General features: G+C 60.8%; 39 protein-coding genes. 25 read left to right on the top strand and 14 right to left on the bottom strand.

What is annotated here, in order from left to right; translation table 11 throughout:
• The 5 genes from VLA65_RS20875 to VLA65_RS20855 form a co-directional block, all read left to right on the top strand.
• Positions 1-2,940: Tn3 family transposase (locus VLA65_RS20875; protein ID WP_442880359.1), on the top strand; the 2,940-nt coding region annotated here is incomplete at its 5' end.
• A 297-nt stretch (positions 2,941-3,237) separates the two neighbouring features.
• The gene (locus tag VLA65_RS20870) at positions 3,238-3,528 is read left to right on the top strand and encodes a lactococcin 972 family bacteriocin (RefSeq protein WP_332603634.1); all 291 of its coding nucleotides are present in this window, start codon (positions 3,238-3,240) and stop codon (positions 3,526-3,528) included.
• A gap of 93 nt (positions 3,529-3,621) precedes the next feature.
• The gene (locus tag VLA65_RS20865) at positions 3,622-5,625 is read left to right on the top strand and encodes a hypothetical protein (RefSeq protein WP_332603633.1); all 2,004 of its coding nucleotides are present in this window, start codon (positions 3,622-3,624) and stop codon (positions 5,623-5,625) included.
• A gap of 30 nt (positions 5,626-5,655) precedes the next feature.
• Positions 5,656-6,330 carry an ABC transporter ATP-binding protein gene (locus VLA65_RS20860; protein WP_332603632.1) on the top strand — a complete coding sequence of 225 codons (675 nt, stop codon included), beginning with the start codon at positions 5,656-5,658 and terminating at the stop codon, positions 6,328-6,330.
• A gap of 469 nt (positions 6,331-6,799) precedes the next feature.
• Positions 6,800-7,375 carry a recombinase family protein gene (locus VLA65_RS20855; protein WP_332603631.1) on the top strand — a complete coding sequence of 192 codons (576 nt, stop codon included), beginning with the start codon at positions 6,800-6,802 and terminating at the stop codon, positions 7,373-7,375.
• A gap of 685 nt (positions 7,376-8,060) precedes the next feature.
• Here VLA65_RS20855 and VLA65_RS20850 read toward each other — a convergent pair.
• Both VLA65_RS20850 and VLA65_RS20845 read right to left on the bottom strand, forming a co-directional pair.
• Entirely contained in the window at positions 8,061-8,786 is a 726-nt protein-coding gene (locus VLA65_RS20850; RefSeq protein ID WP_332603630.1) for a nucleotidyl transferase AbiEii/AbiGii toxin family protein, read from the bottom strand.
• Positions 8,765-9,262: a hypothetical protein gene (locus VLA65_RS20845; protein ID WP_332603629.1), complete on the bottom strand. Its 498-nt coding sequence runs from the start codon at positions 9,260-9,262 to the stop codon at positions 8,765-8,767. Before VLA65_RS20845 ends, VLA65_RS20850 begins: the two co-directional genes overlap by 22 nt.
• A 1,236-nt stretch (positions 9,263-10,498) precedes the next feature.
• Here VLA65_RS20845 and VLA65_RS20840 point away from each other — a divergent pair.
• Entirely contained in the window at positions 10,499-10,825 is a 327-nt protein-coding gene (locus VLA65_RS20840; protein WP_332603628.1) for a hypothetical protein, read from the top strand.
• An 802-nt stretch (positions 10,826-11,627) separates the two neighbouring features.
• Here VLA65_RS20840 and VLA65_RS20835 read toward each other — a convergent pair.
• The 3 genes from VLA65_RS20835 to VLA65_RS20825 form a co-directional block, all read right to left on the bottom strand.
• Positions 11,628-11,786, bottom strand: a complete 159-nt coding sequence (locus tag VLA65_RS20835) for a hypothetical protein (protein ID WP_332603627.1) — start codon at positions 11,784-11,786, stop codon at positions 11,628-11,630.
• A gap of 529 nt (positions 11,787-12,315) precedes the next feature.
• Entirely contained in the window at positions 12,316-12,714 is a 399-nt protein-coding gene (locus VLA65_RS20830) for a LapA family protein (RefSeq protein WP_332603626.1), read from the bottom strand.
• A gap of 41 nt (positions 12,715-12,755) precedes the next feature.
• Entirely contained in the window at positions 12,756-13,844 is a 1,089-nt protein-coding gene (locus VLA65_RS20825) for a fatty acid desaturase family protein (RefSeq protein WP_332603625.1), read from the bottom strand.
• 934 nt (positions 13,845-14,778) lie between these two features.
• Here VLA65_RS20825 and VLA65_RS20820 point away from each other — a divergent pair.
• The gene (locus VLA65_RS20820) at positions 14,779-14,964 is read left to right on the top strand and encodes a hypothetical protein (RefSeq protein ID WP_332603624.1); all 186 of its coding nucleotides are present in this window, start codon (positions 14,779-14,781) and stop codon (positions 14,962-14,964) included.
• A 770-nt stretch (positions 14,965-15,734) separates the two neighbouring features.
• On the opposite strand, the gene VLA65_RS20815 is transcribed toward VLA65_RS20820, so the two are convergent.
• Positions 15,735-16,154, bottom strand: coding sequence for a hypothetical protein (locus VLA65_RS20815; protein WP_332603623.1), 420 nt, complete (start codon positions 16,152-16,154; stop codon positions 15,735-15,737).
• Between the two features lie 842 nt (positions 16,155-16,996).
• Between VLA65_RS20815 and VLA65_RS20810 the strand changes: the two genes are divergently transcribed.
• Entirely contained in the window at positions 16,997-18,118 is a 1,122-nt protein-coding gene (locus VLA65_RS20810) for a glutamate--cysteine ligase (RefSeq protein WP_332603622.1), read from the top strand.
• A 180-nt stretch (positions 18,119-18,298) separates the two neighbouring features.
• Here VLA65_RS20810 and VLA65_RS20805 read toward each other — a convergent pair whose 3' ends face one another.
• The 4 genes from VLA65_RS20805 to VLA65_RS20790 all read right to left on the bottom strand — a co-directional run bounded on the left by VLA65_RS20805 (position 18,299) and on the right by VLA65_RS20790 (position 19,628).
• The gene (locus tag VLA65_RS20805; RefSeq protein WP_332603621.1) at positions 18,299-18,466 is read right to left on the bottom strand and encodes a hypothetical protein; all 168 of its coding nucleotides are present in this window, start codon (positions 18,464-18,466) and stop codon (positions 18,299-18,301) included.
• On the bottom strand, positions 18,463-18,786 hold the full coding sequence (locus VLA65_RS20800; protein WP_332603620.1) for an SRPBCC family protein: 324 nt from the start codon (positions 18,784-18,786) through the stop codon (positions 18,463-18,465). The genes VLA65_RS20805 and VLA65_RS20800 overlap by 4 nt, the downstream gene beginning before the upstream one ends.
• 74 nt (positions 18,787-18,860) lie before the next feature.
• Positions 18,861-19,055, bottom strand: a complete 195-nt coding sequence (locus VLA65_RS20795; protein ID WP_332603619.1) for a hypothetical protein — start codon at positions 19,053-19,055, stop codon at positions 18,861-18,863.
• Positions 19,056-19,451: 396 nt separating this feature from the next.
• Positions 19,452-19,628 (bottom strand): CsbD family protein, encoded by a 177-nt coding sequence (locus VLA65_RS20790; protein ID WP_332603618.1) that lies wholly within the window; start codon positions 19,626-19,628, stop codon positions 19,452-19,454.
• Between the two features lie 198 nt (positions 19,629-19,826).
• Between VLA65_RS20790 and VLA65_RS20785 the strand changes: the two genes are divergently transcribed.
• The 4 genes from VLA65_RS20785 (at position 19,827) to VLA65_RS20770 (ending at position 22,369) form a co-directional block, all read left to right on the top strand.
• Positions 19,827-20,099: a hypothetical protein gene (locus tag VLA65_RS20785; RefSeq protein ID WP_332603617.1), complete on the top strand. Its 273-nt coding sequence runs from the start codon at positions 19,827-19,829 to the stop codon at positions 20,097-20,099.
• A gap of 522 nt (positions 20,100-20,621) precedes the next feature.
• Positions 20,622-21,050 (top strand): hypothetical protein, encoded by a 429-nt coding sequence (locus VLA65_RS20780; protein WP_332603616.1) that lies wholly within the window; start codon positions 20,622-20,624, stop codon positions 21,048-21,050.
• Positions 21,051-21,551: 501 nt separating this feature from the next.
• Entirely contained in the window at positions 21,552-22,019 is a 468-nt protein-coding gene (locus tag VLA65_RS20775) for a DUF1206 domain-containing protein (RefSeq protein WP_332603615.1), read from the top strand.
• Positions 22,020-22,060: 41 nt separating this feature from the next.
• Positions 22,061-22,369, top strand: a complete 309-nt coding sequence (locus VLA65_RS20770) for a DUF1206 domain-containing protein (RefSeq protein ID WP_332603614.1) — start codon at positions 22,061-22,063, stop codon at positions 22,367-22,369.
• A gap of 451 nt (positions 22,370-22,820) precedes the next feature.
• Here the strand turns inward: VLA65_RS20770 and VLA65_RS20765 are convergent, their stop codons facing one another.
• The 3 genes from VLA65_RS20765 to VLA65_RS20755 all read right to left on the bottom strand — a co-directional run bounded on the left by VLA65_RS20765 (position 22,821) and on the right by VLA65_RS20755 (position 23,907).
• Positions 22,821-22,976 carry a hypothetical protein gene (locus tag VLA65_RS20765; protein WP_332603613.1) on the bottom strand — a complete coding sequence of 52 codons (156 nt, stop codon included), beginning with the start codon at positions 22,974-22,976 and terminating at the stop codon, positions 22,821-22,823.
• A 143-nt stretch (positions 22,977-23,119) separates the two neighbouring features.
• Positions 23,120-23,326 carry a hypothetical protein gene (locus VLA65_RS20760; RefSeq protein WP_332603612.1) on the bottom strand — a complete coding sequence of 69 codons (207 nt, stop codon included), beginning with the start codon at positions 23,324-23,326 and terminating at the stop codon, positions 23,120-23,122.
• Positions 23,327-23,475: 149 nt separating this feature from the next.
• The gene (locus VLA65_RS20755; protein ID WP_332603611.1) at positions 23,476-23,907 is read right to left on the bottom strand and encodes a hypothetical protein; all 432 of its coding nucleotides are present in this window, start codon (positions 23,905-23,907) and stop codon (positions 23,476-23,478) included.
• A gap of 350 nt (positions 23,908-24,257) precedes the next feature.
• Here VLA65_RS20755 and VLA65_RS20750 point away from each other — a divergent pair, with 350 nt between their 5' ends.
• From VLA65_RS20750 to VLA65_RS20720, 7 genes are all read left to right on the top strand, one after another.
• Positions 24,258-24,617: a hypothetical protein gene (locus tag VLA65_RS20750; RefSeq protein ID WP_332603610.1), complete on the top strand. Its 360-nt coding sequence runs from the start codon at positions 24,258-24,260 to the stop codon at positions 24,615-24,617.
• A gap of 240 nt (positions 24,618-24,857) precedes the next feature.
• On the top strand, positions 24,858-25,292 hold the full coding sequence (locus tag VLA65_RS20745; RefSeq protein WP_332603609.1) for a putative quinol monooxygenase: 435 nt from the start codon (positions 24,858-24,860) through the stop codon (positions 25,290-25,292).
• 200 nt (positions 25,293-25,492) lie between these two features.
• A complete protein-coding gene (locus VLA65_RS20740; protein ID WP_332603608.1) occupies positions 25,493-25,891 on the top strand; it encodes a hypothetical protein in 399 nt (132 codons plus the stop codon).
• Positions 25,892-26,006: 115 nt separating this feature from the next.
• Positions 26,007-26,696, top strand: a complete 690-nt coding sequence (locus VLA65_RS20735) for a hypothetical protein (protein WP_332603607.1) — start codon at positions 26,007-26,009, stop codon at positions 26,694-26,696.
• A 673-nt stretch (positions 26,697-27,369) separates the two neighbouring features.
• The gene (locus VLA65_RS20730) at positions 27,370-28,353 is read left to right on the top strand and encodes a DUF6414 family protein (RefSeq protein WP_442880358.1); all 984 of its coding nucleotides are present in this window, start codon (positions 27,370-27,372) and stop codon (positions 28,351-28,353) included.
• The gene (locus VLA65_RS20725; RefSeq protein ID WP_332603605.1) at positions 28,353-29,567 is read left to right on the top strand and encodes a PIN-like domain-containing protein; all 1,215 of its coding nucleotides are present in this window, start codon (positions 28,353-28,355) and stop codon (positions 29,565-29,567) included. The genes VLA65_RS20730 and VLA65_RS20725 overlap by 1 nt, the downstream gene beginning before the upstream one ends.
• 502 nt (positions 29,568-30,069) lie before the next feature.
• Complete coding sequence (locus VLA65_RS20720; RefSeq protein WP_332603604.1) at positions 30,070-30,399, top strand: hypothetical protein; 330 nt, start codon at positions 30,070-30,072, stop codon at positions 30,397-30,399.
• A 4-nt stretch (positions 30,400-30,403) separates the two neighbouring features.
• Here the strand turns inward: VLA65_RS20720 and VLA65_RS20715 are convergent, their stop codons facing one another.
• Complete coding sequence (locus tag VLA65_RS20715) at positions 30,404-30,946, bottom strand: hypothetical protein (protein WP_332603603.1); 543 nt, start codon at positions 30,944-30,946, stop codon at positions 30,404-30,406.
• 111 nt (positions 30,947-31,057) lie between these two features.
• On the opposite strand from VLA65_RS20715, the gene VLA65_RS20710 reads away from it, so the two are divergent.
• The 6 genes from VLA65_RS20710 to VLA65_RS20685 all read left to right on the top strand — a co-directional run bounded on the left by VLA65_RS20710 (position 31,058) and on the right by VLA65_RS20685 (position 42,078).
• Positions 31,058-32,008, top strand: a complete 951-nt coding sequence (locus tag VLA65_RS20710) for a hypothetical protein (protein WP_332603602.1) — start codon at positions 31,058-31,060, stop codon at positions 32,006-32,008.
• 432 nt (positions 32,009-32,440) lie between these two features.
• Positions 32,441-33,823 (top strand): SIR2 family protein, encoded by a 1,383-nt coding sequence (locus VLA65_RS20705; RefSeq protein WP_332603601.1) that lies wholly within the window; start codon positions 32,441-32,443, stop codon positions 33,821-33,823.
• Positions 33,817-36,003, top strand: coding sequence for a hypothetical protein (locus VLA65_RS20700; RefSeq protein WP_332603600.1), 2,187 nt, complete (start codon positions 33,817-33,819; stop codon positions 36,001-36,003). The genes VLA65_RS20705 and VLA65_RS20700 overlap by 7 nt, the downstream gene beginning before the upstream one ends.
• A 489-nt stretch (positions 36,004-36,492) precedes the next feature.
• Positions 36,493-36,870, top strand: coding sequence for a hypothetical protein (locus VLA65_RS20695; protein ID WP_332603599.1), 378 nt, complete (start codon positions 36,493-36,495; stop codon positions 36,868-36,870).
• Positions 36,871-37,029: 159 nt separating this feature from the next.
• Positions 37,030-39,312, top strand: a complete 2,283-nt coding sequence (locus VLA65_RS20690) for a patatin-like protein (RefSeq protein ID WP_332603598.1) — start codon at positions 37,030-37,032, stop codon at positions 39,310-39,312.
• A gap of 1,734 nt (positions 39,313-41,046) precedes the next feature.
• Complete coding sequence (locus VLA65_RS20685; RefSeq protein WP_332603597.1) at positions 41,047-42,078, top strand: NADPH:quinone reductase; 1,032 nt, start codon at positions 41,047-41,049, stop codon at positions 42,076-42,078.
• The last annotated feature ends 239 nt before the right edge of the window (positions 42,079-42,317 follow it).

The raw sequence follows: 42,317 nt of genomic DNA, 5'->3' as shown, positions 1-42,317 counted from the left end.
GGCCACATCAATAACATCCTGGCGGAACTCCGCCCCATAAGCCGTCGGCATGGTCAACATCCTTCCACGAGCACCAGCTCGCTAGGTCAAGGAGTCAACAAAACCGGGGGCAGTCCCAACTACACGAGACGTCGAACCACGCGATTTGAACATGCGTGGGAAATCCAGAAGGCTTACGGGTTTCGTTCGATCGAAGATCCCGTAGCAGGGCGGGAATTCGAAGAATTCCTGAGGGATCGTGCATGGGTCCATACAGAAGGGCCAGCAGCGTTGTTCGACCAGGCCGTCGGGTGGTTGCGACGCAATAGGATCCTGCTTCCGGGCATCACCGTCTTGGATCGTCTCGTTTCGAAGGCCAGGTCCGATGCTGCAGAGCGCGTGTACGCGCTTCTTGCCGCCGCTGCCCGGGATGTTGACCCAATGCTTCCGGAGCGTTTGCGGCAGTCGTTGCGAGTTCCTGCCGGGTCTCGTTTCTCGGAACTGGAGTCTTGGAAGCAGTCTCCGACACGGGTCTCTGGCCCGGCGATGGTTTCAGCTTTGGACAGGGCTCTGGAGTTGGAAGCGCTGAGGGTGCGAGACGCGGATTGTTCAGTGGTACCGCCGAGCCGGCTTGCTGCCCTGGGCCGGTATGGGATGGCGAGCAAGGCCGCGACACTTGTGTCGTTGGTTGAGCCACGGCGCACCGGGACCCTCCTGGCTCTGGCGAAGCATCTTGACGCCGTGGCGATCGATGACGTCCTTGATCTCTTCGCGCTGCTGATGTCCACCCGTTTGATCAACCAGGCGAGAGCGGCCTCAAATACTGACCGGCTGGCGACTTTACCGCGGTTGGAGAAGGCCTCGCGAATTTTGGCCTTGGTAAATAGGCAGTTGATCGCAACCCTTGATGCCGCAGCATCCGGGGGTAATGTTTTGACCGCGGCATCGCTGTGGGGATCGTTAGCGGAACTGGTCCCGAAAGATCAGATCGTGGCTGCTGTCGAGACCGTGACCGAATTGGTTCCTGACGACGATGGCAGCGCGGAGGCGGCGACACGCGTCGCGTTAGCCGAGCGATACCGAACGGTACGGCCCTTCTTGGCTTTGTTGGCCGAAACGCGTTCACTCGCGGCCTCCCCGGCAGGGGAAGCGGTGTTGATCGCCGTCAACGCGCTACCGGAACTTGCTAACCGTCGAGTCCGGATCAAACCGTTACTCTCGTCCGAAATAGAAGGATCACTGATCCCACAGGTCTGGCGCAGAGCCATTTTTTCCAATCCGGACCTGCCTCCCGGGACGGTTGATCGGGACGCTTACGTTGTTTGCGTGCTCGAGCAACTATACAAAGCGCTCCGAGTGCGCGACGTTTTCGCAACCTGCTCGCACCGATGGGGCGACCCACGTGCACGGCTGCTTGAAGGAGCGGCATGGGAAAATATCAGACCGAAAATCCTCAGCAGTCTGAGCTTGGACACCCCGGTGAACGATCACCTCCGCAGCCTCGTCGACGTCCTGGACGCCTCGTGGCATCAAACAGCAGACCGGCTGGCCGAGGCCGGCGAGGAATCCGCGATCAGCATTGTCCCCGGCGCCGAAGGACGAATGCGTCTTTCCGTCGAGCGGCTCGACGCCTTGGAAATACCGGCAAGCCTGGTAGAACTGTGTGCCACCACTGGGGCGATGCTGCCGATGATCGACCTTCCGGACTTGTTGTTGGAAGTTCATTCCTGGACTGGTTGTCTGGATGCTTACGTCCATGTCTCCGGCGCCGGGACAAGAATAAGCGACCTCCCCACCACGATCGCCGCTCTGCTGATCGCTGAAGCCTGCAATGTGGGACTTGTACCGGTAACAGACCCAGGCCGGGAAGCCTTCACCCGAGCCCGGCTATCGCACGTCGATCAGAACTATGTCCGCGCCGAGACTCACGCCGCGGCGAATGCGGCCCTGATCGACGCTCAGAGCAACGTGCCGATCGCGCAATCGTGGGGTGGCGGGCTACTCGCTTCGGTCGACGGGCTCCGCTTTGTAGTCCCGGTCCGGACGTTGAACGCCGGACCCTCGCCCAAGTACTTCGGCTACAAACGCGGTATCACCTGGCTCAACGCCGTGAACGATCAAGTCGCGGGGATTGGCGCGCAAACCATCACTGGAACCCCACGGGACAGTCTCCACATCCTCGATGTCTTGTTGAACCTCGATGGCGGACCTAAACCAGAAATCGTCGCTACAGATGAAGCCTCGTACTCCGATATGGTCTTCGGCCTGTTCAAAATGCTCGGCTACCGCTTCTCGCCCCGCATCGCGGACATTGGTGACACCCGATATTGGCGTGCACAGTGGCCAACTGACCCCGCCTCCGATTACGGCCCCTTGAATGCCATCGCCCGGAACAAAGTCAACCTGGCCAAGATCGAGACCCACTGGCCAGATATGCTCCGTGTTGCCGGATCACTCGTGACCCATCAAGTCCGGGCCTACGACGTGCTGAAAATGCTTGGCCGGGATGGGCGCCCCACACCTTTAGGGCAGGCGTTCGCGGAGTACGGCCGGATCGCGAAGACTCTTCACCTTCTAGCCATGATCGACCCCATCGATGACACGCACCGGCGCGGCATCAATGCTCAAACCACGGTGCAAGAATCCAGGCACCGCCTGGCCCGAAAGGTTTTCCACGGCAAACGCGGCCAGATCTACCAAAGATACCGTGAAGGCCAAGAAGACCAACTCGGCGCACTAGGCATCGTCGTCAACGCAATCACGCTCTGGAACACCCGATACCTCGACGCAGCCGTCACGGAGCTGCGCGCCCAAGGACAACTGGTGCGCGAGGAAGATGTTGCCCGGCTCTCGCCCCTCGGACACGCCCACATCAACGAGCTCGGCAGATACACCTTCTCCACCAACGCCACACCCGAGTCCCTCCGGCCCCTCAGAAACCTCGCGATGGAGCCCAACTGACGCGCAGACGGCTATGTCCCGGGGGTGGAATGACAAGCCCCTTCGCCGCCAACGACCGTGCCCCGAACCGGGCCGGTTGATTCAGCAACCTCCCACGGCCCTACCCGGCCTCGGGCAATCCCTGTGCCCCGGAGATTCCACCTCATGGCCTGGTCCTAAAATTCATAAATCGTCGTTACAAACTCGTTACGCGCCTAGCTTTGGATGCTGGAATTCCCCTGATAGCGTCCCTAGCGGGGGATATATTCAACACTGCCCCCGTGTCATATTCGCACCAATCAATTCGGGGGAATTTGTATGAATCTGAAGAAAACACTGGCTGGCATCGCGCTCACCGGGGCGCTGTGTTCCGTTGCCGGAGCCGCTATCGCTGACACTCAGTACCCCGCCGAAGGCGGCACGTGGAACTACGGCTACAACGGCGGCATCTATTCCGACTACTTGCATGGAAGCCAGTGTCATGGCTCATCAGTCCTGAACGACTGGGGCTACAACAGCAGTATCAACACTGCTGGAGGCTACTGGTCGAATGCTTGGCACACCGGAAACATCTGGACACACAACTCGTGGTACTACAGGGTCTGCTAGCCAGAAGACAACCCTGTCTAGATAAGGGCCGCCCGGCGGATGTTCAGCCTTCCGCCGGGCGGATTCCATACCATTTCTGAGGACCCGTCCTAAATGTTGAAATTTCTTGTAAGAATCACGTCGCTCGGTATTGCCGTGTTTTTGTCGGTATTGGCCGGAATTTACATCTCGACCGCCGAAGAAGCATTCCCGCACGGTGCGGAATTTACGGCCAGCCTTGATTTCTCCCAAGTCCAAATGCCCAAAACCCAAGTAGTTTCCGAACTGGATTCACTCGCGGATGCTTCAGGTCTTCACTTGGCCAAAGTCGTTGCCGATCCCGAGGATTTCTTCAATGCACGTTCACTGTACGTCTTCGGCAAGGAAGCACCACCCGCGGCCGAAGAGCTTGAGTGGTTCAAGCCCGGGATGCACGGTCAGCTACGGTCCGCGCATGAACTAGGCACCGCACCCCTCACCGGCCCCTACGTGTACTCGGGGCCCGCGGACGCTGCGAAGCAACTGACCAAATGGCTTGATGATCACGGTGTGAAGCGCAACATTTCCGCCAAGGATGCTGCCGGCGTGCTCCAGCAAGCACTCCTGGGCACAGGTGCGTGGCTGACGTTCCTGACCTGCCTCGTCCTGCTCATTACCTTGGTCATTTCGTGGTACGTCTTGCGTGCCCGGGCGCGCACCCTGAAGGTTCTCTGTGGCACTCCGGCCGGCAAGATAGTCCTCGAAGACCTCATTTCACTGTTTCGGGTGGTGGCCATCCCCGCTATCGTGGGAGTGCTTGCTGCCCTTATCGTCGTGGCTGCTCAAGGCAAGGCCTCCTATCTGCTGCCGTTCGCCCTAACAAGTGCCGCGTTCCTTGCCTGCGCCTTGGTCACGATGGTGCTTTGCGCCCTGCTGGTGAGCGCCATGACATGGCCATCCGTGGACGGTATAGCCTCACGCCAGCCTCCGGAGAAGCATTTCCAGCGCATCAGTGAGGTCCTCAAGGCAGCAACTCTCGTGCTCGTCACGGTGACCCTTCCCGTCGTTGGGGCTTCCATCGCCGAGGCGACGAATCTTTCAAACCAGGGTGCCCAGTGGGAGGTCTTGAAAGACCAGGTCTCGCTTCGCGTCTCTGTCCGATCGGATGCCGAGTTCAAGAGCCGGCAGGCGGAAATGTACGATCTGGCAGACGCGGCCTCCAAGGCCGGCAAGCTGACCCTTTCCTATGCGATCAACCCGGAATTTCTTGTTCGGCAGGACGAAGCCGCGTCGGCTGACCTTGGCGGCTACGACGGAGTAGTCATCGCAAACCGCAACTACCTCAAGGCGATCTCCCCGCTCATCGGTTCGGCTCCGTCGTCCGGCGATCCGCTCGGCGGACAAGCTGAGAAGGTCTCCTTCGACAAGCTGCCGACCACGCTCAAGGACTATCTGTCCAGGCAATTCCCTCTATGGAATCGAGCCGGCAACAACCTCAACGGGCTCGAAGAGAACCTCACAAACTACCGCTACAAGGGGCAGAAAGAGCTTCCCGCGTTGTCTCCCGTTCTGGGCGAGATGGCGCACTTCCGTAACCCGCTCATCATTCTCGTGGACGATCCCGCCAAGACCTTCAACAACAGCACTATCGGCGGTTTCCTGACGAGCGCGAATCTCACTTTCAATGACGCGGGCTGGGTCCGCGACTACCTTGCCAGCCACTCCCTGGGGAGCGCAGTCCTTTCGGTGGACCGTATCTCCGACGCCGCCCTGTACAACAGCCAGCTGCAAAACCAGTCCGCGGGCATGAAGACCCTGTCCTTCACGCTTGTCCTCCTCGCGCTCACCATGAGCACGGCCGTTTCAGCACTGGTGTATGCCCTCTCCAAGGCCCGGCGTCTCTTCGTGCAGCGCACCGCAGGGTGGACGTGGCTCAAATCCCTCACTCGCCGTCTAGCGTGGGAGGGAGCTCTGGCTTTGGTCTTGGCCATCGCAATGTTCTTCGCCCTTGGAGCCGGCGCGCGGCCGGACGTGTGGTGGGCCCTGATTGCAGTTCCGCTCTATGTGTCCATGAGTCTCATCCTGCATATCACCTCGGCAAAAGGAGTCTTCGCAAGACTGCTTGCCCGGGCGGCGTGACGGGCACGAAAGTTTTTCGAAAGGATCCCCATGGAAATCAAAGCTGAGAACGTCACTGTCACCATCGAAGGAAAAAGGGTCCTCGTGGGACAAAGCGTCCACGCTGTGCCCGGAAAAACGCTGGCGCTTGTCGGACCCAGCGGGTGCGGGAAAACCACCCTGCTAAACGTCCTTGGCCTCCTCCTCCGCGTCGATGGAGGCAGCGTATCTGTCGGAGGACAGGACGCCACACGATGGGACGACCGACGCCGCCGCCGGTTCTGGCAGCAGCACGCCGCATTCGTCTTCCAGGACTACGGCCTTATTGACGAAGAAACAGTCGAGTACAACGTCGCCCTCTCGCGTCTCTCTCTCCTCGGACTCCAGCGGCGGCAGAAAGCCGGCATTGAGGATGCGCTCGACCGGGTGGGACTTATCGGCCGGGCCGGGGAGAAAGTCTCAACCCTCAGCGGCGGCGAGAAGCAACGCGTCGGGCTGGCCCGTGCGATGTTCCGCTCCGCGGACGTGATCTTCGCCGACGAGCCCACGGCATCCCTCGACCTCGACAACAGAAACCTCGTAACGGGTTTCCTCCAGGAAGAGGCGGCCCGCGGCGCGGCCGTCGTCATCGCCACCCACGATGAGGCCCTCATGGCCGCCTGCGACTTGACACTCCGGCTCGGTCGAGTGACCGAACCGCTCCCTGCAGGCCACGTCGCACCCTGAGGACAACCACCACATCAGCATCCCCTGAACCGGGACCGGTTGCAGCGGCGCCCACATGGCGGAACTACTTGGCTATTGTCAGGTCTACCCGGTGCCAGCATATTTACGGCNGCACCCTGAGGACAACCACCACATCAGCATCCCCTGAACCGGGACCGGTTGCAGCGGCGCCCACATGGCGGAACTACTTGGCTATTGTCAGGTCTACCCGGTGCCAGCATATTTACGGCAGTTGCCAGCCTGAACGGGAGACTCCCTAGGAGTCAGCGCCGGTCTCGATGATCGCGCTGTTGAATTGAGTCGGTCCACGATCGCTGAGTGCCGGGTCTATCGCAAACGAACGTCTGCGATAGACCCGGCACCGTCCTCCTGCGTGAACCTCAAACCCGCCGCCACCAACCACAAAAGCCACAACACAATCAAACTAACTAAACGCTGTTCAGGCCATGGGTTTTGTTAGGCTCGGCCCATGGGACACAAAATCGGGTACGCCAGAGTCAGCACCGCCGACCAGGATCCGCAGCTACAGCTCGACGCATTGAACGCCGAGGGTTGCCTGAGAATCTACAAAGACACCGCAACCGGGACCAAGGCCGACCGCCCCCAATGGATTCTGTGTCTGGACAATCTGCGTCCGGGAGACACCCTGGTGGTCTGGAAGATCGACAGGCTGGGGCGGAACCTGCGGGACCTTATCGACATCGTGACCACCCTGGATGAACGCGGTGTCGGGGTCCAGTCTTTGACCAACGGGATCGTGGATACCACCACCGCGCACGGCAAGCTTGTCTTTGGCATGTTCGCGCTGATGGCTGAATACGAAGCCGCGTTGATCCGCGAACGCACCCAGGCCGGCCTTGCCGCCGCTCGCTCCCGGGGCCGCAAGGGCGGACGTAAACCAAAAATGACTCCCGAGCTCATCAACAAAGCCCAGCGCATGTACGACGCCCGGCAATTCACCATGGCCGAAATCGCCGCGTCCTGCGGCGTCACCCCCATGACCGTCTACCGCAAGATCAAAACCAACAAGGTCAAGCACCCTTAGCGTTACTGGCTTCACGGATACTACTCAACCGCCACATTGTTGCAGCAGCCTGGGTTGATCCTTCGCCGGAACACGAACGTTTCATCACTTCGTGGTGCAGATGCATTCGCTGAATTCAAGTCAACAAGCAGTTGCTGGCATCAGGGCTTCTGGACAGGAAGCTGGACATAGCCGGCTTTTGACCGCTTAGCGGGTCGGAGCTCGGGCGTTGTGGATCCGACCTGCGAGCCGAGCCCGCCCCATTTATCGGTGGCCGTCGAAGTACCGCACGATTCTGGGTCTTCCGTGGCGTGCTTCCCCACCGTTTGTTTTTCGCTGCCAGACAGGCGAACGTTTCCCCTCTTAAGCCGCAGTCGTCTCACCGACCCTACTTTCCGATCGTTAGCAGGATCCATCGGGGTGAAAGGTCGGGTTGTAGCCCTGATCCTCTTAACGGCATTCGTTGGTGCGCACGGCAGAGTCTTTTCAACTAGGTGTGGGCCTTACCGGAATGTTGCCGTTGCTGATGGCGGCGGTGAGCCTTGGCGCGATAACCGTTCGGAGAGGCAGTCCTGCCGCCCCTGCGGGCAGGGGCGAGTCGGTGGACCGACCGCTTTCGGCTCGTCTGCCAACTGGTTGCGAAGAATTAGGCAAACTTCGGAGGTCTCGGTGTTAGTTGGCTGCGGTGCCCTGCGCGGATTGGCGCTTAGAGCAGTCCGGGGCCGGGTTCGGGGTTTGCCGGCCCGGTGGGGTTGGCTGCGTCTGCGTGGGTTGTGTCGGGGTTTTGGCTGGTTTTGTGGATTGTTTCGGCGAAGTCCAGGAGGGTGGTGCTGAGGGCGGGGAGTTCGCTGGCTTGAAGGCCGTATTTGGTGAATTCGGTGGTGGGGAGCGTCCGGTGCCTGGCGATGGCGGCCGCGAACGTTGGCAGGTCCAAGGTCGGGTCCCGGCGCTGGCAGAGGGTAATCAGTTGTTGGTGGGTGAAGCGGTGGCTGGTGATGATGGAGTGGGCGTCGAGGTAGTCGCGGGCGTATCCGCGTGAGTAGACGGCGAGCAGTTTGGATGCGACGGAGTCTTTCAGGGACAGGATGGGGCCGATGTCGATGATGGCGGGGGAGTTCTCCCACCAGTCCAGTCCGAGGTCGATGACGACGGCTTCTTCGTTGTGCCCTACGGTGATGCTGGCGAATTCCTCGTATTGTCGGGTGATCTCGACGGTGTATCCGGCGGCTTCGAGGGCGGCTGTCATTTTCTGTACCGATGCGGTGAAGGTTGCCGGGGTGTGGCGGCGGTGGAGGGCGAAGAGGTCGATGTCGTCCGAGGGGCGTTCGGTGATGCCGTGTTCGATGAGGGCCTGGCCGCCGGCGAGGAGGAAGCCGTCGGCGGCCAGGGCTTCGAGGGCGATTCTGGCTGCTACGCGCTGAGAGTGGTCCATGATGGGTGTTCCTTCGCTTCGCGGGTGGCGGGGAGCTGGGGGAAGCTGGTTTCCCAGAGCTGCCTGCAGCGTGCGGGCAGGATCATGGTTGGCCACAGGGCCGTCAGGCGTCCTGGGGGGACGATGCGGTAGATTTCTTGGATGGCTCCGGAGTTCTGCAGGGTGAGTTGGTACAGCACCGCGCAGCTGCCGTCGTCGTCCACGTTGTAGCTTCTTTCCGGTCCCCAGTCCAGGTGCCGCGGAAGTTCCACAGTTCCGGTGGCGGGGCCGTGCAGATCGTTGAATGCATCCGGGACCAGGTACCCGAGGGAGTCTGCGATGGTGTGCCGGTGCTCGACCGGGGCCGCGACGTAGTCACGGAGCCGGGTACGGATGAGTTCGGACACGGAGGTGCCTTCCCGCACGGCTTTGCGGTGCGCTTCGTTCCACAGTTCGTCGCTGACCCGGATCGTGTGCCGTGGGGTCCCTGCCGACATGGCGCGCTCCTCTCCGCGGGTTTGACCTTCACGACCAAGTCTACGCGGTGTCATGACACCCCGAGAAGGGGTGTCATGACATGGTTAGACGGCTGCTCGGTGTTGTAAATCATACTATTGAGCGGCCGATGTGTAAGCTTGCCGATTCGGATCTGCGGGTGTTGACAGTGTCAACACTTTTTCCGTCGGACTGGGTCGTACATCGGCCGGACTGGCTCGGATTGCTTATGTTTTCTGGAGTTCCCTGTGTTTCCGGGGCCTGGAATGCGGTTCGAGTCCCACCTTGGGCACGTGTTTCCGCAGGTCAGGGGGCCTTTGGCCCTCTGGCTGTGCACAAGTCTTCTTTTATGGGCCCCTTCGGGGGCCCTTTTGGTCGTGGCCGGTTGTGGGCCCTGGCACTTCCTTTCCTTGGGATGGGCGAGGGTTCTGTGTTCTTGCTTGTTCATGGTGGGCTCGACAAGGGGCTACATGACTTTTGAGGGTTTGGTGGCATGGATTTTTGGTCAAGACGCGGGTTGGGCAGCTAAAGCCCGGGCTGTGAGCGGGTGACGAATGCAATTCCATGCGGCCCAGGCCCGTGTCCAAATGTCTTCAGACCCCGCGTCGGGCCGCCGCCAGCTCGGTGGTCCGGTGACCCCGAGAGTCGGACATGGCCTCCACCCTGCTGGCCGATGCTGGCAAAGGCAATGTCCGTTGGGACGTCACCGCTCATCCGCCTTGTTGTTCAAGGGGCCGTCTGCATGGACTGCCCCCTTATACACCGCGCGTGTCTGTCGTATTCGGGCGGCGTTCTGATAGCGGGAGCACGGCTGGGCCGAGGGGCCGGAGTGCAACTTGGGGAACCGGGACCGATCCAAAAGTTCGCGAGGAAAGAAGCGACGAAGAAGCGCCGAACGAAGTTTTGGATCGGTCCCGGCGCGTGGCGCCCTGGTTGCGCGGAGGACCCGCCCAGCGACCATGGAGCATCAGAACGACAAACAGCGAAGAACCTTCCGGTCATTCGTGCATTCTCGACAGGGATGAGGCATGACGTGATCTGTGCGGTCTGGTCCTCCAGAAAGCCGCGGCCCGCCAGGGTGGTCCGCGCGCCGCGGTGATCTTCCAAGGCCCGTTCTGTTCGTTCGACGACGTGGGACCGGGGCGTCGGTGCGCGGAGTTGTTGCGTTCGTCACATTTCATGCCTAGGCTGGCGTGGGCGGTCGCAGCGTCGCGGCCGCTCACGAAGGTAGGAGCATCATGACATACAAGCTCAACGTCCTTGTCCGGGTGGATCTTGATTGCGCCCACGCTCAGATAAGGGCACAGGGCCGCGTGACGGCTCAGAGCATCGATGCTCTTTATGTCATCGTCAAACGCGCCAACGCGCTGATGTCGGGGTTGGCTGTGGAAATCGATATGGTCCACGCCAGCGTCGAACCTGACGCTCTGGATCAGTTGCGCGCCTGTTCCCTGTCGCATCACCTGCCAGCGCACATTGATCCGTTCCAGTCGAACTGCAGACTCAGCATCCTCACGGCCGGGGATGCTTTCGCCGCGACGGGGACTGCGGCGCGGGCGGCTTGACCTCCCATGCCCGGCATAGCCGCGCACCGGAGTCTTGGCCTGTGCCGGTGAAGGCGGACCTTCCACCAGCATAGGAGGCTCCGACGACCTATGCCCGGGCAGGGGAGATGCCCACCCCACCCCGCCACTTCGCGCCCGCGGGGCAGGTGGTCTATTCGGTGTCCGCAGTGAGCAGGGGGCGACGCAGGTATCGAACGGTTCGTCCGGTTGAAAACAGGTAGCCAACCCTCAAGCGGCGGTATGCGTCGTGGCATAAGGTCTATTTGAGGGTCGTTTCTTTGAAAACTGCTCTCGGCGGTAGCTGCGCCAATGCCCGGAACAAGGGTGACACCGGGCATTGGCGCGTTTCTTGCCGGGCCTCGCGGGGGCTGTGCGAACATGCCGAAGGCGCGCTAACGCCGGCCACGCCAGTGACCTAGGGGCCGGGTCGGTCCTGTGGCAGGTTGTATGTGGGGCGTCCCAGGGGTTGCTGCTGGGGCTGTAGTCCGTTGCCGCTGGTCCGGTAATGTGCAGGCCCGGGAACGTCCTGCTCTTTCCGTTCTTTCCCGGGCGCAGCCGCGCGATGCGGAGTGCGGTGCCGAAGGCGTGAACTGGTGGGCATGGGCAGGAGAATCTCCGTCTCTAAGCGTAAGGGGCTGCTGGAGCCGGACAGGACCCTGTGGGCGACAGACCGCTTGTTGGCCGTGTGCCGGCCGGGTCGGCGGAGGGAGGACGCCAGCCATCCGGTCTCGATTCGTTCACGTTGGGAGCGTTGCAGCTGGTGTTCGATACCGTCTTCTTTTTCGCTCGCCTCGGCGTGGACTCAACCTCGCCAGAGGACCGTGATGGCCTCGCCGGTGGGCACTTCGTTGACGTGCAACGATACGTCCAGGCCATTGAGATCACGGCGCGGGTTCGTGCCGGTGTCGGTGTCGGCAATGATTTGCTGGATGAGCTGGTCCCGGGGCGACGGCCATCGCACGTCCCCGATCGGCCGGACGGGTACTGGTTGCCTCCACGGCCACCGACCGGGCGGGCCTCGTTGTTACGTCAGACTCTGTATGCATGCGTATCTCCCTCGGGAATCTGCACAGGAAGTGTGGGGCCACGGTGCGCAGACAGACCCCCGACAAGGGTGCCGTGGTCCGATGGATTCAACCGTCATGACGAACGGGCCACCGCGCTCCTCGTTGGCCCTTCGCAGAGGGGTTGGCCTCTCTTAGGGACAAAGAGCTGGGCTGTCGACGAAGATGCAGTTGCTCTCCGCGCCCTCGTGACCGAAGCGGACGGCTATCCCTTCTTTCAGGCGTACGGCAAAGTCGCTTGGATGTTTCCTCCAGCAAAACAGTCAGCCGCGACGATGCCCGGCTGGCCTGCTCCGGCCCACTGTGCCCGGAAATGACTTCAAACGATCTACGGTTCCTCCAGAACTGTGCGGGCAGTGTCCTCGAACCCATGGCGACCTTCTTCTCGGCCGTGCGGCACCGTGCAGCACCGTCGGCGGATCCTGGTTAGGTCTTGTTGTGGGTTCTTCGTATTTTGCGGGCGTTGGATCGCAGTTGGATGATCCTTGCCGCACCGGCCGCGGCCACGAGGATGCCTCCGGCCACGGCGGCGATGAACAGCGCCATGCCCAGGGAGACCGAGCCTGCCAGCCCGAGGAATAGAACCTGGACTGGTTGCTGGTTCTGCAGGATGAAGATGATCAGCAGTATCAGTGCGAGCAGGGCAACGATGACGGCGGCCCAAATGACGCCGGCGCGGGTTGTTCGGGGCTTTGGCGCGGCGGCAGCCCGGGGCGCCGCCTCGACTGGCTGCGAGGTGCCTGCCGTCCCAGGCGCGGTGTTGGTCGGCGCGGGACCTTGAGGCTGTTCTCCGGGCACTTCAGGTATCGCTGGGTTCGACGTCATGATGGTTTGTCCTCGATGTCGGTTTGTTTCGTTGATCCTGCTCAGCGGGGCCGGTTGTTCTGCACGACGGGGCATTCGAACGGGCCGCCGGCAAACAGGCCGACAGTGTTGAGATACCGGATGACCACCGCGTAGGAGGTGACGAGGCTGGTCTCGGTATAGGGGATTTCCTGTTCCTGGCAGCATGAGCGGACCAGCGCGGCCGCACGGTGCAGGTGTGGCCGCGGCATGTCCGGGAACAGGTGGTGCTCGATCTGGCGGTTCAGTCCGCCCATCAATGCATCCATGAACCTGCCGCCGGTGATGTTGCGTCCGGTGAGCACCTGCCGGTGAAGGAAATCGGCCCGGCTGGAGGCGGCCAGGATCGGCATGCCCTTGTGGTTTGGTGCGAATGAGGCGCCCATGTAGAACCCGAACACGCCCACTTGGACGCCCAGGAACGCGAACGCCATGCCCAACGGCAGCAGCGAGAACACCAAGGCAGGGACCGCGAGGAGACGCACCATCAGGATCGGGATTTCCACCCAGCGATGGTCCACGTTTCCGCGGTGGAACAGGTACTTCAGCGAATCAACGTGAAGGCTCAGGCCCAGGAAGAACAAAAAGGGCAACAGCAGCCATCCCTGTTTGCGGGTGACGGCGACCATGAGCCCGCGCCGGGACGCTGCTGCTTGCGGATGGAAGGCGATCGCCCCGGTGTGGATGTCGGGATCCTTGTCGATCACATTCGGGTGGTTGTGGTGGCGGGTATGCTTTTGTGCCCACATGGCGTAACTGACTCCCACCAGTCCGGTGCCGATCAGCCGGGCCGACCACTCATTGATCCGCTGGGAGGCGAAGATCTGGCGGTGCGCAGCCTCGTGGGCCAGGAAGCTGAACTGGGTCAGTACCACACCCATGCTGGCGGCGATGAGCAACTGGAACCAGGTGTCCTGAAGGAGGATGAACCCCGTCCACGTGCCTGCCCACGCCGCCATCAGGATGGTGAAGAGCACGATGTAAAAACGTCGCCGGCGGCGCAGGAGGCCTGCTTCCCGTACCTGTTTCAAGAGGATCACGTAGCTGTTGACCACCTGGTTCGGGGACCGGCGAAACCGCGGACCTTCAGCGGGAGACGGTGTTGTGTTCATAATGCCTCGAACCATTCACGGGCGAGTGCGGCACTCTACTTCGGCACTTCAAACCCTAGCCTTCAGCATACGCCCGCACGATTGCGACGGCTCATCCGTATGCCTGCCCGCCGGGACTTAACGACGACCCGCTGGAGGAGTTTCGACGTGACATCGCCGCGTTCAACAGGGCCTATTCCAGAGTCATCGCATACGACGACGATCCTGCGCTGGCACGCCGACTGGAAGAAATTGCTGCTGACGCCGAGGAACGGCTCGAGACGCTCCAAAATCGGATGAACTATTAGACGGGTGGGGATGGCCGGTGAGGGCTTGGCCATCCGTCGACAACCTGCCGGGCGTACGACACATGGCCGCGCGCAGGAGCCGACGTAAGAGCAGTCCCGTCCGCGCGCGGTGGCACAGGGTTAGGCCTGGGGGCATGGATGCGTTCTCGGCAGAGACGCTGATCTGCGCAGCCCCGTCAACGGTGTGGGGGCATGACCGACGCCGCGGGATACCGGGCTTAGGGGCGTGAGTGGTGAGATCGCGGATGGCGGGACAATCCACCTGCACCACCAAGCTCCGGGACCGGGCGGCAATTCCGCGTGTCCGCGGCCATGGCCTGTGATCACAATTGGGACCGCAGGGGCCACTTTGCGCGTGACGCCTTCCATTTACGCCAGGCCTCATCACGGTGGACCTGGGCCTGCCTGTGGCGCGGCCCTGACCTCTTTCTCGCCCCACCACGCCCCGGCGCCGCCTGCCGGCACTGCCGCTCGCGGCGCCGTCGTCAACCCTAACCACGCTCATCTGGGCAAGCCGTGAAACTGCGCCTCTGAACAATAAGCCGGAAGGAGCCCGAGCCTCCTCGAATACGCGCGGCACCACTATAATTTAGTTCTCACCCCGCAGCGGGAGATGGGCGATGATACGCGGATTTGGCAGGCGCAAAATGGGCAGACGCGGAATTGGTCTGTTTGGGATCATTTATCTGGCCGTCGGGGTGCTGGTCGCTGGCACCCACGGCTATCTCGTGGCATGGAACATTCCCGGCAACATTTTGGAAGGCCTGGTGGCGATTGTGCTCTGGCCGCTAGTGGCCCTCTTCGGGGTCGATTTCCATGCCTTGATCGCGTAGGTCCTGCGGTTATCGGGGTACCGTGATCGTTGTGCTGCTTTGGCAATAGGCTCTGTCCTGTTGGTCAAGTACCGCTGTCCCACCATTGACCCGAATTGGTGTGGAAAATACGTACTCACTACTCATGTCACCCCGCCCGCGTCCATATTTACTGGGCTTGGGACGCTGTGAAAGGAGTGATGTGGATACTGGATCTCCTTGCGGGGCCAGGGCCCGGGCGATGACAGGTGCAGAACAGGAACCGTCCTGACCGGCGGCAAACAAATGCCAAGTCAACAATCGCTGGCACGTCCCCGCCTGACCGGGCGAATCCTTTTCAAGGCCGGGATGCTTTATGGGGCGCCGGCCCAAATGCAGAATCTGAGGAATGGCCGCCCGGCCTGCCAGTGCCGACGGCCTCCATAGGGACCAGGTACATCGGCGGATTCAATGAGCCCAGACCAGTTCCAAAAGTCTGGCAGAGGCCGCCGAAGACACCGAGCCCGGTCGGCCACGGCAATCAGCGGAACACTACCGCCGGATGCGGCGGTGAACGGAACCGACAATCCGGCACGGTTCCTGACTCGACGATCGCGTGTCCGCCCCTGCACGCCCGGGCCGAACCGTCATGACCAGCCCTCAGGTGTCTTCTCCCGGACCCAGCGCAGGAAGGCCACGGCCCGACCAAACTGCCGGACGGGTCCTCCCATGCCGGCCGGCTGGCCCCAGTCCTGGTTCCGGCGTGGAACCGATCCGGAGGCATCGCGGTCGGTTTCCGGGGAAAACGACCGCTATGCCGGTGGATACTCGGTGTTTGTCTCGTCCAGCTCGGCGTCCGCCGACGGGACGGACGTCCCCGCCTCCTCGGAGGTTCCGGGCGCAGGAACCCCGGGTTCTGCATCCCCGGGCCCCGCCAGGGGTCGCGCTCTGGGTGGGCCGGCTTCTGCTTTCTTTGCGGCACGGTCCTTGTTCTCTTCACGGAATTGATCCGGTTCGCGTGCCGCCGCCGGGTCTGGCGGGATGGCGGCGTCGGGTTCGGGGTAGTCGCCTGCGGTGTAGTCACCTTCACGCTCCTCTTCGGGGGTGTCTGGGATCTCGCCCGCGGTCCCGTAGTCGCCCTCGGTGTACTGGCCTCGGTCTTCGTCCGCGGTCCGGTCCGTGCCCGCGGCCTCATCTGAAGCGTCGGTCTCCGGTGAAGTTGGTTCAGTCATGATGAATGGCTTCCTGTCGTTAGCTGCGTGAAGCGCCGATGATGCTTGTGTGCCGGTCGTTCCACCGGCGGGGTGTTCGTGCTACGGAGACGTCGTCCACGGGTATCCGCTGAATCACATTCGACATGGGTGTGGCCACCGCTGGAATGCTGGCCGATGGAGAGCTAGGGCGCCGCCGGCTGCATGCCTGGATGTTGCCATCGCCTTCGACCAGCCGATGCTTCGCGAGGGTATTTGCTCATGGCTGGCTCCTTGGAACCGACATCGGATTCATGCTGGCCGGACTGCATCTGAATTCCATGGACCGGTTCGTTCAGTCTAGTTTCGCCGCGCTACCGGAGGAAGGCCGTCGGCCTGCATGCACTGTCTCTGGCCGGCGCCTCTTTGGTTTTTGACGGGCGAGACAATCCGGCTGCTGCTGTCCGCGTGCCCCTGACGCCTGGTATCCGAGGTGGCAAGCGGTCCAGGTCTTGTAGTCACCGGGTTCTTCTCGCCGCGGCGTACTTAAGAGTCGCTTCCCGGCTGCCGGATGCGGAGATCCGGCGGCGGACTCTCGACTCGTCCTTGACCTTCGGCTTACTCGAGCACCTTCCAGGCCGTGGTGTTCCCCCAGGACCTCTGTGACCGTGGGCTGATTCGGCCGTTTCGATTGCCATGACCGGCGGTGGGAAATCCGCCCGGGGCGGACGTGGTCCTGACCGGCTTTCGGAGGGGACGAAGTCCCGGGCACGAATGATTCACTTGTCCGGCCACCGGAGGCCGGCCTTTCACGGCTCTAGGGCAGCGATCCCGGATGTTGACGCTTTCAGACAAAGCGGTACGTCAAGGCCGATAATGACGGTGTGCGCACAGTCGGGGTCGAAGAGGAGCTTCTCATCGTGGATGAGTCCACGGGCCGTCCCGAGCCGTTGGCAGGGAAGATTCTTGAGCAGGTCTCCGCGGCGCGAAGGTCCGCAGGCTCCGGGCCTTCCCTGACGGCCGAGTTCAAACAGGAGCAGATCGAGCTGCTCACCGAGCCCTGTACGGACCTGGGTGAGCTGCTGGATCGTATCCGTCGTGCCCGCAGCGAGGCGGACGCCGAGGCCAGAGCCTTCGGTGCCCGGGTTGCGGCTCTGGCAACATCCCCGGTTCCGGTGGAGACCCACACGACGGACTCGGCGCGTTTTTCGGCCATGATGGACGGATACGTCTTGACCGCCAGGGAGCAGCTCACCTGCGGTTTGCATGTTCACGTCGGCATAGAGTCCGTGGAGGAAGGCGTCGCCATCATGGATCGAATCCGCATCTGGCTTCCGGTTCTGACGGCCTTGAGTGCTAATTCACCGTTCTGGAACGGTGCAGATAGTGGATTCGCAAGCTACCGAACCCAGGCGTGGAGTCGTTGGCCGACCGCCGGACCGCAGGAGATCTTCGGATCGGCTGGTGGCTACCGGGCACTCATCGGAGAGCTTCTGGACTCCGGGGTCCCTCTGGATGAGGGGATGATGTATTTCGATGTCCGTCTGTCGCGGAAGCACCCCACGATCGAGGTGCGCGTGGCCGACGTCTGCCTGGAAGCCGGAGACAGCGTTGTAGTGGCTGGACTGGTGCGGGCCCTGGTCGAGACCTCGGCGACGGACTGGCAGTTGAAGAGGCTCCCGGTCCCGACGTCTGCTGCGGTGCTGCGGATGGCGGCCTGGCGGGCGGGCCGGTCGGGGATCAACGGAACTCTTCTGCACCCGCTGACTAACCATCCGGAACCGGCGGGGCGGGTGATCCTGGCCCTGTTGGATCATGTGCGGCCTGCCCTGGCCGCCGACGGCGACTTGCCCAGCATCCAGGCAGGCCTGGAACGCATCCGGGAGCGCGGGACCGGGGAACGCCGCCAACGCGCTGTTTTTGAGCGGACCGGCCACCTCGCGCGGGTCGCCGTCGACGCCGCCAGAATCACCACCTGGCCAAGATTCGGACCTGGGCCGTATTAGGACCGGATCCGGGACACGGGTACTTGAGGCCGCGCCGGCCCGCCAAATCGTCCGGGGGCGTGGGCTCCCATCCACCAGGCCAGATCGGGAGTCAGAAATGATCAAGTCGGGCAGATTTGCCCGAATCCGCAGAGACAAGTCCTCCAGGAGGGTCAAGCCGGTGAGACGGGACGGGACGATCTAGCCCGTACTGGAAGGTGGGTGTTGGTCGACGTCACCGCCGGAGACGGCACCCCGCCAGGTTCCGGTTTCCTGGCCGCGGTGTTGGATGAACGTCTTGAACCTCTCCAGGTCCACGGAGACCTGAAGGTCGTCGGCGCGCAGGACCGCGCCGATTTTCTCCTTCAATGTCTCCGGTTCCCGCTCGATTTTACGTTGACGCCCGTTCGGTTGTCGTCCAAGGGCTCGAACCTGACTTCGCCGGAGTTCCGGGGCCCGTCGGTGCTGGCCCAGCTGATGAGTGCATCGGGGACCTGGTCCAGGATTTGGGCGTTGAACTCGTTCTTGATTCCGCTGATATTCGTCGTGAAGTGCAGTGCCGTATCGTCGATCTGCTCGACCGCTTCGACTCCGTCCATGAATTCGGGGAACGACTCGAACTGCGTCCATTGGTTGTAGGCAACAGAGACCGGCACATCGACTTCAATGGATCGGTTGACGGTAGCCATTCGCGTACCCGCTAGGGATTCGGTGGAAAGCCAAATCCAGGTTTGATGTTCGGTTTCAGGCTCAACACGGGCCGTTAGCCTGAGGGTTTGGTCCGGGTTTCGCGCTGTCGCTGCTCAAGTTTGGCCTCAGCATCGGTGCGGCGCCGGCCAATGATGCGCAGTTGATGGGTGGATGGGTTTCCGTAGTCGTCCAGGTGCGTAAACTGCCCGTGTGTTGCCGTGTCATCGGGAGTCGGCGGGTCGGGACGGTGTTCGGCATTTTCGCTCATACAGTCATGGTCCCACCGTGTCTTGGCCGGGAAAAGACGCAATCCCGTTGCCGGGCGGATCAGGGCCGTGGCAGACGTTCCCTGTTTGCGCCGTGGCTGTTGCCCTGCGAGGACGAATGTACCCGTGGTGCTTGGCCTGCCAGGCCGAAGGTCTGGCTGTCTTTGCCAACGACTTCGATCCTGGAGCAGAGGACTTTGGCGGACTGGATGAACCGCCGGGTGCTCTGACCAGGTCGAGGCCCTGAAGCGTTCCGGTGAAGATCCCATCGCCTGGGAGCAAGTCATCACCCGCGGTGGCCCATCGGAGGGCCATCGGCCGGCGGAAAGTACATGTTGCGACGAGAAAGCAGAGGTGCGGCCCGCCCGGACCGCACCCCTGCCTTCTGGCTGCTTGTCTTAGTGTTTCTTGAAGGCGTCTTTGACTTTTTCGCCGGCCTGCTTCAGGTCCGCTTTGACTTGGTGCCGTTTGCCTTCGGCCTTCATCCGGTCGTTGCCGGTGGCATCGCCGACTGCCTCTTTGCCCTTGCCGTGGAGTTTCTCGGCGGCGTTGTGGATCTTGTCACCCAAACCCATGCTGATTCTCCTTACTTGGCCGCCCCCTCGTCGTGAATGCCGTGGAGGCCGACAGTTAATTGTAGGAACAGAACTGCCAAGAAGTTGGCCCGAAAACGACCCTTCGCACATTCCCGCGCCCGGGTTCTTCAGGTCATCCTGCCGGGCCCGACGAAGAAACCAACGGCAGGGAGGCCCTCAGATAAAGGAGCACGACGGATGTCGACCATCTCCACCCCGCACGCCCGGCACGGCTGGCCTCTGCGGTGCGGCAGTTGCCGCCGCGACGTGCACCAGATCATCGAAACGAAGGAACCGCCGGACCCTGCCGACACGGATGTCGTGGACGTTTCATATACCTGCATTGAATGCGATTCGTTCTATTCCGGCGCCGCCACCGTCCCCCCGTTGGCCTGGGTCCTGAACCGCAGTGCAGCCGTACCCGGTGTTCTGCAGTTCGGCGGAGAGTACCTCCACTGCGGCGAACGATGAAGGCCCGGGGCGCTGACCTCCGGAGCATCTACGCGCGGATGCACACCGACAGACCGTCAGCGGGCGTGCTGGAAGTCTATTTGAGGACGAAAGTTCTGCACTGCGGCTGCGGCTTCCAAATGGAGATCCCCCAGGAAGAAGGCGCAGGCGGCCGCCGGACCGGATAGTCGGCGATTCGACCGATTATGCGCCAAGGGCCGACAAAGGGGGACCACGTCATGAACGCAGAACCGCTTCCGCCGCCGGAGCCGGTGCGCGGGCCCCGTTCCCGTTCGGGCCGCTGCAAAGCGCCCAGCAGCGACCCGTGGAGGCATGATCCGGGTGGCCACGGTCGCTGCCCTGGTGCTGCTGCTGGTTCTGCTCATTGCCTTTATTGTGCAGAACCAGGACAACGTCAGGGTCAGGTTCTTTGGAGGGTGTCCGATCCGCCGTCGCGACCCATTTTCCTCGACGGGCTGCCCGTCCGGAGGTAAGCTGGTTCACTGCCGAAAAGTGGCAGACATCAATGGTAAAGGTAAGCCGATGACCGAGAATCCGCACAGCGGCCAGGACGCCGCATCGCAGTCCCGGCACCACTCGCCCGGTGCCGACGTCCCGGCCGACGATTCCCGCACCGGTGCGGATGTGGGCGAAGCGGTCGAGATCGCCGAGTCGGGTACCAGGGCGCAGGGAGACCACTCGCATCCGGAACAGACCGGGTCAGGCGAGGCGCTCGTCGAGCAGGTGTTCAACGACCCCGCCATGACCGAGGGGCAGCGGACCGTGACTGGCTCCGCGAAGACGGCCGGGGCCGTACCGCCTGGACCTTCACCTGCCGAAGCCGGATCCGGCGGAGCTCAGTCCGTTGTTGGGGCTCGAGAGTCGGACCGTCTCGCGGCTGGCGAACCGCCGACGACAGGCAAGCCTTTCGACACGGACACGAAGGACACCGAAACCGACGCCGACGGGTAGCACGTTTTACGCTCAGCTCCACAGGGCCAACGGGAATCGTCCTCGATTGCCAGGCACCTTAACCCGCCAGGTGCGATCATGGCGGCGGTCGCTTTCCCTGTGTTGAACCTGAGTTGCAGGAATCGCGCAGAGGCGGTGGCCCGGGGATGGTCCAGTGCGCCCGCCCACCGCGCCCCCGCCCATGAAACGTTCTGAGCTAGGGCTTGGAACCCGACGGTGATACTGGCGGGACGGGGCACTGATCAAGGTGCTGCTGGTGCATCGGTCCGTGGATACCGGCGATGTCTCCTCCTACCACGGGCAACGCTCGATCGAAGACATGCATACCGCGTCCCCGGCCCCGCCCTGACCGGCCTGCCCGTGCGCTTCCGGTGCTGAACCGGCTCCGGCCCCGGTCTTTCGCGGTGCCGGACCAGGCGTGTCTGGGCGTGGACTCCCGTGACAAAATAGGCGTATTGCACACCACGGCATCTGTATGTGCGATCGCAGTAAGGATCGGTGATGAAGAAAGAGCTGAAGGACGCCGCGAACGCGGTTGAGGAGGCGTCGAACTCCAGGGCTCTTGTGATTGCTGCACGGGCAGGCTTTGCCGTCAGCGGTTTCTTGCACGTTCTGACAGGGTCCGTCGCCATCCAGTTGGCCTTCGGCAAGCCCGGACAAGCGGACCAGGGCGGTGCGGTCGCCCAGCTCGCCGGCCAGCCCGAGGGATTGCTGCTGCTGTGGACCGGATTCGCCGCCTGTGTGGCTCTGGCGCTCTGGCAAACCGGTAACGCCGTCTTCGGCTACGGCCGGCTGGAAGCCAAGACGAAGGTGGGAAAGAAACTCTCGGCGGGCGGAAAGGCCGTTGTGTTCGCCCTCATGGCGCTGACGTTTGCTGCCTCCGCAAGCGGAACCGGCAAGAACAGCGGACAGTCCACCAGCGATTTCACCGTCTCAATCATCAAAGCACCCGGGGTGCTTTCCTGCTGATTATCATCGGGGGCGCGATCGCCGTCATCGGCATCGTCTTCGTGGTCCTCGGGCTTAAGGGATCGTTCAAGAAGGATCTGCTGCTGCCGCCCCCGGGCAACGCGCGGACCGTCGTGACCGGGCTTGGCGTGGTCGGTTACGCAGCCGAGGGCATCGCACTGTTCTTGGTGGGATTGCTGTTCATCATAGCCACCGCGAACGCCCGCCCTCAGGAGTCCACCGGCCTGGATGGCGGGCTGAAGGCTCTGCGCGAGCAGCCGTACGGGGTCTATCTGTTGGTCGCGGTCGGCGCCGGTCTGATCTGTTACGGACTTTACCTGGTGGCGAAGACCAAATTCGCGCGGATGTAAGGTGCCTGCCGGCGCGGGCGGCTCCTGCTCCTGTTGAGGCTCCTGCTCTGTTGACCTGAGGAGAACGGCTGGCCCGCCCGGGACGGCAGCCTGCAGGAGAGCCGACAAGCGAAGGGAAGGCCGGGGTCATCTGCGCGATGCGGACTAGAGCCGTGTAGATCATTCGGAACGCCTCTGTTCACAGGTGGGTCCAGGTCCGTGCGGCCGCAGACGATTCAAGAAACAACGCGGCGCGCAGCCCTGACGCGCCCCGGACACTGAAATCCGTCGAACGGTCAACCGGGAACTGACGCGGAGGGCAGACGCCGCGCCGTGTCGAGTTGGATTCGCCCGATATGCGGCCCCGTCCGGCGTTTGGCCGGTGGGAGTGAGGGGCGCGAGTCCGGAACTGCCGCCGGTTAGGGCTGACCAGTCGAATCGATTCTTCGCAGACTCTTGCGGTCCGGGTTTTTCAGGTCCTTCTGCTGCGCCCGACGAAGAAACCAATGGCAGCGAGGATCAACAGAATAACGCCAACCCAGATCAGGAAGTTCAAAGAAGGAACCAGCCCACCGCCGAAGAAGAACAAAATCGCAAGGACCACTGCGATGATGAGAAGAATGTTCATGACCGTTACCTGCCTTTTCTTTCAAACGTTCAACAATGACGCACGACCGGGTTGGCGCCGGTGACCACTCCGCCATCCGGCCCCACCGTGGGCTCTCCACAAGGACCCGGTTGCGGCTCGGGCTCCGGGCTCCGGGCCCGGGGTCACGGCGATGGCTGGGGAATGTCACAGGCGATTCTGGGATTCAGGCCCGTGTAGTTCAGCGGCCCGGCACCGATTGTCAGCGCGATAGTTCCGGCCGAGGCGCAGGATGCCGGCAGTCCGGAGAAATAACCGCGCTGCGCGGCTGCGGCGACTCCGATCGCAAGCCAGACAACGACCAATATTCCGATGACGATTCTGACCCGCATTTCGTCCTCCGATACCGGATCATGCTGGCGCTTCAACTCAATTGGTGACACGTTCGTGGGAATTGACCCATCGCGGAACAGAGCGGCCTCCCAAGCGGATCCTCTGGCCCGCCCTAGATGGGCCTGCGCTGGCCATCGCCGGGGATGTCTTACCCCGGCCCGGTTCCCTGGGCAGGCCGGTCGGGCTGGCCGGTGCCGCCGTCCGGGCCCGGCCGATTTTCACCGGCCTGGCTGTCCCGGCCTCCGCGGGCATCACTGGTCGGATCCAGTTCATCTGCTTCCCGAACCCGTTCCTGTGAACCCTCACGAACAGTCCGGGCGTCCTCCCGGCCATCGCGGGCCTCCCGACGGAGCCGTTCGGCATCCACTTCGGCCTGCTGTGCGTCCGCTTCCGCCCGGGCCGCTTTCGCTTCACCCTCCCGTGCGCCGAGTTCATCTGTCTCCGCCTGCTGGCGCATCTCGGCCGCCCTACGCCGATCGGCTTTCAGCTTCCGTTTGCGGCCGAAGAAAACCACCAGGCCAACAATGACGAGTGCCACGACGATGACGACGACGATCCATACCAGCTGGCCCGAATTCACGGTGATCTGCCTCTTTCCACTTCCGGCAATGGAGATACCACCAGTAAACAACAAAACCCGTCTACTAACCATGGAATGACCGGCAGTGTCAAGTGGCCGAAGCAACATCGCCATTCAATAGGTTGGTGAACACTCGCGCCTCGGCGTCGGGCACCTTGAGCGGCGTCGGGTCCTCCTGGCGCTCAGGCACCGATTCGGCGCACACGTTTGCTCAAGTGGTGCTGATTCGGCCCCCTCATGGTGGTCCTGAATGAGATTGACATGGACGGATGTCTGTAGCCAGTGGTGGCTGTCGACACGAAAGGTGACCGCCGTGAACACGGGGTCGCCATAGCGCTGTGGCGTATGGAATGCGATCTGAGGACCATGAGACGGTCGAAGCGGCAGCGTTCGCGCAAATCCACTGGCAGAACCTGGCCAACTTCGGCGTCCTCGCACTCGAATTCACCAATGACGCCGACCACGATCGTATCCAGCAAGGCGATGTGCTCCTGCTGACAGACATCCGCGAGGCGCTCGTGACCGGCAAGGCGATCCTCCTGCGCAGCGAGACCCGCGATGAGGTCTACCTTGTGCGTCACCGACTATCGACGCGTCAGGTCGACATGCTCCTTGCAGGTGGCCTCATTCCCTGGCTGCGCGAGCGAAGAGCGCGGGACGCCGGCGCAGTGCCGCGCGGGTCGGAGGATGATAGTAGACCTCGTCAGTAAGGATAGCCTCCGGCCGCGAACGTGGCCTTCTGCCGTCTTCCCGGCGGACGCTGATTCCTTCCAACAGGGGGAGTAGCTGCGGGTTGTGCCCGTTCTGGCCGGGGGTCGGAATCTCGGACGTGGGCGGTCCCCGGCCGTCGACGGCCAACGCGATCTTGCCGCTCGGCCCTCCCTCGGACCGCCCAATCCCTTCTCCGCATGGCGTAGAGGGAGTCGGATCTCGGCGCGTGAGGACGATGAATGTCCGCCTGCGGCGTTTTCTTTGGGCCCAATTCCAGTCGCCGGAGGCGAGAGTTTGGTTTCTTCCCTGCACTGGCGGTTGTTGATAAGTTGGGCGGACGTTCGGACAGCGATCAAGAGGAGTACTCGATGCCTATTTACCAGACCGCGCACTATCAGGTGAACGCGTCAGCTGTCGACAAGGTCCTGGCCGCTATTGAGAAATTTGTCGACTACGTCCGTCAGAATGAGCCCGGCACCCGCTTTTATTCTTCCTGGCAGCAGAAGGATGACCGGACCCGATTCGTGCATCTGTTCATCTTTGACGACGAGATGGCACACGCCTCTCATGGCCAGTCGGAGGCTGTGAGAAAGTTCGAATCCGTGTATTCGCCGGAACTGGTCGGCGGCCCAGTTGTCTTCACTGACTATGAACATGTAGCCACCAACCGGTAGCCGGGGGCTCTGTTGCTGCTGCTCCGGCCTAGACGGGCATCCCGTTCATGGTTTCCGGAGCTGACATCGACGCGACGATGACCGCTCGGATTCCGGGCAGAGGCAGGGCCTGCACTCCATGCGTTGGCTGTCTGGCGTCCAGGACCCATCCCAAATACAACTCTTGAGTTGTAGAGCCTGTGTGATTCTCGATGGATTTGATGTGGAATGTTGACGTGGGTGGTATCGCGCATTGTGACCGTGATCCCGTCACCGACAACGTCCAAGAAAAAGATGGCCCTTTCGCCCACCTTGAGTTTCCCGATGCCCAGCAGGGGAATCTCCTCGGTGTCCATCCTGAGAACCGATGCGCCTGCCGTTCGGTATGCGGCTTCTGGGCCTTGGTCCGCTGGCAGGCGCGTGAGGCCTGGGGAGTTGCCGAGAGCGATCCGGTAGAGGGAGCCTGTCGATGTGCGGATGGCAAACGTTCCGGTGTCTGTGTCCGTCAGTTCCTCGATCCGCACCATGGCCTGATTCTACGTTGGAAGGGCACGCGGGAGCCGCCGGGGGATTGGTGGAATCCGTTGAGCTGGATTTGGGATCTGGAGGGAAATGGCTGAGGGCCCCGCAGCTCCTGGCTGCGGGACCCTCAGTAATCCATAACAGGGAACCTGCCCCTGTCTTCCCTTACAGTTTACTACCATGGCTAAGTCTGAACCAAAGAGCATCGAGTCCGTGCTGCTGCGGCGGTTGAGCAAGGCCCGGCTTGCACCCTACCTTGAAGCTGCCGGAAGCCTGCAGGATGCGGTTCACCTGTACCGATGGAACATCCGGCTCTCGGGCGCGGCATACGAGGCACTCCACATTTTCGAGGTCGTGCTACGTAATGCCCTCGATGAAAAACTGTGTCTGTGGAACGCAACCCAGACCAACCCGAAAACCGGACAGGCCCACTCCGCGGACTGGCTCCTGGACCCGTCGGTGTTGGTAGAGCGAATTGTGGGCAGGGACATTCCCGATGCCAGGTCGCGGGCGGGCAGATCAACGCGTCTGCGGCCGAAGCACCTGCGCGAGCCGCTGCACGAAGATCTTCTTGCGGCCATGTCGCTTGGCACGTGGCGGTTCATGCTGCCGGGCCGTAAGGATGCCGGGAAGCAACTGTTGTGGGATCAGGCACTGAGTTCGGCCTTCCCGAACCTGAAACGACCGGTCCATGAACTGGAACGGGCGGTGGAGGGCGTGTATCGCCTGCGCAACCGTGTCGCGCATCTTGAACCTCTGATCAACAGTCGAATCGAAGCCCAGCTCGCCAACATGCGGACGGTCATCGGCGCGATTGATCAGGACATGCTGTCCTGGTTCGCCTCCGTCGAGAAGATCGGCCAGACCCTGAAAGAGCGCCCGACGGTCAACCGCGGCCACTGACATCCCTGTACGTCACTTGAAGGCAGTGCTCGCAGGCTGGCCAGTGACAGCCAAGGCCTTGCAAGCAACCATTTACACCAAGGCCAACGATCCCAAGGCGGGGAGTAGTGTCGCAGCGGTCTCTGAGCGAAAAATGGGGTGTGCACAATGTGCACACTCTTGCCGTCGGACTGGGCCGTACCGGGGCCGGACTGGCCCGTACTCGGCATGTTTCCGGAACTTCCCAGTGTTTCCGGGGCCCGGAATGCGGTTCGAGTCCCACCTCGGGCACAATGTTGTCGCAGGTCAGAGGCCTATTTGGCCCCTGACTGTTGACAAAGCTTGACTTTTTCCAAGTTTGGTTTTTGGGGCCGGCGGGGAGCAGCCCCGTCCTTAGACGACTCGGAACTGGCTCGGTTGGGCACCTTCAAAGATGACGCCTTCCCCGCCAGTAGTCTTGCTTCGTGGGGAAGTTTGAACATGCGGACGCCAAGATGTGGCGAACTCGAGACTTGAGGTCGAAACGACTTGTGGTCGACGGTAACATTGCCCGCCAGCTCAGTGGATGGGGTGGAAGGTGCCGTCGACAGTCCGGAGCCCTCAAGGGGCACGCGCAGAGACTGGGAATTGCGAGAACGCTGATCCTGCCTACGACTAGGATTCCTCTAGCGACTATGTATTGGGGGGCATCAGCATGGCTAGTTATGAGTCACGGCCGCGAGAATTTTTATATGTAGACACTCAACGGGTGAAATCCTTCCTTGCGCATATGGACGGAGGGCTTGTTGAGCAAACCAAGGCCGGCCACACGGACAACGTCAAGGCTGACGCCCAGGCAAAGCTCCTGGGGTTCGGCGGTGGTGGCGGCTACTCCCACGACTGGAAGCGCGAAGAGCAGAAGTCTCTCCAGGACGTTGTTTTCTCCCTGTTCGAGGACTCTGCAGACGAGAACGGGTTCATCACCGACGCCACAGATGATTACTACGATCCTGCAAAATGGGCCGATGGCAGCATTCAGGACGACCTGGAACCGGCGCAGCTGGTTCGGGTTACCTGCGAAGTGCAGATGCTGGACGGTGGGCTGTTCGAGTCACGACTTGAGCGGTTTCTTTCGATGGCAGACAACTTGGCACGCCTCGGATTGAAGACGGACGAACTCAAACCGATGAAGGGAAAGTCGGTGGAGAAGCAGAAGGAGGAACTTCTGCGAAAAGCTCGCAATGGAGTTCTTGGAGGTTCCACGGAGAACGACATCAAGGCCATGTCAGGGTTTGTTCAGTCCTTCTTGGGTGACGACATAGCAATGCGAGCGCTCCCCTGCGGCGAGGAATATCTCGAATACGGCTTCAGCGGCGCGCTGCTGAACAGAGCGGACTACATTCAGAACGAACGGGAGCACCTGTTCAGCCGGTATGGCACGTACATGAGCAACTGGACCTGCGTTCTCCAGGTCGCAACGGTCCCCGTGCAGGAGGAACACAAAACGAAGGTCAGTGACGACATGAACTTCATGCTCCCATCGGGGACGATCTCACGGGCAGCAACTGAGCGCGGAGCGAGCGACCTCCTGGGTGTCATGGAGGGCATCGGCTTGTTGGACGGTCCGCGCTGGCCCACCGTGAGCGTTACGCCGCTTGGCATTTACAGGGACGTTCCCAAGGCAAAAAAGAAGAACTAATGCCAGCAAGTACAGAAAAGCCAGGTCCTGACATGTCAGCCCAAGACTCACAGCGTGTAGAAGCAACAAAAAGGGGCATCTTTGACGGGTTTGAAGGCTATAGGACTGCCACCCGGGATGACCACATAGAAGTCCTGCGGCAAGGACTCGTCGTACTGGACACCAATGTTCTCCTAGACCTATACCGCTATGGGAAGCAGGGACGAGACGACCTGATTGCCGCGCTTCGGGCAATCGGGGACCGACTGTGGGTACCTAATCATGCAATGGTCGAATTCTGGCGAAACCGCGAGGGAATTCTCAAAGATCCCGGCGGAACTGCCGTCCTTGTTAAGACGCTTGGCTCCAGCACGGAAGCCATTGTCAAGGCTCTCGACCTTTGGGGTAAGCAGAGATCTCATCCCAGGGCGACCGTGGAAGAGCTGACTGAGGAACTGACCGAGTGTCTAGACGGGATCAAGGATAAAGTAACCCAGCTTTCGGAAGAAGAGACGGAAACCTGGGCACGCGACACGTCAAAGGACGATGTCTTGCTCCAGCTTGAAGATATTCTCCGAGGGAAGGTGGGCGACCCCCTAGACGAGAGTGCTTATGAGAAGGCGCTAGTCGAAGCAAAACGGCGCGGCGACAACCAGTTGCCACCCGGTTATTTGGACGCTAAGAAGCCCGAACCGGAATCTGCGGGTGATTACCTTGTATGGGGCCAACTTCTAGTCGAAGCATCCCGAAGGAACCTTGATGTCCTATTCATCACGCGTGATGCCAAAGAGGATTGGGTCCGAAAAGAGGCCGGCGAGATTCGTGGACCGCGAATTGAGCTGATAAACGAGCTACGTGCCAGAACCGGAAGAAATTTCTACCTTCGAACGCCTGCTCAGTTGCTGGCCTTGGCGAAGGACTCGCTGAACGTCTCCATACATAAAGACTCAGTTGAAAATGCCAACCGCCTGAGCAGAGAGCTCACTGCTCGGGAGAGTCTTGTCTCCCAGGGCTGGACACACTCCGCCGTCGACAAGATCCTGCAAGGAGAGGGTTGGGACTCGTTCCTTTCGAAGCTGTATGGGCTCGATCCGATAGCTGGAACAGCACTGAAGTTAGCGTCGCTGGCCGAGGGATGGATAGACGTACGCCTTATGGAAGAGATGGGCGTTTGGTACCAGCGGCGACCGGCTCCAGTCGATAGGTTCCACCATCCAGAACCTTTTAGCGCATGAAGTAGGGAACGGAAATCTGGCTGAGCGAGCACTTACGCTGCTCGAACCTCACTACTACGACATGGACCAGGAAATCGTGGCCTACCGAATCCGCCCCGAGTTTCTAGAGCCCATCCGCCTCTCCGCCATGTTTGCTGAGCGACGCGAGGGAAGCTCACTTCTTCCTGATGGAAGCCTCAGGTGGTGGTTCCTCAAGAGTGACGCGAACAAGTTAGATTTCCTGTGGAAGTCTGCCGTGGACAAACGCTGGTCCGAGGAGGATCCCCACAATGATAGCTAGCGAGCATGCTTAGGCGACTCCATCCTCTCGAGGCCCATTCTTTGGCTCGCACGACATCCTCTCGGAGGACCATGATCCGCCCCATTATGGGGGTCTTCAAGCCGCTCAACTTACCTAGCGCTTGCCACTTGTAGATAAGTTTGGACAGTCCTACCCAAAATCACCGCATCCTCCTTGACCTTGTAATGGTTGTTCGGGACTGCTGAAGGTTTGATTGAAAAAGTGTCAATCAAACCTTCAACAGTCCCGAAGGATGCGACCGTCAACGAGCAGAGGGCGGAAGTTACCGCGATAAACGCCAGAAGCATCGCTGGCTTGATTGATTCAATTAGGGACGAAGATGAGGCAGCAATTCGCCTCGACGAAATGCTTATTTTGCGCTATCTGGGGTCTGACGGCAGGAGGAGGACTATGGTCCACAAGCTCAGTGTCCCCGAAATGCAAATCTTGGAGAAGCATCGGGCCATGCTTGATAACCCTGCTTCAGCAATTCAAAACCTTGCGCTTCTTATGTATGGCGACGGTGAAGAAGCGATCGGACAGCTCCAATAGATCCTCAGCTTCTGCTGTTCTTGGATTCCTTAATGCCGATTTCGCGCCGCACAGTGTTGATGAGGTTGCGAGAGTGCTTCCTATGCGTAGGCATAGTTTCAGGCAGTGCGCCTGCCCGGTTCACGGCAGTGGTGATGACGTGTCCGTAGACAGCCGATGCACTGTTGACGACGTCCTCCGGAGCGATGATGGACAGGTTATCGAAATGCGCCCGCGCTTCTTTCAGATGACCTATGTGCTTTCGTGTCGCGTTCGTGAGCTTTTTTGCTCTAACTGCACCATCGAGAAGATCACGCATGCGAGGTTCGTGCTGACTGGCAGTATGCAGGGCCTCTAGTGCTTCAAAACATGCCCTTACCAGTTGAGCCGCCTCCAATCTGACTTGGTCATGCCAGCGTCGTTCATCGTCCCGCTTCGCCTTGCGCTTATCTATGGCGATTGCCACGAAGGCGGTCAGAGCCACGCCACCGAGCGTGAAGGCGGATACTCCCCACCACGGGGCTGACTGCGCAGCGGCTGTGGTGATAAGGATCAAATCGGTACGCACGGTTCCTCCACAAAGAAAAATTGGCCCAAGTCAGAATACGTGTGCCGGGCTGTCCTGTGGGACCCTCCAGCTAACGTGAGACGGTAAAGTACGCACAAAGGGGGAGCCGCATTGTCAGCTATTGAAGCCATCGCTCAAACGAAAGCCGGGCTGCGTCAGTTGCGACTGATGATAGCTCTCATAGAAGTCGGGCCGATGAATCAGGATCGTCAAGTCGATATTGGCCGGCTTTACGAAGAACCCGAGCGATGGGATTTGGAGCGCGGGGTTATCCACAGCGACCTTGAAGCACTGAAAGACCGAAGCTGGATCATGTTTTGGCCCACGATAGAAGGCATTGACTCAGTGCGGGTCGATCAGCCAGGTATTGATGCTGTCGTTGAATTCGGAGAACTCAAGCGCGACTCACGGCGCCGTACGCAGGAGATCCGCGACGCCATCCTCAACTGGCTTTACGATCTGTATCTCAGTGACCGTCATGCTCTAGCCATTAGCGAATTCCTCAACAGCTGGCGAGGAAACTTCCTTGGTTTGCCCTATACAGAGGGTGAGCTTGACCGTGCGGTTCAGTGGCTCCGGGATGAGGAGTATCTGGACGGGCACGGCACCTGGGGTGGGGAGCTGCTTAGACCCAACATCACAACCAGGGGCATACGAACGATCGAGACGGGACAGTCCGTCAACAAACTACTTACTTCTGCGGGGGTCACTGTGAACGAAGTTCATGTTCAAGGATCACAAGGCGTGAATATCGCCGTTGCCAGTTCCAACTTCACTCAGTCGAACACTCTTAGCCAGGAGCAGATTGAGCAAGTTGAGAAGATCCTCGGTTCCGTTCGCGCCATGCTGTCCCCTGGAGTACTTGGAGTTACGGACGAAGTCGCAGCTCAAGGCTCAGTCGTTGCGGTGGAGATTGAGCAAGAGCTCCAGTCGCCGACGCCTGGAGCTGGCAGGGTAAAGGCGCTGCTGTTCAAGCTGGCTGAGCTGGCTGCTACCGGCACCATCCAAGGAACAGTTGACGCCTTGAGCATGATGATTCATCAGGCTATGGGGTCCATGTAGGCAGTGTGGTCGTTAGAAAAGTTTGGCTGCTTCTCCCAAGCCAGTCCTCGGGAGTCACGTTCAACTACTTCCTCATCCTTGCCGGTTTCCAGTCCGAGAAGCCCGAGGCTTCGGGACCGTAGGTCCTTGCCAGCGCCAGCGTCTGCGGCGCCCTTGGCCCTTCGAAGTTTCATCACGTGCCGACATCTGAGTGGTTTCTGTCAGTGGTCACGTCGTCCCTGGCTCAACTGAGACATCAGATGATGCCCCGCTACGGAACACAGGCGCCAGACCGGGCAGCCGACAAAACATGAAGCCGGCCAGGTTCAAGCGTCGATCATCAGCTACCCACTGCTGCCAGGTCAGCCACACGCCATCGGTTTTCGAACGGAACCCTGGAGCGGGGTAGTTTCGTTTCCCGCAAACGAGGACGGCTCGTGGGACCATTGCCTGATGTGGATCACTCCCGATGTGAATATTCCAAATGGTCTGTTAGAGGCGCATCGTGAAAACCGGCTCGTGGTCTTCGCAGGCGCGGGAGTTTCTGTTGACCAGCCGTCAGGGCTTCCACTCTTCGAGCGCCTCGCTCATTGCATCGGCGAGCAGACCGGGCATGTCCCTAGTGAGATTCAACTCAAGAATCCGGATCGTTTTCTTGGCGATCTGTCCGAGCACACCGACGTCCACCGGCTGGCATCCAACATCATCGGGAAGGATTCCTCCAGCCCGAACGCCCTCCATCATGCCATCCTTCGACTGACAACCGCCGGGGACGGCAATCCACGGATCGTCACCACCAATTACGACCTGCATCTGTCGACGGCCGCGGACCTGGAAGAGATCCGGCTTCAGCGCTTTGACGGGCCGGCTCTGCCCATGGGCAATGATTTCTCGGGGATCGTCCATTTGCACGGTTCGCTGGACCAGGACCCCCGCCGTCTTGTCTTGACGGACAAAGACTTCGGGCGGGCTTACCTCACCGATGCATGGGCCGCGCAGTTCCTTCACCGCATGTTCCGGCAATACACCGTGCTGTTCGTTGGCTACAGCCACTCTGACATGGTCATGGAATACCTCGCTCGGGGTCTTCCAAGAGGGACGGAAAGATATGCCCTGACCCGTGATGATGAAGTTTCCAAGTGGCGCCGGCTGGAGATCCACCCAATCGCATACCCCGTCGCCGCAGGCGAGCAGCACACAGCCCTCAACGAGGTCGTAATTGAGTGGGCCGAACGGGCGGACAGCGGACTACTCAGTCAACGGCAGCGCATCTCCGACCTGGTCAACGGCCCACCACCCGAGGATCCAGTCCGCGCAGACTATCTCGAAGAAGCGCTTGCCACGGAACATACGGCCGCCTTCTTCACTGAATTTGCCCGAGGCGAAGCCTGGCTGGCGTGGGCCGAAACCCAGCACTCATTCAAGGCTCTCGCCACAGACACGCAGTCCGCTCTTTCGCTGGTTCTGGCCCGATGGTTTGTAACGAACTTCGTCATGCTCGAATCCGAGACGCACCGGGCACTTAGAACGGTTCAAATCTTGGGCGGACGGATCGGACGAGTCCTCTGGTCCGAGATCGCGCTTGGGTTATTCCGGAGCAAGGAGGTGCGACCTTCAACGTTCAAAGCCTGGGTAGCCCTACTACTGGAAGCTGACCACGACAATCAATCAGGCCTCCTTTTTTACCTCCTAAATTCATGCAAATGGCCAGGCGACAGAGCTACGGCTCTGCTCTTGCTCGGTATTTCACGACACCGCACATTACGATGGCTCCAGCCTTTCCAGCTTTTGGAAACCAGCAGAGCCAGTGGGAACACCAAGTCAGGCCTGTGGTGAACGTGTACGGTGACCACTACTGGCTTCCCGAGGCATGGGAGACAATCTTCAAGCCGCATCTTGCCGAGATGGCGATGGACATCAACGTCCTGGCAGACTGCAGCCTGCGACGGGCCCATTGCTTGATGGTCAGTTTCTCCGCCGCGAGCAACGATTGGGACCCGGATTCGTTTGCACGCTCCGCCATCGAACCCCACGAGCAAGATCGGCACCCGGACCCAAAAGGGCTGATCATAGATATGGCCAGGGATAGTGTTGAGTACCTGTTGGACCAGCACCTGGAAATCGGCTCTGGGGTCGTCGCGTCCTGGGCCAGGGCCGAGTCGCCCCTTCTCCGTCGGCTCGCCGTTCACGGCTGGAGCCACCGAAAGGACAAGTCCAGCGAAGAGAAGGTGACCTGGCTCCTCACTGATCGTCGATTGTTCGACGACGGGGCGAAACACGAGAACTTCAGGTTGATAAAGCTGAACTTCGCAGGCTGCTCCGAAGCATTGCGTAACCGGGTGGTCGAAACCGTCGTTCGAGACACGCCTCAAAGCGAATACCGCGACTATTCCATCTATAATTTCCTGATCTGGATCTCCGAAACTGGTCCAGAGTTGGAGAGCGTTGCGAAAGCTCTGAGGAGCATCTGCGAGGAGCATCCAGAATACGAGCCAAGTGAATACCCCGATTTTGATCACTGGGGAATGTCCGGCTCTGTGGTCTCAGCTTTCCCCCTCGCGGCCGACGAGCTCCACCAGCGCATTCAAGAGGATGCGGGATCCGCCTTGGGCGATGTCGTTGCTTTGTCGTCGTATGAGCAACCAGGCCGCTCTGGCTGGCAGGATGCCTTGGAGTGTGTTTCCACGGCTGTGGTTCGGTGGCCTGAGGACGGAAAACTCCTGCTAACTTACGCAGACGACCTCGAAACTGTCCCCGAGGAAGAGGGGCTCTGGCGCGCGGTGATCGACGGTTGGACTAGGGCGGCCCTTGACAACGATCAGTGGAGATCCGTCCTGGACACACTGGAAAGGCGTCCAAAAGGCGCGGATATCAACCACGCCACGGCCCGGCTGCTCGAAATCGGCGCCCGCCGTGGCGACAACGAGATACCACCAAACCTGAGGCATGAGGCCCGCCAGCTTGCCCGATCCATTTGGTCGGACATTACGGACACTGACCTCCCCGGCGTCTCGGGAGACGGCTGGTACGGCCCCGCACGCTACGGACGGGCTGGAATAATCGCCGAATTCTGGATTCACTCGATTTCCGGTGACTGGAGGAGCGCTGGAGACAACTGGTCCGGCTTAAGCACCGAGGTCAAGAATGAACTTGACTTGATGATTGCCGACGACGGGCCAAGAGGAGCAGCGGCCCGAACCATCTTTGGCAGTTATCTCCGGTTCTTATTTGGAGCCGATGAACAGTGGTGCGGGAACATCCTGCTTCCGCTGTTCAGCTGGAGAGCAACGGCTGAGGCTGCCGCTCAACAAGTATGGGACGGGTATCTGCAGGGACGAGGCGGGTGGAATGACCGGCTATTGGACCATGGACTCCTCGATCTCTTGGTGAACGAAACGCCCCGTGTCGAAACTCACCAGCCGGTACTCGTCGCTCATCTCTGTGCACAGCTAGCCGGAATTGCCCTCAACAGCAAGACGGACCCGGTCGGTACCGGCTGGCTGCGCAGATTCATCTCCCTTGCAAGCCCAGTAACAAGACACCTCTGGGCCGGCAAGGTACGGGAAAGCCTCTCAAGAAGCCCATCAGAGCTGGCCGAATCACGCTGGAAAACCTGGATAAGGACATACTGGGAACAAAGGCTGGAAAGCGTGCCAGTACCGCTGAGTCCAGCTGAAGCGGCGGAAATGGCAGGATGGACGCCGTACTTCACAGAATCATTTCCCGAAGCCGTCAGACTGGCCACCTCGTCCAGGGCAACCCTGGCACCGAGAGCCCACGTTGTTCACGGCCTCATCCATTCAGACGTCCTCAAAAGACACCCGCACGATTCGATCGCCCTGCTCACACATCTGCTCTCACATACGCGGCTCGGAGAAATCGAGCCCGACTACCAGCTCGAAGACTGCGTCACGGTCCTCCGAGAGAACACGGATTCCCTAAACCTTATTCCTCTTGTAGAAGCCGCAATCGGGGCGGGATATCAAAACGCCGCCTCGTGGCTTGCAGGCGGTTGAGATCGCAACCTCATTTTTATTGTGAATGGCGGATCAACCCCTGGGGGTTGAGCAGGTTTAACCATTCGACGACTACTCAACTTCAGGGTTTCTTCCACGATTGAGACCTCTGTCTCAATTGATCAGAGGTCGTTGGCGACACGGAAATTGCTCTTGACAGCTTTGCAGCCTAGGTCCAGATTTAATCTCAACGTCTTGAATTTGTCCGATTTGCGCGACAACTCGCGCGACTCGATTCTGGGAATTGGCGCAAGCCATTCACCTGCAGACATACAAGGAATTGGCCGGCCTACTTAGAGGCTGCGCCAAAAAGCGATCACTCGAGGGTTAGTAATGACACTTTACTCCGTCGCGCCCCAATACCGGGACCTTGGCAATGGACACTACATGGTAGGTACGTGCCAAGTTGACTCGGTCTCCCGCGTAGCAAAATTGCATGTCGATGAAACGTGTACCAACAAGCTCTTCGGTTTCACCGGTGGAGCAAAAATGATCTACTTCGATCCCCACGGAACAAAACTAGGCGAATCTCCAACCGGTGCATGGGGCATCAATCAAGCCCCGATCATCGGCGCGAACCATCGCCCCTGTGATCTTGTGGACACTGCACCTGAAGGGGTCGGCTTGGTAATTCTGAGCCAGTTCTGGGCACCTAAGGTTCGCTTCAATGAAATCCTGACCGGGGTCGAGCAAGCAGTGAAAGATATAACGACAGCAATCGTCTACATCGAGCAGTTCTGTCAAAACAACCCCACTCTTTGCTCGTGGGTCACCAACGCGGCTTCAGGACCTGTCCCCGGCGATGCCGGCGGAGGGGACGGCACAGCCACAGCAGTCAGCGAGAAAGAATCCTCAACCGTCAATTAGCTCGGAATCTCAGATCTCGGTATTGACTCCGGGGAAACCACGTCCGTGGTAAATGCCGAGACTGCCATCACCCGGTCATCCGGAAGCAACTGCGGTATCCGCAGGGCCAGGTGAGGCTTCCCAAGGGCAGTAACGTCGCTTGACTCTAGGAGGAACATCATGGCGGATGGGCATCCACTGGAACTTCGTTTGGCTCTTGTCTGCTACGGCGGGGTATCGCTGGCCGTGTACATGTACGGCGTAACCCGAGAAGTAGAGGAATTGCTCGTAGCCTCCCGGCTTCTAGAAGCAGGACGGTCTGATGATGTGAAAGGCACCGTGAGGCACTCCTACGTGAAGGCGCTGAAAGCAAGGGCCGCTTCCGGAGGCACGCCGACGCGTGTCATCGTCGATGTCATCTCCGGCACTTCGGCCGGCGGCATGGACGGGCTGTTTCTGGCTAAGGCCATCGGGGCAAACCTGTCCCAGGAGCCGCTCAAAGACCTGTGGCTCAACGAGGCCGATGTCGGCAATTTGGTGACTGGCCACGGCCCCCTCGTGTTCCGGCTGCTGGGGTTCGCCGAAAAGCTCGTGACCAAGCCCAGCGCCGCGCCGCTGGACGGACCCGGCATGATCAAGCTGATCTGCCGCAGCCTCCAGGCCATGGACGCGGAACCGATCGGATCAGAGGAGGTGAAGCTACCTCTCATGCCCGAGGGACAGTCGATGGATCTGTTCGTGCCGATCACCGACGGCCTCGGCTACAACCGGTTCCTGACACTCATTCCCGGAGGCATGACGGTCCACGATGTATCGCACCGGCACGTGATGCATTTCCAGGCCCGTTGGGGAGACAAGGCCAATAACCAATTCACTAAGGGGGGCAACGGGGCTTTGGCCTTCGCGGCACGCGCAACGTCCAGCGTTCCCGGCGCCTTTCCCCCCGTCACCATAGACGGCTTTGAGCACACGTTAGATGGAGTGAAAGGTATCGACTTCGACAAGGGCAAGTTCATTGAGGACTTCTTCGCCGACTACACGACCTGGGAGGATGACCCTTGTAGCTCGTGGTTCATTGACGGTGGGGTCCTGGACAATACCCCCTTCGACCATGCCATCAATGCCATAGAACACAAACGGGCCGGAGCGGAGGTCGAACGCCACCTCGTCTACATCGAGCCGCACCCGGTTCCCCCACTGCAGAAGGGAAACACGGCGGCCAGCCCGCCGAGCTGGCTTGAAACCATCATCGAGGCGGGACCGTCGATCCCGTTGCACCAACCCATCCTGGAGGGGCTGATGCGACTTCGCCATCGAAACGCACGAATCGAACAGATCTCCGGCCTTACAGTTGGCCTCTTGCCCAAAATCCTGGAAGCCGTCAAAAGTGACATCCCAGGGCTGTCCGCAGGAACAGACTATGACGACATGTGCACGGTTGAGGAGAAACTGGCCAAAACGGCCGCCACGGGGTTGGGAGACAGCCTGGAGGTCTACCAGCAGCTACGGTTGGAAGCGGTCGCCCGGAACCTGAGCGCCATCATCACCCGGGCCTTTGACTATTCCAATGAATCAAGTGCCGCCGCTTTTCTCCGCGGGGTCCTGCGGTACTGGACCCGAACGAAGGCCGGCGCCGGCGACGGCTTCGGGGATCTGAAGGAATTCTTCGATGACTACGATCTTCCTTACCGGGAACGCCAGCTGCTCTTCCTCATTCAAAGACTCAACAAACTGTACGGACCAATGCAGGGCATGCCCTCCCGGGATCAGATTGACCGCGCGAAAAACCAGGTCTACGACGCTCTGGAAACCCTCCGGAACCTGCCCGGCACGCCTAAAGCCACAATAGTCGGGGCGGCTGACGCGCTCTTCGACGACAAGACCCTCAAGAAGGCGCCGTCGCTCGATCCTGAAGCGTTCGTCACCACGAACAAGGACCTGCTGGGCGGCTTTCTGCAAACCTTGGCACCATCCCTTGGCGGCGGCATGCACGAAGTCGCCAGCAAGTTCTGGAGTGATTTCAGGGAGCTCATCGAAGACTGGCCCTCGGACGTCCAAGTTGATCTCCTGGGCAGTTACGCAGGATACGCGATGTGGGACGCTGTAGCGTTCCCTCTCCTTGCCCTGTCAGCCATTGAGCAATCCACCCTGATCCAGGTCGACCGGATCAGCCCGAAGGATGGGGCCCCCGCAACTGGGCGTCCGAAGCTCAAAGGCACCGGACTCGCAAATTTTGCGGCCTTCTTCCGGAAAGACTGGCGGGAAAACGACTACATCTGGGGACGGCTGGACGCGACGACCCGCTTGCTGCGGCTGGTCCATCCCGACATTAGTAACGAAGACATAGCCGATGCACTTGAGGCAGTCCTCGACGAGGAAAAGAGTCTGAGCGCATTGAAGGATCCAACCCTCAGGAAGGCCTTGGACGAATCCATTGCAAAACTAAAGGGACCCGTGGGTTGAACTGCTCCTCCGAAAGATGGACTGAGAAACTCAGTTCCGACTCCGGCGACACCACGCTCACGGGCCTGCGGTTCAGCCATTCGACGGCTGGCACCCCGGTCTACCCCCCCAAGTAACCCTCACCCCCGGAAAGACAGTGTGTTGCATCGTCCCGGACCACACCGTGACTTTTGCCGAAGCCCAGACCGGGTAGTGGCCACACCGTCACGGCAGCAGCCAAAGACACGGGCGGCAACGACATCGCCGACACCGTCACCGTGGCGGTCCTTCCCTTCTCGATCATGACTCGTACGAGCAGGTGATTGCCGTGTTGGAGCTTCTTATGGAGCGCGGTCCGCAGCCTGGCGGGCCGATTGTCGATCGGCGACGAACGGATCCAGATCGCCTGACCCGGCAACCGGTTCCTGCATGTTTGAACACCTTGGTTGTGTTCGGAAACGGGTTCAAAAGTGGGAAAAGAGGGGGTGTTGACAGTGTCAACACTTTCTCCGTCGGACTGGGTCGTACATCGACCGGATTGGCTCGGATTGCCTAGGTTTTCTGGACTTCCCTGTGTTTGAAAGGGCTGGAATGCGGTTCGAGTCCCACCTCGGGCACAGCATTCCCCCTCGTCAGAGGGGTTTTGCTTTAATGTGTGGACATTGACCCTCCGCGGGTCCCCCTGACGGTGGCCGCGGTCTGTGCCTGGCGCCGCGGTGGCCTGGGTGGCGGGGTCAGGGTCTTGGCTGCTGGCCCCTCCGCATGCTGGAATCTAGGGTTTTTGTGTCGTCCCCTCTTGCTGTTTCCGTGGCCAGTTGTCGGCCGTCAATGGTTCATGGGCACCGGTTGTGGTGACGACATGTCAAAAGCGGATTTTCTTCGAGGATCTTCCGAGGGTAGCTGCTTTCTGCGAGGCAGGCAGAGTGCGCTCATCGCGTGTTTGTCCGTCCAAAGGGGTGTGCACATTGTGCGCACCCTTTCCACGGGCGGTTCGTCGGCCTGCATATTGGTCCCTTCCTCATGGTTCTGCCTTCACTACTTCATGCAGTTCTCTGTTTCAGACGACATGACTTTGTGGCTTAGATCGTCGGTGTCGTTGGACGTTCCAGGTTCCGCGGGAACGTCTTTGGGTCTATCTGCGGCTGTGGCGTCCGGTCCGTCGACAGAGTCCGGGTGTGTGGGATCCGGACTCTTCTTCCTGGGGCGGTCCTGGTTTAGTTGAGTCATAAGACTTTTCCATAGTCGGACGCGCGGCTGTCGCTTTCCTCCCATGCATAGGGTCAGTGCCGTTCCCGCTAGGAAAGGCGCCCCGGGCAGACTTGCGGTAGCCGAGGCGGCTGCAGCGGCTCTCAGGTTCGGGCCGGTCACCGACGGTCATCCGCTGAAAACGGGAACACGCACGCTGGCGGCACTGGCGTCGTGGACGAGGTAGCCGGTCGCTGCTGCGGGCACGGGATGTGTCTGTCGGATTTGTGCGTCGTTCAGATAGCGGAGTCACCGCTGCGTTTGAGTGTCCGGAGTGCAACTTGGGGAACCGGGAGCGGTTCAAAGTTTCGCGAGGAAATAGGCGACTGAGGAGCGCCGAACGAAACTTTGGATCGTGAGCGGCGCATAGCGCCCTGGTTGCGCGGAGGACCCGCCCAGCGATGATGGGTAACAGAATGACTAACAGCGAAGTTGTTTCTGGTGGTCTTGCCCGCATCTGGTCCGGCATGCGCCGGGAATTTTCGGTCGGGGCCAGCGTTGGGTCTGAGTATGAAAGCAATCGTGTACCGTGCCACCGGCGATCCGTCTGTTCTCGAGCTCGTCGACCGTGAGATCCGCCAGCCGGGGCGCGGTGAGGCCCGCGTGCGGATCGCGGTCTCTGCGGTGAACCCCACCGACTGGAAGTCACGCCGCGGCGCCAAACCGGGGGAGCCCTTGCCCTTCGCGGAGGTCGTGCCGAACCAAGACGGCGCCGGAGTCGTGGACGCAGTCGGACCCGGCGTCGAGCATCTTCACGTCGGTGACAGGGTCTGGCTGGCCTTGGCCGCTTACCAGCGGGCCGACGGCGGGACAGCACAGGAATTCGCCGTCCTGCCGGCCGAGCGGGTCTTTCCATTGCCGGAGAACGCCGGGTTCGACCTCGGCGCAAGCCTGGGCGTTCCCGCGATCACCGCCCACCGGGCCTTGACTATCGCCGAGGACGGCCCGCGGCGGCTGCGCCCGGGAGCGTTGGACGGCAAGGTAGTTCTCGTCGCTGGAGGGGCTGGCGCCGTGGGCCATGCGGCGATCCAGCTCGCCAAGTGGGCCGGCGCCGTCGTGATCACGACCGTGAGCGGACCGGCGAAGGCTGCGCTGGTCACGGCCGCCGGCGCCGATCACGTCATCAATTACCGCGAAACCCACGCGGCCGTGGAGATCCGCCGGATCGCTCCCGAGGGCGTTGATCAGATCGTGGAGGTGGCGCCCGCGCAGAACGCGGAACTTGACCTGGCAGTGGTCCGCAACCGCGGCTCTATCGCGGTTTACGCCAACAACGGAGGCGATCAGATGGGCCTGGACGTGCGTAGGCATTTCAGCCTCAATGTCCGTTACCAGTTCGTGCTGCTCTACACCGTTGGCATGGCGGCGGTGTACGCGGCCGCCGAGGACATCAATGCGGCCATCGCCGACGGCGCCCTTCCGGTGGGAGAGGCGGCAGGCCTGCCGCTGCATCGCTTTGACCTGGCTGACACGGCTGCGGCCCACGCGGCGGTGGAAGAGAGCATCGTCGGCAAGGTGCTCATCGATGTGTCAGCGGGTTAGGCGATAACGCTCCGGGGGCCTCGCAGGGGTCATATTGAAAGGCATCCAGACAAGTACCTGTTGGCGTACGCTGTGCGAAGCGCCACATTTTGGAGAGACTACGGTGAGAAGTGAGTAATCGACGGGCTATCGGGTTCTTGATCCATGACAGCGTGACAATGATCGATGTTGCCGGGCCCGCTGATGTGTTTCATCATGCGAATGCCTTTGGGGCCCATTACGACACTGTCTTGGTTTCC

Origin of the sequence: Arthrobacter sp. S2(2024) (assembly GCF_036662515.1) — a bacterium.
GTDB lineage: Bacteria > Actinomycetota > Actinomycetes > Actinomycetales > Micrococcaceae > Arthrobacter.
This window is presented reverse-complemented; position numbering and strand designations above follow the sequence as displayed.

What these genes read in the sequence shown, in the direction of transcription:
- VLA65_RS20830 (WP_332603626.1), bottom strand. Translation starts at nt 12,714, where the DNA reads ATGACGTCGAACCCAGCGATACCTGAAGTGCCCGGAGAACAGCCTCAA.
- VLA65_RS20730 (WP_442880358.1), top strand. Translation starts at nt 27,370, where the DNA reads ATGGCTAGTTATGAGTCACGGCCGCGAGAATTTTTATATGTAGACACT.
- VLA65_RS20705 (WP_332603601.1), top strand. Translation starts at nt 32,441, where the DNA reads ATGTGGATCACTCCCGATGTGAATATTCCAAATGGTCTGTTAGAGGCG.
- VLA65_RS20850 (WP_332603630.1), bottom strand. Translation starts at nt 8,786, where the DNA reads ATGGACCACTCTCAGCGCGTAGCAGCCAGAATCGCCCTCGAAGCCCTG.
- VLA65_RS20780 (WP_332603616.1), top strand. Translation starts at nt 20,622, where the DNA reads ATGACCGAGAATCCGCACAGCGGCCAGGACGCCGCATCGCAGTCCCGG.
- VLA65_RS20760 (WP_332603612.1), bottom strand. Translation starts at nt 23,326, where the DNA reads ATGCGGGTCAGAATCGTCATCGGAATATTGGTCGTTGTCTGGCTTGCG.
- VLA65_RS20870 (WP_332603634.1), top strand. Translation starts at nt 3,238, where the DNA reads ATGAATCTGAAGAAAACACTGGCTGGCATCGCGCTCACCGGGGCGCTG.
- VLA65_RS20750 (WP_332603610.1), top strand. Translation starts at nt 24,258, where the DNA reads ATGCGATCTGAGGACCATGAGACGGTCGAAGCGGCAGCGTTCGCGCAA.
- VLA65_RS20840 (WP_332603628.1), top strand. Translation starts at nt 10,499, where the DNA reads ATGACATACAAGCTCAACGTCCTTGTCCGGGTGGATCTTGATTGCGCC.
- VLA65_RS20865 (WP_332603633.1), top strand. Translation starts at nt 3,622, where the DNA reads ATGTTGAAATTTCTTGTAAGAATCACGTCGCTCGGTATTGCCGTGTTT.
- VLA65_RS20725 (WP_332603605.1), top strand. Translation starts at nt 28,353, where the DNA reads ATGCCAGCAAGTACAGAAAAGCCAGGTCCTGACATGTCAGCCCAAGAC.
- VLA65_RS20845 (WP_332603629.1), bottom strand. Translation starts at nt 9,262, where the DNA reads ATGTCGGCAGGGACCCCACGGCACACGATCCGGGTCAGCGACGAACTG.
- VLA65_RS20800 (WP_332603620.1), bottom strand. Translation starts at nt 18,786, where the DNA reads ATGGCTACCGTCAACCGATCCATTGAAGTCGATGTGCCGGTCTCTGTT.
- VLA65_RS20775 (WP_332603615.1), top strand. Translation starts at nt 21,552, where the DNA reads ATGAAGAAAGAGCTGAAGGACGCCGCGAACGCGGTTGAGGAGGCGTCG.
- VLA65_RS20690 (WP_332603598.1), top strand. Translation starts at nt 37,030, where the DNA reads ATGGCGGATGGGCATCCACTGGAACTTCGTTTGGCTCTTGTCTGCTAC.
- VLA65_RS20765 (WP_332603613.1), bottom strand. Translation starts at nt 22,976, where the DNA reads ATGAACATTCTTCTCATCATCGCAGTGGTCCTTGCGATTTTGTTCTTC.
- VLA65_RS20855 (WP_332603631.1), top strand. Translation starts at nt 6,800, where the DNA reads ATGGGACACAAAATCGGGTACGCCAGAGTCAGCACCGCCGACCAGGAT.
- VLA65_RS20745 (WP_332603609.1), top strand. Translation starts at nt 24,858, where the DNA reads ATGTCCGCCTGCGGCGTTTTCTTTGGGCCCAATTCCAGTCGCCGGAGG.
- VLA65_RS20695 (WP_332603599.1), top strand. Translation starts at nt 36,493, where the DNA reads ATGATCTACTTCGATCCCCACGGAACAAAACTAGGCGAATCTCCAACC.
- VLA65_RS20820 (WP_332603624.1), top strand. Translation starts at nt 14,779, where the DNA reads ATGGGCAGACGCGGAATTGGTCTGTTTGGGATCATTTATCTGGCCGTC.
- VLA65_RS20685 (WP_332603597.1), top strand. Translation starts at nt 41,047, where the DNA reads ATGAAAGCAATCGTGTACCGTGCCACCGGCGATCCGTCTGTTCTCGAG.
- VLA65_RS20815 (WP_332603623.1), bottom strand. Translation starts at nt 16,154, where the DNA reads ATGACTGAACCAACTTCACCGGAGACCGACGCTTCAGATGAGGCCGCG.
- VLA65_RS20790 (WP_332603618.1), bottom strand. Translation starts at nt 19,628, where the DNA reads ATGGGTTTGGGTGACAAGATCCACAACGCCGCCGAGAAACTCCACGGC.
- VLA65_RS20785 (WP_332603617.1), top strand. Translation starts at nt 19,827, where the DNA reads ATGTCGACCATCTCCACCCCGCACGCCCGGCACGGCTGGCCTCTGCGG.
- VLA65_RS20740 (WP_332603608.1), top strand. Translation starts at nt 25,493, where the DNA reads ATGTGGAATGTTGACGTGGGTGGTATCGCGCATTGTGACCGTGATCCC.
- VLA65_RS20825 (WP_332603625.1), bottom strand. Translation starts at nt 13,844, where the DNA reads ATGAACACAACACCGTCTCCCGCTGAAGGTCCGCGGTTTCGCCGGTCC.
- VLA65_RS20795 (WP_332603619.1), bottom strand. Translation starts at nt 19,055, where the DNA reads ATGAGCGAAAATGCCGAACACCGTCCCGACCCGCCGACTCCCGATGAC.
- VLA65_RS20860 (WP_332603632.1), top strand. Translation starts at nt 5,656, where the DNA reads ATGGAAATCAAAGCTGAGAACGTCACTGTCACCATCGAAGGAAAAAGG.